The sequence below is a fragment of the Pararhodobacter sp. genome, from assembly GCF_034676075.1.
Classification (GTDB): Bacteria; Pseudomonadota; Alphaproteobacteria; order Rhodobacterales; family Rhodobacteraceae; genus Pararhodobacter.
The window spans coordinates 55,310-96,935 of record NZ_JAUCCQ010000006.1; the positions used below are offsets into that span (position 1 = coordinate 55,310).

The following is a 41,626-nucleotide window of genomic DNA, read 5'->3' on the forward strand; positions in this document are numbered from 1 at the left end:
GCGACAGATCAAACCCGGCGCCGTGCTGCCCTTCAAGCTGACCGAACGCGAGGCGCATGACGCGATGCGCGGCTGGCTGGGGCGGCTGTGGTTCGCGCCGAACAAGCTGAAGGAATACGCGCGCTCGGACGGCTCGCGGCTGGACGGGCTTTACGTGCCCTATTGGTCCTTCGACAGCGACACGCGCAGCCGCTATCGCGGCGAACGGGGCGACGCGTATTACGAGACCCGCACCGTCACCCGCAACGGCAAGACCGAGACGGAACGCGTGCGCAAGATCCGCTGGACGCCCGTGTCGGGCCGCGTCGCGCGGGATTTCCGCGACATGCTGGTCATGGCCTCGCAATCGCTGCCGCGCAACTTCGCCCATTCGCTGGAACCCTGGATGCTGGGCGAACTCGCCCCCTACAACCCGCAGTACCTCTCGGGCTTCCGGGCCGAGGGCTATACGGTCCAGCTGCCCGAGGGTCATGTGATCGGCATCCAGCGCATGGACGAGGTGATCCGCCAGGACGTGCGCCGCGACATCGGCGGCGACGAGCAGCGGGTGCATTCGGTCGATACCGACCACGACAACGAGAAGTTCAAGCACGTCCTCTTGCCGATCTGGATGGCGGCCTATCGCTACCGCGACAAATCCTATCGCTTCATCGTCAACGGCCAGACCGGCAAGGTGCAGGGCGAACGGCCCTGGTCGGCCTGGAAGATCGCCGGCGCCGTGGTGCTGGCGCTGATCGTGGCCGGTGTCGTGGTCTATTTCACGCAAGGAAAGTAATGCGCGCGCTGATCCAACGGGTGACTTCGGCCTCGGTCGTGGTCGAGGGCGAGACGGTCGGCGCCTGCGGGCCGGGGCTGCTGATCCTGGTCTGCGCCATGCAGGGCGATGACGAGGCCCGGGCCGAGGCGCTGGCCGAGAAGATCCTGAAATTGCGGATCTTTCGCGACGAGGCGGGCAAGACCAACCGCTCGCTGGCCGATGTCGGCGGCGGCGCGCTGGTCGTGTCGCAGTTCACGCTGGCCGCGGATACCTCGCGCGGGAACCGCCCCGGGTTCTCGGCCGCTGCCGCCCCGGACCTGGGCCGCGCACTCTATGAGCATTTCGCCGCCTGTCTGGAGGCGAAGGGCGTCACGGTCGGACGCGGGATCTTCGGGGCGGAGATGCAGGTGTCGCTGGTCAACGACGGGCCGATGACGATCTGGCTGGACCTCTGAGCGGTTTCGCCCTGGGCTGACGCCTGCGGGCGACCGAGGCGGGGGGCTGCTCGCCCCCAGAGAACGCAAAAAGCGGGGGGCTGCTCGCCCCCCGCGCCCCCTCGCCAAAGGGGGGAGCACGCTCGCCCCTTTGGATACCCCCCGTGGATATTTGCAGAACGAAGATGGGGTTTGGTGGAGCGCACTTGGCGTGTCACACTCGGGCAAGACCGAGGGGGTGCCATGGACGAGACCGACTTTTCCCTGAGTGAATACGAGGCGCGCTTGGCGCGGATCCGGGTGGCGATGGCGGCGCAGGGGCTCATGGCGCTGATCGTCAGCGATCCCTCGAACATGGCCTGGGCCACGGGCTATGACGGCTGGTCCTTCTATGTGCATCAGGCGGTGGTGATCGGGCCCTCCGGCCCGCCGCTCTGGTGGGGGCGGGGCATGGATGCGGCAGGCGCCCGGCGCACGGTCTGGATGGGCGAGGAGGCGATCCACGGTTACGACGACAGCTATGTACAGAACCCGGACAAGCACCCGATGGAAGTGCTGGCCGCGCTGATCCACGATCAGGGCTGGGCGGGCGGGCGCGTCGGCGTCGAGATGGACAATTACTATTATTCGGCCAAGGCCCATGCCGTGCTGGCCGACCATCTGGAGCTGGCCGATGCCACCGGCCTGGTGAACTGGCAGCGGCTGGTGAAATCGCCGGCGGAAATCGCCCGGATGCGGCGCGCGGCCGGCATCGTCGAGGCGATGCACCGGCGGATCCTGGAGGTGGCGGAGCCCGGGCTGCCCAAGAACCGGCTGGTGGCCGAGATCCTGCATGCCGGGGCGACGGGCGCGGGCGGGCATTGGGGGGATTATCCGGCCATCGTGCCGATGGCGCCCTCGGGGCTCGATGCGACGGCGCCGCATTTGACCTGGGACGACCGGCCGATGCAGCGCGGCGAGGCGCATTTCTTCGAGATCGCGGGGGTCTACCGGCGCTACCACTGCCCGCAATCGCGCACGCTGTTCTTCGGCGAACCGCCCGCGACCTACCGCCGGGCCGAGGCCGCGGTGCAGGAGGCGACCGAGGCGGCACTGGCCAGGGCCCGGCCCGGGCAGACGTGCGAGGATATGGCGATTGCCTTTTACGACACGCTGGGGCGGCACGGGTTCCGCAAGGACAGCCGCACCGGCTATTCCATCGGCCTCAGCTATCCGCCCGATTGGGGCGAGCGCACGCTGTCGCTGCGGCGCGGGGATCTGACGCCGCTGCAGCCGGGCATGACGCTGCATTTCATGCCGGCGCTCTGGCTCGACGATGGCGGGATCGAGATCACCGAGCCGATCCTGATCACCGAGACGGGCGTCGAGAAGTTGAGCACCCTGCCCGGCGCGCTGTTCATCCGGTCATGATCCGCCGTTCGGCGGCATCGGCGCGGGCCAGTTCCTGCGACACCGACTGATCGGCGTTCCACAGCATCATGCGCCCGCGTCCGGCCCGTTTCGAGGCATAGAGCGCCAGATCGGCCAGCGAGACCAGCGCCGCCTCGCCCTGATCGCTGCCCGGCCCGACCAGCACGGCGCCGATAGACAGGCCGATGGGACAGGGGCGCCCCTCATGGGTGATGGGAAGCCGCATGTGGTCGTAGATCGTGGCGCCGACCCGGGCCAGCGCCGTGCGGTCGAGGACGCCCCCCAGCAGGATCACGAATTCGTCGCCGCCGACCCGCGCCACCAGATCGCCCGCGCGCACGCTGCGCCGCAGCCGCGAGGCGACCTCGGCCAGGACATGATCGCCCGCGGCATGGCCGAGCGTGTCGTTGACCTGCTTGAAATAATCGAGGTCGATATGCAGCAGCGCAAACCCCTCGCCCCCGCGCAGCAGGCGGTCCAGCGCCGCCTCCATCGCCCGGCGGTTGCCGAGGCCGGTCAGGGGATCGGTCGCCGCCTGCTCCTCGGCCCGGGCGCGGGCGCCGCGCAGCCGGTCGGCCATGCGGGTCAGTTCGCCCATGACGGCGGTCTTGGCCTCGTAGAGATAGAGCAGTTCGATGGCGAGGTCGGTATCGGCGAAATCGGTGGCCGAGAGCCCATGGTCGCGTACCGCATCGCGCACGCCGAAGCCGAAGGAGAGGTTCAGCAGAACCCCGTCGCCCAGAAGCGGCACGGCGGTGGCCTTGAAGGTGGTCGCAGGGGTGCCGCGCAGCGACATCTGCAGGCGTTGCGCGCGCAACAGGACGCTGGCCTGTGCCGCGCTGCGGGGCTTGCGCAGGGTGAAGACTTCTTCCAGCGGCTTGCCGATCGCCCCCTCGCCCATCAGTTTCAGCAGCGTCGGCCCGGCGCCGCGGATGCGGCAGGCGGTGTCGAGCGACAGATACATCGGCATCAATTGTCCCAGCGCACCGGGGCCGAGGTGAAAGCCGGGTTGGCGCAGATCCCCCTCCATCATTGTGCCGCCTCGGTGGCGAGGTCGAAGCGTCTGCCCGCGTGATAGGCCGGGTCATGCACCGCGATCTCGATCAGTTCGACCATGCAGGGGGCGCCGCCGGCCCGGTCGGTCAGGCGGATGCCCTGATGTTCCAGCACCACGAGCGCGCCGTAATCATCGGCAAGCGCCCGCAGGATGCCGACCATGACATGGCCGAAGCCCAGCGGCCCGCCCGTGCAGGTCAGCAGGAAGCGGTCTGCCCCGACCTCGCTGATGGCGAGATCGGGCAGCGCCAGATCGGGGACCGCCAGATGGCTGCGGCCCTGCAATTCGTCCAGCGAATAGAGGAAATCGGTGAAGCTGACCCCGCCGAAGCGCAAGAGGCGGCGCAGCGGCTCCATCCGTTCGTTGTAAATGAGGTAGGTCCCCAGATCCTCGAGCAGCGAATCGCGCGGACGGCGCAGCAGGACGACCGCGGCATCAAGCACCGCCTCGGTCAGGGAATCGTCGTAGCTTTGCATTGCCTCAAAGCCATCGGCGCCCAGAAGTTGGGTTATTCCAGAGTGTTGCGCAACGTCGCGCCAGACCACACCGCCGAAGGCATCGCTGATGAAACTCTGCAACGCCTTGTTGACCAGACCATGCATTCCCAGTCCCCGTACTCCACCGCCCCCGAGAGTCGCGTGAATGCGTTAACAAATAGCAAACGGCCTCAGGCGAGGTCGAGCAGCGCCGGCAGATGGCCGATATCGGGGCGCACCGCATCGGCAAGGTCGGACAGGTCCGCGGCCTCGGCCACGCCGGTCAGAACCGCCAGCGTCGCCATGCCCGCGCGGCGACCGGCGATCAGGTCGTGGCGGGAATCGCCGACCATCAGCACCGCCGAGGGTGCGAGCCCGGCGGTCCGGGCGAAGGCCAGCAGCATCCCCGGCTCGGGCTTGCCGCCGTGGCCGGAATCGAAGCCCGCGACGAAATCGAAAAGCTCGATCACCCCGGCGACGTGCTGGCGGGCCACGGATTCGAAATCATTGGTGGCGACGCCCAGCTTCAGCCCCGCCCCGCGCAGCCGCTCCAGCAGCGCCCTGAGCGGCACGGCCTCGGCCAGCGGCGCCTCGGCCGCGGCGCGGGCGATCCGCGCCTCCAGCGCATCGGCCGACAGACCCGCGAGCGGCGCCAGCAGCTCGGCCACCTCGCGCCCGGTGCCGGCGATCACCGGCGATTCCGGCCGGAAACGCCCGCGGTCGAGGTCGAAGGCCATCGCCTCGGCCATCGCGGCGGCGCGGGCCGGGTCGCCGCCCGAAAGCTCGCCCAGCAACTGCCGCGCCCAGGCGCCCCAGGTCGCCTGGAAATCAAACAGCGTGCCGTCCTTGTCGAAAAGGATGCCGCGAATGCCCTTCATCATCAGGTCCAATGCATGTCTGCGCCGCCGGGGAGCGCCGCGCGCGCCCGGCCGGGAGTTTCAGGCGGCAGATTGAGCGCCCGGCAGGCCTCGAGCAAGAGGGCTTCGTCACCCATGATGAAATCCATCACCGCCAACAACAGACCGGGGTCCGAAAGGCGCGCGCGCAGCGAGTCTGGCGACTCGCCCGACCAGTCCAGGAAGCTGCCCAGACGCTCGGAATCCTCGGTCAGCCAGGCGAGAAAGGTCGCGGCCACAATTTCGGCGTCTTCTTGCCTCATGAAAATCAGAATCTCGCGCACAAGTTTGCTGGTGAAAGGTTTCGTTAACCATTGTTAGGCTATCGTTTCAGCTAAGCCCCCGGATCACCGGGATCAAGTGAAATGACCCGGGGCGGGCACAGGCAGGATAGCATCGATGTCAGGCAGAATACTCATCGTCGACGATCTGGCCACCAACCGGATCATTCTCAAGGTCAAGCTGAATGCGGCGTGCTATGAAACGCTGCAGGCCGCCAGCGGCGCCGAGGCGCTGGCGGTGGCCCGGACCGAACAGCCGAAGCTCATTCTCCTCGACATGGTCCTGCCCGATATCTCGGGGATCGAGGTCTGCCGCCAGCTGCGCGCCGACCCGACCACAACGCATATCCCGGTGGTGATCATCACCGCCTCGAACGACCGCCGGGCACGGCTCAGCGCGCTGGAGGCAGGCGCCGACGAATTCCTGACCAAGCCCCTGAACGAGGTGATCCTGCTGGCCCGGATCCGCGCCCTTCTCCGGGCGCGCGAGACCGAGGCGGAGCTTCGCCTGCGCTCGGAAACCTGGGGCGACCTGGACCTTGCCGAGGGCGAATCCGTCTTCGCCATGCCCGGCCGCGTGGCGCTGGTCGCGTCGGAACCCGCCATCGCCATGGCCTGGCGCGCGGCACTTGCGCCCCATGTGAAGGAGCGGCTGGCGGTGATGACGCCCAATGCCGCGCTCAGCGACATGCCGCAAGGCGCGATCCCGGATTTCTACCTGATCGCCGCCGATCTGGGCAGCCATGGCTCGGGCCAGCGGCTGGTGGCGGATCTGCGGGCACGCGAAGCCAGCCGCCACGCCGCCATCGCCCTGGTGCTGCCCGAGGCCGATCCCGACATCGCCGCCATGGCGCTCGACCTCGGCGCCTCGGACCTGCTGACGCTGCCGCTCGACCCGCAGGAAACCGCGCTGCGCATCACGCTGCACGTGAACCGCAAGCGCCGCGCCGACCAGCTCCGGCGGGCGGTGAACACCGGGCTGCGGCTGGCGGTGACCGACCCGCTGACCGGGCTCTACAACCGCCGCTACGCGCTGGCCCATCTGGACCGGATCGCCAGCCGCGCCGCCGAACAGGGACGGCGCTATGCGATCATGGTGCTGGACCTCGACCGCTTCAAATCGGTGAATGACACCTTCGGCCATGTGGCGGGCGACGCGGTGCTGGAGACGGTGGCGACCCGGCTGCGCAACAACCTGCGCCCCTCGGATCTGGTGGCGCGGATCGGCGGCGAGGAATTCCTGGTGGCCCTGCCCGACGCGACGCTGGGCACCGCACGCCTGGCCGCCGAGCGCCTCTGCCGCGTGGTCGGCGACGAGCCGGTGCCGCTGCCCGATGGCCGCGGCTCGGTCGAGGTGACGATCTCGGTGGGCCTGGCCATGGGCCCCGCGCCGCATGGCCCCGGCGAGGAATCCCCCGCCCGCGAGGCGCTGAACCGCGCCGATTGCGCCCTGATGAACGCCAAGGCCGAAGGCCGCAACCAGGTGACGATCGCCAGCGCCGCCTGAGGCGCGGCGGGCCGGAGCGGGATCCTCCCCAGCAGAGCGGTGGCCTTTGGGCGTCGGAGCGGTTTCGCCCTCGGTGCCCTCGGGCGACCGCAAGCGGGGGGCTGCCGCCCCCCGTACCCCCTGCTTCAAGGGGAGCACGCTCCCCTTGAAAATCCCCGTGGATATTTGAGGAACAAAGATGAGTAGAGGGGCGACCTGCCCCTTTCTTTGTTCCGTAAATATCCCACGGGGGTCCGGGGGTGTGAAACCCCCGGGGCTTTCCACGCAGACCGCCCTCTCGCGGCGGGAGGCGCGCGGGGCGGGCGGGTGGGAGCGTGCCTCCCGCCGCTTTGCCCCAGCCCGCCACCCGCGACAAAACTTCAACTGTGAACATTTTCGCTTCCTTTCGCCCGGAGCCCGCGCTACGCCATCGACATGAGCACGATGCCCCTCTCCGACGACCGGCGCGCGAAGCGCAATGTCACCGTCCTGGTGGCGGCCCAGGCCATTCTCGGCGCGCAGATGCCGATGATCTTCACCACCGCGGGTCTCGCCGGGCAATCGCTGGCGCCGAACCCCTGCTGGGCCACGCTGCCCATTTCGGCCAGCGTGCTGGGCTCGATGCTGTCGGCGGCGCCGATGTCGGCCTTCATGCAGCGGCGCGGGCGGCGGCAGGGCTTCGTGCTGGGCTCGCTGGCGGGCGCGCTGGGCGCGGCGATCGGCGCGCTGGGGCTGCTGAACGGCTCGTTCATGCTGTTCGTCATCGGCGCGCTCTTCACCGGGGTCTACATGTCGGCCCAGGGCTTCTACCGCTTCGCCGCGACCGATACCGCGTCCGATGGCTACAAGCCCAAGGCGATCAGCTACGTCATGGCGGGCGGCCTGCTGAGCGCGGTGATCGGCCCGCAGCTGGTCAAGGTCACGGCCGAGTCGATGGTCGTGCCCTTCCTCGGCACCTATTTCGGCGTCATCGTGCTGAACCTCGTCGGCATGTGGCTCTTTGCCTTCCTGGACATTCCGCGCCCGGTCCTGGCGCCCAAGGGCACCCCGCGCGAGGGCCGCAGCCGGATGCAGCTTCTGCGTGAGCCGGTGATCGCCGTCGCCATCATCTGCGCCACGGTCAGCTACGCGCTGATGAACCTGGTCATGACCTCGACGCCGCTGGCGGTGGTGGGCTGCGGGTTCCAGACCTCGAACGCGGCCGATATCGTCTCGGCCCATGTGCTGGCGATGTATGCGCCCTCGTTCTTCACCGGGCATCTGATCGCCCGCTTCGGGGTCGAGAAGATCATCGCCGCAGGCCTCGTCATCCTGGCCGGATCGGGCGCGGTGGCGCTGTCCGGGGTCGAGCTCGAACATTTCTTCATCGCGCTGGTCCTGCTGGGCATCGGCTGGAACTTCGGCTTCATCGGCGGCACGACGATGCTGGCGCGGTCGCATACCCAGGCCGAGCGCGGCACCATCCAGGGGGTCAACGACGCCATCGTCTTCGGCGGGGTCACGCTGGCCTCGATCAGCTCGGGCCAGTTGATGAATTGCTCGGGCTCGAATGTGGAAACCGGCTGGCAGCTGGTCAACGTCGCCATGCTGCCCTTCCTGGTGCTGGCGGGCGGTGCGTTGATCTGGCTGGCGATGCGTCCCCGCGCCGCCTGAGCCAGACCGAAACCGCTGCCGAAATCGTCAGCCTGCCCGAAAAATCACCCGCTTTCAGCGACTTGTTGTCCCGGAAGGCGGCCCGATCACGGACCGTTGATTTCCTGTTGACGCATGAAGTTTTTGTCCATAGCGTCGGGTTCAATAAGTCGGCCAGTCCGACAGGGAGCAAAAAAGTCGGAAGGGGTCCAGCTTGCGGGCCCCTTTCGCTTTTTCGTCATCGCCCCGTCCGGCCGGTGATTTCCCCCTGACTTGCCCTTGGCTTCATGCTAGGCCCAAGGCCGACAGTCACGCACCAGAGGATGCTTCCATGACCCTCCGTTCCGCCCTGCTTTCGGGCCTTTTCGGCGCCGCCCTGCTGGCCGCGCCCGCGCTGGCGCAGGACACGACGACCGCCGAACCCGCCGCTCCGGCCGCCGCCGCCCCCGAACAGGGCGCGCCGGTTGTGGCCGCGACCCATCGAGACTGGCAGGTCGTCTGCTCGCCCGAGGTCGAAGGCCAGCCGCAGCAATGCGAAATGTATCAGCTGCTCACCGACCAGACCAACAACCCGATCGCCGAGATCAGCATCGCCGCCCTGCCGCTGGGCGCGGAATTCGCCGCCGGTGCCACCGTCACCACGCCGCTGGAAACCTTCCTGCCGACCGGCATGGGCTTCTACATCGGCACCGAACCCGCCGATGGCCAGATGCGGGTCGAGGGCTTCCGCGTCTGCACCGTGGTCGGCTGCGTGGTCCGCATGGGCCTCTCGGTCGAGGAAGTCGACAGCATGAAATCCGGCTCCTCGGCGACGATCATGATCGCCCCCTTCGTCGCCGTCGATCAGCCGATCCGGGTCAACGTCTCGCTGGCCGGGTTCACCGCCGCCTATGACGATCTGCAGACCCGCCTGTCCGAGGCTGCGGCCGCCGCCCGCTCGGGCCAGTAACCTCGCATTCAGGCGCGCCTGAGCGCCAGACAGGCGTTCAGGCCACCGAAGGCGAAGGCATTGCTCAGCGCCGCGTCCACCCGGGCGCGGCGCGCGACATTCGGCACCACGTCGAGGCCCAGCACCTCGGGATCCTCGGTGGTCCAGCCGGCGGTGGGGGCGATCACCCCCTCGCCCAGCGCCATCAGCACCGCCAGCAGCTCGACCGCCCCCGCCGCGCCCAGGAGATGCCCGTGCATCGACTTGGTCGAACTCACGGGCGGCGGCGCGTCAAAGACCCGGCGGATCGCCTGCGCCTCGGACCGGTCATTGACCGCGGTGCCGGTGCCATGGGCGTTGATGTAGCCGACCTCGGCCGGGGCGAGCCCGGCATCGTCCAGCGCCCCCTGCATGGCCCGTACCGCGCCGTCGGGGTCGGGCATGACGATATCGCCCGCGTCCGAGGTCATGGCGAAACCCGCGACCTCGGCCAGGATCCGCGCGCCGCGGGCCGTGGCGCGGTCCCAATCCTCGAAGACGAAGACCGCCGCCCCCTCGCCCTGCACCATGCCGTTGCGGTCGGCCGAGAAAGGGCGGCAGCCATCGGGCGACATGACCCGCAGCCCCTCCCAGGCCTTCAGCCCGCCGAAACAAAGCGTGGCCTCGGCCCCGCCCGCCAGCATGACATCGGCCGCACCCGAGCGGATCATCTGGAAGGCCTGGCCCATGGCGTGGTTGGAACTGGCGCAGGCGGTCGAGACGGTGAAGGCCGGACCCTTCAGCCCGTGGCGCATGGCCAGATGCGCGGCGGCGGCGGCATGCATCAGCCGGGGGATGGTGAAGGGATGGACCCGGTTCTTGCCCTGCGACAGGACCGCGCGATAGCTGTCGTCGATGGTCGTGTAACCGCCGCCGCCGGTGCCCATGACCACGCCCGCCCTGAGCGCCTCGTCCGGCGTCAGCGAGAGCCCGGCCTGCGCCACCGCCTGCCGCCCGGCTTCCAGCGCGAATTGCACGGCGCGGTCATAGAGCGCCAGCTCCTGCCGGCCATACCGCGCCTCGGCGTCCCAATCCCGGATCTGGCCGCCGATCCTGACCATCAGCCGCTCCACATCCTCGAAATCGAGCGGCCCGATGGCCACCCGCCCCGCCGCCAGCGCGGCGAAGGTGCCCGGCACATCGAGGGCCAGCGCGTTGACGCTTCCCGCGCCGGTGATCGCCACGCGCCGGGCCATGGTTCAGCCCCGATCCGCGGCCACCAGCGCCTCGACTGCGTCGCAGATCGCGCCCACGGTGCTCAGGTCCATCGTCGCGCCGGGTTCGTTGGCGTTGAAGGGGACCTGCACCTCGAAGGCCTCCTCAATGGCGAAGAGGATCTCGGCCATGCCCAGGGAGTCGATGCCCAAACTTTCGAGACTCATCTCGCGGGTCAGACCCGAAGGCTCGCGCAGCGCCTGCGCGGCCAGAATCGCGATCACGCGGCGATGCAGCCCGTCCCCGAGCGCCACAAAACTGCCGTCCATCCTGTCATCTCCTGATCAAGAGCCTTTCGGCCCCTTCTCCACGAGACGTGCGACAGTTTTCTGAAGCTCGGCGATTTGGGTGAGAATTCTCGGCAAACGGCGGCTGGCTTTGTAGATCTCGACATGCTGATCCATGCGCACTGCCGGAAAACCCATCAACACCCGACCCGCGGGCGCGTTCGAGGTCACGATGGAGCCGCCGCCCACCACCACGTCATCGCCGACGAAGATGTTGTCGACGACGCCGACCTGCCCGCCCAGGACCACGCGGTCGCCGATCCGGGTCGATCCCGCCACCCCGCATTGCCCGCAGAGCAGGCAATCCTCGCCCACCACCACGTTGTGGCCGACCTGCACCAGGCTATCGAGCTTGGTGCCCCGGCCGATCCGGGTGTCGCGGATCGTGCCGCGGTCGATGGAGCTGTTGGCCCCGACTTCGACATCGTCACCGATGGCCACCGCGCCCAGCGAATGGATGCGCAGCCAGGATTGCGGCTTGGTCTCGGCGGGTTTGCCCAGCGTGGCGCGGGCTTCCTCGACGCGCGAGCGCTCTTCCGTCACGAAGCTGAAACCATCGCCGCCGATCACGCAGCCCGGCTGGCCGATGAAGCGCGCGCCGATGGTCACCCGGGCGCCGATCTTCACCCCGGGCAGGATCAGCGCGTCCTCGCCGATCGCCGCCCCCGCGCCGATGGAGACCTGCTCGGCGATGCGCGAGCGCGGGCCGATCCTGGCGTCGCGGCCGATGACGGTGAAGGGACCGATGGCGACATCCTCGCCGATCTCGGCGCTGGGATGGATCGAGGCGAGGGGCGAGATCCCCGGCTGGATCCCAGGGCCCGGATCAAAGACCTGCGTCAGCCGGGCCATGGCAAGCCGGGCGCGCGGCGCGAAGATCGCCGCCTGCAGGCCCAGCGCCTGCCAGTCGGCCCCGGCCCAGAGGATCGCCGCCCGGGCGCGGCCCTTAGCGATGCCCTCGGCAAAGCGGGGATCCATGGCCATCGCCAAATCGAAGGGGCCGGCCGAGGCTGGCTCGGCGGCCCCTGTCACCGTCAGGTCACCGGATCCGGCGTATTCCGCGCCCAGCGCGGCGGCGATCTCGGAAACCTTGTGCGGCATGTCTGGGGGAACTCCGGTCAGGACGTTCCCCCGGTGTACGGCACTCAGGCCCCCACTTCCACCCCGGCGTTGACCAGCGCGTTATAGAGGATCGCATCGCGGCCATAGACATCGGCGCGGTACTGCATGCGCCCGGTGACCGAGGTATAGGCCGTGCGGTAGACCAGATGCACCGGCACGTGGTCGATCAGCGGCACGCGGGTCTGACGGCCAGTGCGCTGGATCGCATGGTAATAGGTCACCGGATCGGCTTCCTGCCGGGCGAGCAGCGCATAGGCGAATTCACGCGGGTCCTGCAGCCGGATGCACCCATGCGAGAAGGCCCGCGAATCCTGCGCGAAGAGCGAACGCGAGGGCGTGTCGTGCAGGTAGATCGCGTATTGGTTGGGGAACATGAACTTGATTTCGCCCAGCGCGTTGCCCGGCCCCGGCGGCTGGCGAACCTCGAACGGCAGGGTCTGGGGCGTGTAGGCGGCGACGTTGACGTATTCACGCGGCACGACCCGGCCTGCGCCATCGACGAACTGCAGGTGGTTGGCGCCACCCGACGACAGCGCGCCCCAGTATTCCCCGATGATCGACCGCGGCAGGGTCCAGTCGGGGTTGATCTCCATGTATTCCATCTCGTCCGAGAATTCGGGCGTCTGGTTGCTGCGCGAGCCGACGACGGCCCGGGTCTCGAACGTGACCTGGTCGAAATCGACGATGCGGGCGACGAAATCGGTAAGGTTCACCCAGATATGGCGGTCGCCGCGCGGGATGTTCAGCCAGCGCTCGCGCTCCAGCGCCACGGTGATGGCGCGCAGACGCTCCTGCGGGTCGACGTTGATCGCCCGGATGGTCGCACTGCCAGCGATGCCGTCGGAGTCGATGCCGACCGATTCCTGGAATTCCTGCACTGCCTGCTGCATCAGGCTGTCGTAGCTGGCGGTGGCTATGCGCGGCAGGAAGCCCTGGGCGATCAGCCGGTTGCGCAGCTGGACCACGGCCTCGCCACGGTCACCCGGACGCAGGCTGCCCGCCTGCACCTGCGGGCCCCAGCCGCCCTCGGCGATGGTCTGCACCAGCTCCTGCCGGGCGCGGTAGAGCCGCGCGTATTCCGGCGACGAGGGCGCCAGGTTGCGGATGAAGCTGACCGGCTCGCCGCTGGTGAAGTCGCGCATCAGCTGGGTCGGGTCGGGACGCGGCAGGACGCGGACGATATCGGGGATCAGCGCATGCGGCTCCAGCACGCCCGAATGGATGTCGCGGGCGTATTGCAGGAAGGTCATCGAGGCGCGGGCTTCCAGAAGACCACGGTCGCGCTCGGTCTCGACGGCCTCGAAGGCGGCGATCAGGCCGGGCAGGTCGTAGCGGGCTTCGGGCAGGCCATGCTCGGCGGCGCGGCTCAGCGCCGAAACCAGCGCGGTGCGGCGCGCCGCATCCTCGGCCCCGGTCCAGATCGCCTGATAGCCGTTCTCGCGGTAGAAGGCCGCCAGTTCCCGATTCTCGGCCACACCCTCGGCCAGCGCCTGGCGGAAGGCGGGGAATTGCTGCGCCACCGCGGGCGAGGGCGCCATCAGCGTGACCAGCGCAGGAGCCGCGGCGCCCATGCCCAGCGTCAGCGCCGTCAGCGCCGCCCGCATGCCCGTCGAGGTCCGTCGCATCGTTTGCATCGCTGTCTCCCGTTCAGAGGTTCGCCGGGATCTGTCGCCCGGCTGTTGTTGCGCGTGTGTCGTTTCTCGACACCCGTAAGTTCACGGAATTGTGCCAAGATTGCAGATTTGGGGTCGATTCACAATGTCGAGACACACCCGATTCCCGGCCCAACGCACCTGCCCCCTCTCCGGTTCCACGCCGCGGCGCAGCGCCAGCGGATTTGTCGCCCCAGACCCCGATACAGGGCCCGACAGGACCGCGTTATCCACATGAAGGTCCGCGCGCAGCGACATGTTAATAAAAGGTTTTTAGGCACCTTAAGGGAATTTCAGCAGAATCCCGCCTATTTTGGCCTCAGTCCAGGGAACCACCCCAATCCGCGCTTGGGATAACGACATCGTTGTGGCATAGAAGCATCAGACAGGAAAATATCTTCGTGATGCATAGCCCCGGTGACCGCCCCAGCGCGGCGCAACCCAGAAGGGGAATGCTCATGACCATAAGCCGCAAAGGCTCTCAACTGAACTTGGGATGGGACAGGACAACGATGACTTCCTCGGCTGAGACCGGTTTTTCCCGGCGTTCCCTGCTTGGCATCTTCGCCGCGACCGCCGTAACCGCCGCTCCGACCATGTCGAAAGCCTTTGGCTTCAACCGTGGTGCGGGCGACATCCGCCGCCTCCGTATGTATTCGGGCCATTCGGGCGAAACGCTGGACACGATCTACTGGGTCGACGGCGAATACATCCCCGAAGTGCTGGCCGAAGTGAACCGCTTCTTCCGCGACTGGCGCAACGACCGCGAGCATCTGATCGACACCCGCACCGTCGATATCCTCGCTGCCGCGCATAACCTGCTCGACGTCTCGGAACCCTACATGCTGCTCTCGGGCTACCGTTCGCCCGAAACCAACGCCATGCTGCGCGCCCGGTCCTCGGGCGTGGCCCGCAACTCGCGCCACATGGTCGGCCAGGCCGCCGATGTGCGCATGAGCAACCGCTCGGTCAGCCAGGTCGCCCGCGCGGCGCTCGCCTGCAACGCCGGGGGCGTCGGCCGCTATTCGCGCTCGAACTTCACCCATATGGATTGCGGCCCGGTCCGCAGCTGGGGCGGCTGATCCGTCCAGATCGTCAGCCCGTCAGACGACGCCCCGCGCCCTCCCGGTCGCGGGGCGTCGTTTTTTTGTTGTGCCGCGCGACCTTGCGCAGGCCCCCCCCGGCACCCTAGATTGAGGGCTCCCCAACATTCATCGGATCATGCCCGTTCTCGACACCTCCTTCTGGCTGACCATCGGCGCCATCCTGGCGCTGATCGTGCTTTCCGCCTTCTTCTCGGGCAGCGAGACCGCGCTCACCGCTTCATCGCGCGCCAAATTGCGCGCGCTGGCCGACCGTGGCTCCTCGGGCGCCGAGACCGCGCTCAAGATCACCGAGGACAGCGAACGGCTGATCGGCTCGGTGCTTCTGGGCAACAACCTGGTCAACATCCTCTCGGCCTCGCTGGCCACGGCGCTCTTCACCCGGCTCTTCGGCGATTCGGGCGTGGCGCTGGCCACGCTGGTGATGACGCTGTTGCTGCTCATCTTCGCCGAGGTGATGCCCAAGACCTATGCCATCACCAACCCCGAGACCGCGGCCTCGCTGGTTGCCCGGCCGATCCGGCTGATCGTGCTGGTCTTCGCGCCGATCGTGACGGCGGTGCGGATGCTGGTGCGGGCGCTGCTGGCGGTGGTCGGCGTGCGCACCGATCCCGACAGCGCGATCCTCTCGTATCACGAGGAGATCGCCGGCACCCTGGCGCTGGGCCATTCCGAAGGCACGGTCGACAAGCAGGACCGCGACCGGCTGCTGGGCGCGCTCGACCTCGGCCATCGCACGGTCGAAGAGGTGATGCTGCACCGCTCTCAGCTGGAAACGGTGAACCTGGCCGCCCCCCCGGCCGAGATCATCGCCCTGTCGGTCAATTCGCCGCATTCGCGCCTGCCCGCCTGGAAGGACGACCCGGAGAACATCGTCGGCGTCATCCATGTCCGCGACCTGATGCGCGAGGTGCACCGTCTGGTGACCGAGGCGAAGGGCGATTTCTCGGCCGTCGACAAGCTCGACATCGCCTCGGTCGCGCGCGAGCCCTATTTCGTGCCCGACACCACGCCGCTGGACGAGCAGATGCAGCAATTCCTGCAGCAGCGGCGCCATTTCGGCCTGGTGATCGACGAATACGGCGCGCTGCAGGGGCTTATTACGCTCGAGGACATCCTCGAGGAGATCGTGGGCGAAATCGTCGACGAGCACGACCTGCCGACCGAGGACCCGATCACCCGCCTCGATTCGGGCGCGATCGAGATCGACGGCACGATGACGATCCGCGACCTGAACCGGGCGATGGACTGGTCGCTGCCCGATGAGGAGGCGAATACCGTCGCCGGTCTGGTGATCCACGAGGCACAGCTGATCCCCGAGGCGGGGCAGGTGTTCCAGTTCCACGGCTTCCGCTTCACCGTGGTCGAACGTCTGGAAAACCGGCTGACCCGGCTGCGCATCCGCGCCATGTAAGGGGTGGGCGAATCGCCCACCCTACCCCCGCGGCCTCAGAGGTTGGTCTGGATCCAGCGCGGCGCGTGGTGGATGTCGAGCGTCTGCAAGCGCCCGGGCCCGAGATTCTCGAACCGGTGCGGCACGCCGCGGGGCCCCAGCAGCACGCTGCCCGCCGAGGCCTCGATCACCGCCTCGCCGACGAAGAACCGCGCCCGGCCCTCCAGCACGACGAAGGTCTCGTCATAGGGATGGACATGCCAGGGCGGCCCCTCGCCCGGCTGGTCCGTGCCATAGGCGAGCACGGTGACGGGCCCCGCCAGCGCCGCCCCCTCGACCGCCCCGCGCCAGGGCCCGCCGCCCGCCGGATCAAAAAGCCGGGCCGAGGCGGCCGGGCGGCCATCGGGGAGGACGTCGGCAGGGTCGAAATCGCGGCGGGTCATGCGGGCCTCCTGTGCGGCGCCGGGCAGGATCGGGCCCGCCGCCCCGCCGGTCAAGTACCGCCTCACGCGATCCTGAAACCCGGGGGCTGGGGCAGCGCCCCGTTTCATGCCATCATGGCGCTCTTTGCAGCTATCTCCGGATTTCATATCATGCACAAGACGTTGCTCGTCGCCGCCTTCTCCCTGCTCGCCGCCGGTCCCGCCCTTGCCCTGGGGTGCAGCGAAGGCAGCCATTTCGCCAATGCCGAAGTCTATCCGGCGAAGACCATGGGCACGCTGACCACCGCCACGCAATACGCCTGGGACGGCGGGACCGGCATCGTGCGGACCTGCAACCTGACCACCGAGAACGGCGACCTGGCCGGGGTCTGGAACCTCTTTTCCGGCGAGATCGACGTGGCGCATGGCGGGATCTGCATCGCCCTGACCAACAGCGACGGCCGCAGCTGGTATTCCTGCGTCACCCCCGATGCGGTGGCCCGCGCCAGCGCCGCCCGGCCCGACACGCCGGACTTCGCGCTGACGTTCCGCGACTGGCAGACGGACGTGGCCGCGTTCCGGCGCTGAGTCCCGGGCCGGCGCAAAGGGGGGCTTTCTGCCCCCCTCTTGGCCTGCGGCCAATTCACCCCCCGAGGATATTTAAGGAACGAAGATGGGGCTTAGCCTGCCCTTAACCTTGATCTTCGTTCTCTAAATATCCTCGGGGGTTTCCAAAGGGGGACCGAGGGTCCCCTTTGGCGGGGGGTGAGCGGCGTCTCGGAGACGCGCCAGTAGCGCGCCTCTCGCCGCGAACGCCGCGCCGGTGGCGCGGCCGAGAGTCAAGGGGGCTGGCCCCCGCTCCTTCCCGCCCCCTGCCACCCGTCAGGAATGCTCCTCGGCCGCCGTCGCTGCCAGCGCCCGGTTGAAGGCCTTCAGCGCATCGACATGGCTGAGGCTGCCGCCGACCTTCACCACGCCGTCCGCCCCGCGCTGCATCACCGCCAGATGCGAGGCGCCGGTGCGGTCGAAGATCCTGAGCGCCGGTTTGAGCCGCGCCTCCCAGGGGATGCTGCGGCCCTGGGCGGCCAGCGCCTCCAGCTCCTCGAGCGAGGGCGCCCCGGGGCTGCCGGGCTTGCGCATCGAGCCCGAGACGCTGACCAGCTGCAGCAGGTATTCCTGCGGCCCCTGGGCGATGCGCACATCGCGCCGCGCCAGCTGCGCCAGGAAGAACGAGCGTTTCACGAAGCGGCTGGCCACGGCCGAGCCAGTCGAGACCGCGGCCAGAACGGCGATGGCCGTCTGCCAGTCGCCGGTCAGTTCGAACACGATCAGCGTGGTCGAGACCGGCGCCCCCAGCACCGCCGCCGCCACCGCCCCCATGCCCGCCAGCGCATAGGTCGTGGCGCTGCCGGAATAGGCCGGGATCAGCGAGGTCGCGATCAGGCCGAAGGCGAGCCCGGTCAGCGCCCCCACCACCAGCGAGGGGGAAAACACCCCGCCGCCCATCCGTCCGCCCAGCGTGATCGACACCGCCACCACCTTGGCGAAGGCGATGAGGATCGCCTCGTGCAGCAGCATGTGGCCGGTCAGCGCCAGCGTCGTCACCTCGTAGCCGATGCCGATGACCTGCGGCGCGAAGATCGCCAGCGCACCGACCAGCGCCCCTGCCACCGCCGGGCGCAGCCAGCGCGGCAGACCGGTCCGGGCCTGCACCCGGTTCGCCAGATCCTCGGCGAAGAAGACCGAACGCATCAGCGCCACCGCCACCGCGCCTGAAACCAGGCCGAGGATCAGATAGGCCGGGATCTCCCAGTAGAAGGCCACCATGTTCCTGACCGGCAGCGTGAATTCGGCGACATCGCCGAAGGCCAGCCGGTTGACGAGTGTCCCCATGATCGAGGCGATGGCGATGGGCGCGAAAGCGTGCAGCGCGTAATGGCGCAGCACCACCTCCATGGCAAAGATCGCCCCGGCAATCGGTGCATTGAACGAGGCCGAGACGGCGGCGGCCACCGCGCAGCCCAGCAGGTCGCGGCCGGTGACGCCCGAGGCATGGATCCGGTCCGCCACCCGCGTGGCCAGCACGGCTGCGAGATGCACCACCGGCCCCTCGCGCCCGGCCGAGCCCCCCGCCCCCAGCGTGATCATCGAGGCCGCGGCCGAGGCCAGGCCCTCGCGCGTTTCGACCCGGCCGCCGCGCAGGGCGGCGCCTTCGATCACATCGGCCACGGCGCGCACCCGTCCATCCGGGGTGAAGCGGTGCAGGATCAGTCCGACCAGCAGCCCGGCCATTGTCGGGATCGCCACCAGCGCCCACCAGGGCATCGCCGAGGCCGCCGCCAGGACCGCGTGGTTCTGTGCGCCGTAGAGCAGCGTCTCGAGCGTGCCGATCCCCAGCCGGAACAGCAGCGCCGCCGCCCCCGCCGCGGTGCCGAGGAAGAAGGCGATGACCCAGAACTGCACCTCGTCCGGTCCCTGCTGGCGGATGCGCCGCAGGGCCAGGGTCAGCAATCGGGTCAGCCGGGGGCGGTGATGGTGTTTGCGCATCGCATCCTCTCACCTTGTGAAAAGCACGCAAGCAGGCGGGGTTGCAAGCGATTTGCCCCCTCTGGTCAGCGCCCGGCCCAGCCGCTAGGGTCCGGGCGGGACGGAAATACCCCGGGGGAGGAAGGGATGAGCACCAAGAACGATGCACTGGACGCCTTGAGCGACCTGCTTGGCCCGCGGCTCAACCGCTCGGACTCGGACCGCGCCCTGCATGGCCGCTCCGAGGCGCATTTCCAGGACATGCCGCCCGATGCGGTCGCCTATCCCGAGACGACCGCCGAGGTGGCCGAGATCGTGCGCCTGTGCCGGGCCGCCGGGTTGCCGCTGATCGGCTGGGGCGCCGGCACCTCGCTCGAGGGGCATGCGCTGGCCCCGCGCGGCGGCGTCACGGTCGATTTCAACCGCATGAACAAGGTGCTGGAGGTGGTGCCCGAGGATATGGTCGTCACCGTCCAGCCCGGCATCACCCGCGAGGAACTGAACACCGAACTGCGGGCGACCGGGCTTTTCTTCCCCATCGACCCCGGCGCCAACGCCAGCCTCGGCGGCATGGCCTCGACCCGGGCCTCGGGCACGACGGCGGTGCGCTATGGCACGATGCGGGCCAATGTCTTGGGGCTTGAGGTGGTTCTGGCCGATGGCCGCGTGATCCGCACCGGAACCCGGGCGCCCAAATCCTCGACCGGCTATGACCTGACGGCGCTGTTCGTGGGCGCCGAGGGCACTCTGGGGCTCATCACCGAACTGACGCTGAAGCTGCACGGCCAGCCCGAGGCGGTGCGGGCCGCGGTCTGCGCCTTCGACAGCATGGAAGGCGCCGTCGATGCGGTGATCGCCACGATCCAGTCGGGCATTCCCATGGCGCGGATCGAATTCGTCGACCGGGCGGCGGCCGAGGCGTTCAACCGCGGCGCCGGGACCGATTGGCCGGACGCGCCGCATCTGATGCTGGAATTCCACGGGACCGAGGCCGGCGTCACCGAGCAGATGGAACGCTTCGCCGAGATCGCGGGCGATTTCGGCGGTCAGGGCTTCCGCTGGGCCGAGAAGCTGGAGGACCGCAACGCCCTCTGGGCCATGCGCCACAACGCCTATCGCACGACGCTCAAGGCCTATCCGGACAGCGACCCGCTGACGACGGATATCTGCGTGCCGATCTCGAAACTGGCCCAGGCGGTCGAAGAAACGGCGGCGGAAATCGCCGCGGCGGGCATCCCCGGCCCGATCGTCGGCCATGTCGGCGACGGCAATTTCCACGCGCTGCTGCTGCCCCGCAGGGGCGACGCGGTGCAGAAGGCGGCGGCGGTGAGGCTGGCGGCGAACATGGCGGAACGGGCGCTGCGGCTGGGCGGCACGGTCAGCGGCGAGCATGGCATCGGCATGGGCAAGACCAAGTACATGCGCGCCGAACATGGCGACGCCTGGGACGTGATGGACGCGATCAAATCCGCGCTCGACCCCGAGGGGCTGATGAACCCGGGCAAGCTGCTGCCGGGGAACTGAGCGCGGCTAGGGGCCCGGCGCCGGGCCCACGCCCGCCTTCGCCAGGATGGCGTCGAAACGGTGATCGAGGCAGACGCTCAGATCATTGGTGACGAAGCGGTCCCCGGCGAACAGGCTGAAGATCGTCGCCGGTGAGGGGGCGTTCTGCGCCTTCTCGCGGCTGTCGAGCTTGATGACGGTCGGGCTCAGCCCCCGTTTCGCGCAGGTCTCGCGCAGCGCCGTGCCGATGTGAAACTCGGTGAAGGGGCAGCGGTCGGAATAGAAGACGGTCAGGCCCTGCGTCCCCGCAGGCAGCCCCCGGCGGGCGCTGTCGGCAAAGCGGGGGGCGGGCGCCGCGGCCCCGCCCTCATGTCCCAGTGCCAGCAGGCTGAAGCCGCTGTCGGTCGCATCGACCTCGTGAAAGCCCTGCCTGCGCAGCCAGCCGCCGTCGCTGAGGAAGGGCATCTTCCGTCGCCCCACCACCGCGACCAATCCCGCCAGCCCCGCCCCGCGCGCCGCCTCCAGCGCGGTTTGCAGCAGCGCCTTGCCGTGCCCCTGCTGCTTGAACCGGCCCGAGACCCAGAAACAGCCCATCACCATCCAGTCGGGCGCTACCACCGGCTGCCAGGCTTCGGCCCCCGGCCCGTATTCGATCAGCACCTTGCCGCGTTCGTCCAGCCGCGAGAAGCGGTAGCCCTGCGCGTGGGTTTCGGCCAGCCAGCGCTTCTTGGCCTCGGTGCCCGCGGCGTAGCGCCGGTCGGACATCGCGCAGCAGATATGGCTGTCGGGCAGGGTCTCGGGGGTGAGGGTCAGGATGGTCATGGCGCCACCTAACCACCTTTCAGGGGCGGGACCAATCCTGCTCCAGCAACCAGCGGTGCAATGCCGCAACCGGCTTGACGCGCAGCCGGGGCCTGGTGCTGATCACATAGAAGCCGGGGATCGCCGCCTCGGGCATGCCGACCAGCGCGTCGAGCCCCAGCGGCGCGACCAGCCTGCCCGCGGCAAGATCCTCCTCGGCGTCGATGCGCGAGACGAGGCCCACGCCCAGCCCCTGCTGCGCCGCGCGGCGCATGGTGGCGGAATCGTCGAAGGTCAGCTGGCGGTCCAGCTTCGGCACCGTCAAACCCAGATACAACAGGATATCGGGCCAGAGCCGCGTCGAGCGCGAGGGCTGCAACAGGCCGACCGTCACCAGATCGGCGGGGCCTTGGATCGCCCGGGCCAGATCGGGGTGGCAGCAGATCACCTTGGGATCGCGCAGCAGCAGGTGGCTTTGCACATCCTTGCGGTCGCCGTAGCCCCATTGCACCGCTAGGTCGATCTCGTCGCGTTCGAGGTCCACGAGGTCGATCAGCGTGGTCAGCACGATCTCGGCATCGGGCACGGCTTTGCGGAAATCGCCGAGGCGCGGCATCAGGTAGCGGGTGCCGAAATAGGGGCTGACGTTGAAGGCGATGCGCGGCCGATCCGAGGCGGTGGTGATGCGGCGGATCCCCTCTTCGAATTCGTCGAACCCGGCGCGGACATGGTAGGAAAGCGCGATCGCCGCATCGGTCAGGCGGATCGAGCGGCCCTCGCGCTCGACCAGCGCGACGCCCAGCGCTTCTTCCAGCTGGCGGATCTGCTGGCCCACCGCCTGGGGCGAGACGCGCAACTCCTCGGCCGCCTTGACCAGCGACCGCGAGCGCGCCACCGCGTGAAACACCCGCAGCGCATTGAGCGAGGGCAGACGCACGCGGCCCGTCACGGGGACCTCCATCTTCGGGGGGCGAAAGTTCTGTCGTCTGGTCATAGCGCGTTCGGGCCGACGAGGCAAAGCGCCGGAGGGCTGGTGCCGCCCTGAACCCGAAAGCCCAGCTTTGTCGCCCCCTGTCCCGTCAGGCGTAGATATAGCCCCCCGAGACGATGATGTTCTCGCCGGTCATGTAGGTGTTCTTCGGCCCGCCCGCGACCAGCACCCATTCGGCGATCTCGCGCGGCAGCGCGCCACGGCCCAGCGGGCTGGCCTTGGCCAGTTCCGGCAGGAACCCGGCCTGACGGGCCTTTTCCGTCGCCATCCCGGCCGGGGCCACCGAATTGACCAGGATGCCGTCAGGCGCCACGTGATCGGCGATCGAGCGGGTCAGGCTGACCACCGCCGCCTTGGTCGCCGCGTAATGGATGTTGCTGGGATGCGCCTTGAAGGCATCGACCGAGGTGATGTTGACGATCCGCCCGCGGATATGCGCGCGCGGTTCCTGCGCCCGCATATGGGCGATGGCCGCAACCATCATGTGATAGGTGCCCTTGATGTTGATGGCGTTGGACAGGTCCCAATCCTCGTCCGTGACGCCCAGGGTCGGGCGGCGCGGATAGATCGCGGCCGAATTGACCAGCGTGTCGACCCGGCCCAGCGCCCCGGCCACCGTCGCGAAAGCGTCGTTGCAGGCCGGGGCAGTGCGGATGTCGCAGGCGGCGAAGGCGGTGGTCAGGCCCCTGGCGCGGGCCGGGGCCAGCGCGGCCTCGGCCGCCGCGCCGTCGATGTCGATGATGCCGACGGCGCGCGCCCCCGCCTCGGCCGCCATCTCGGCCAGCAGGGCGCCAAGGCCCGAGGCGCCGCCGACGATGACCCAGCTCAGATCCTGCATTTCGTTCCTCATGACAGGGGGACGGGAGAAACCGGGCGCGTCGGCATCAGGTCGAGCCGCGTGACCGAGGCGCGGGCGGGCAGCCGGATGAGCGCCAGCAGCATGTCGGCCACGTCCTGCGGCTGCAGGGCATTGCCGTCCTGATACATCGCCGCCCGCGCCTCCTCGGGCAGGACGCCGGTATAGAGCCCGGTCTCGACCCGGCCGGGCACCAGCTCGGTGACGCGCAGGCCCCGGGGTGAAACCTCGGCCCTGAGCGCGGTAGCGAAAGCGGCGATCCCGGCTTTAGAGGCGGCATAGGCGGCGAACCCTGCCCCCGGGGCATGCGCGGCCGAGGAGCCGGTGAAGACCAGATGCCCCGTCCCCCGCGCCAGCATGCCGGGCAGCAGCAGCCGGGTCAGCCACAGCGTATGGCCCAGGTTCAGAGCCAGGGTCCGGTCGATGGCGTCGGCGTCCATGCTGGCAAAGGCGCCGGGCACCGGCATCATGCCCGCATTATTGACCAGGACGTCGATCCGGCGGCCATCGAGTGCCGCCGTCAGCCCCGCGCGGTCGGCCAGATCCAGCGCCAGCCCCTCGACGCCCGGCGCCTCGGCGCTCAAGGCCTCCAGCGCGGCGCGGTTGCGACCCAAGGCCAGCACCCCATAGCCCGCCCCTGCCAGCGTCACGGCCATGGCCCGGCCGATCCCGCTTGTCGCGCCCGTGATGAGGATTGTGTCCATCGCCCTCTCGTTCCCTCGCTGTGGCCGGAAGCCCGGCTCAGATCACCGCCTTCTCCAGGAAGGGCCGGTTTTCCACGATCCGTTCATAGCCCACCTCGCTCAGGTCGAGGGTGCGGAATCCGCCATAGGCGATCAGCTCGGCCACCCCCCGCCCTGCCGCCGGACCCTGCTGCAGGCCGTGCCCCGAGAAGCCGTTGGCGAAGATGAAATTCTCCACCTCCGGGTGGCGGCCGACGATCAGGTTGTGGTCGAGCACGTTGAAATCGTAATGCCCGGCCCAGCGGTTGACGACCTTGATCGCCTCGAAGGCAGGCGAACGTTCGGCCAGCGCGGGCCAGATGATCTCCTCGAATTCCTCGTAGCGCGGCTCGAAATCGTCCCAATCGGCGGCCGGATCCTCGACCGGCGGGCAGCCGGTCAGGAAATAGCGCCCCTCGGGTCGGCAGAAGACGCCCGAGGGGTCGATCATCAGGGGCAGATGGCCCTCGTTGACGGTGGCGCTCCCCTCCGGCGTCGTCGCGCAATCGAAGACGAAGAGCGTGCGTTTGCGGGGTTCGACCGGCACGTCCAGCCCCGCCATCCGCGCCGTCAGCGCCGCCCGGGGACCCGAGGCGTTGACCACGGTCCCCGCCCCCACCACCGCGCCCGATTTCAGCGTGACCGAGGCCACGCGCGCCCCGGTCCGGGTGATGGCGACCGCCTCGTCCGTGACGTAATCGACGCCCAGCGCGCGCGCCTTGGCCCGGAAGCCGTTCATCAGGCCGGTGTTGGAAAACCACCCCTCGCCCGACTGGCCATAGCTCGCCAGCCGCACATCCGCGACGTTGAGATGCGGGAAGGCCTGCGCCAGTTCCTCGGCGTTCCACAGGACGACATCCGCCCCGCAGGCGCGCTGAACGGCGTGGTTCTCGCGCAGGGTCTGTTCCTGTTCGGGCGTGCCGGCAAGGAACAGATAGCCGCCCTTGCGGAAGTTGAGATCCGGCGCAGCCTCGCCCGGCACCTGCATGGTGCGGGCGAAATCCCGGATGAAGGCGCTGCCGAACTGGCTGATCTTCACATTGATCGGGTTGGAAAACTGCACCCGGATCGACGCGGCCGACAGCGAGGTCGCGGCTTGGCGATAGGTCGGGTCACGTTCGACCACCAAGACCGAGCCGGTGAAATCCGGGTTCGCGGCCAGGAAATAGGCGACGGACGAGCCGATGACGGCCCCGCCCACGATCACCACGTCATAGGACGCTTTCACTTCTGCGCCTCATCGTCAGGATGGCCAAGGTCGACGAACCAGCCGCCCAGGCATTGCACGGCGGGGGCGGTGCCGTCCGGGCGGGGCACCCGCGCCTCGACACCCGCGCGGTAGGCTTCGGTGTTGTCCTGCGGCTGGTAGCCCAGATGCCCGGCCAGACGGTTGTCCACCGGCTTGACCGTGTTGTCGGACATGCCGAATGAGATGGTGAAACCGACGCTGGGCGCGGTCAGCGCCGCCCTCACCAGCCGGTTGCAATCCTCGAACGAGAGCCAGGACCACAGCATGCGTCGGTCGGCGGGCTCGGGGAAGGACGAGAAGATGCGCAGCATCACGCTTTCGATGCCGAACTTGTCCCAATAGAGCCGGCCCAGATCCTCGACGAAGCATTTCGACAGACCATAGAGGCTGTCGGGACGGTGGGGCGCAGTCGCGTCGATGTGGTCGGTCAGGGCGTGATAGCCGATCGCGTGGACCGACGAGGCGTAGATCACGCGCTTCACACCGTGTTTCCGCGCCGCCTCATAGATGTGGTAGCTGCCGCGGATGTTGGAATCGAGGACTTCCTGCCAGGGCCGTTCCAGCGGCGCGCCGCCGAAATGGACGATGGCATCGACGCCCTCGACCGCCGCCATGACCGCCGCTTCATCGGCCAGGTCGAAGGTGGCGGCTTCCTCGTTCGGGGCAAGGTCGGCGATCCCGGTCACATCGGCCAGCCGCAGTTTGCGCGCGAGCGGCTTCAGGCCGCGGCGGAGTTCGGAGCCCAGCCGCCCGGCGGCGCCGGTGATCAGGATCGTGTCGAAGGGGGTGCTCATCTCAGGCCTCCGTCAGCGCGGCGACGGCATTGCCGATCCGCGAAAGCGCCTCGACCAGCACCGCATCGGCGGTGGCGGTCGAGATGCGGAAATAGGGCGAGACGCCATAGGCGCCGCCGGGGACCGAACTGACATGGCCCGCGTTCAGCAGATAGGCCACGACGTCGGTGTCGTTGGTCAGGATCGCGCCCTCGGGCGTGCGTTTGCCGATCAGCCCGGCGCAGCCGATATAGGCGTAGAAGGCGCCTTCGGGCGGCGGCAGGGTCAGGCCGGGGATCGCGGCCACGCCCGCCACGACCAGATCGCGCCGCCGCTCGAAGGCCGCGCGGAACTCGGCCACGCACTCCTGCGGGCCGGTCAGCGCCGCCAGCGCCGCCGCCTGCATCGGCGCCGCGACCGAGGTGCAGGACTGGCTCTGCACCGTGTTCATCGCCTTCACCAACGGCGCCGGACCCGCGGCATAGCCCACCCGCCAGCCGGTCATGGCATAGGCCTTGGCGACGCCGTTCACGACAAGCGTCCGGTCGCGCAATTCCGGGCAGGCCTGACCGAAGCTGACGAAGGCGCGGCCGTCGAACAGAATGTGTTCGTAGATCTCGTCCGACAGGATCAGCACCTGCGGATGCCGGGCCAGCACCGCGCCCAGCGCCTTCAGCTCGTCCATGCCATAGACCGCGCCCGAGGGATTGCCGGGCATGTTCAGGAACAGCCATTTCGTGCGGGGCATGATCGCCGCCTCCAGCGCCGCAGGCGTCAGGCGAAAGCCGGAATCCGCGCCGCAGACCGGGGTGACGGGGACACCGCCCAAGAGCTTCACCATCTCGGGGTAGCTGACGAAATAGGGCGCGGGCAGCACGGCCTCGTCCCCCTCGTTCAGCGTCGCCATCAGCGCGTTGAAGATGATCTGCTTGGCGCCATTGGCCACGACGATCTCGTCGGCGCTGTAATCGAGCCCGTTCTCACGCCGGAACTTGTCGGCCACCGCCTGCCGCAACGCGGGCGTGCCTCCGGCGGCGGTGTAAAGCGTCTCGCCCCTGAGTGCGGCCTCATGGGCGGCGTCGATGATGTGGCGGGGCGTCGGGAAATCCGGCTCGCCCAGCCCGAGGTCGATGACATCGACGCCCTTGGCCCGCAGCGCCTTGGCGGCCAGCGAGGCCGCCATCGAGGCCGAGGGTTTCACCGCCGACAGGCGGCTCGCGACATAGCTCATTTCCGCCCCTTCGTGACATAGCCCTTCGACAGGTCGTTCGCCCGCGCCGCATCCGGGCGCCTGGCCGGATCGCCATAGCCGCCGCCGCCTGGCAGTTCCAGAACCAGCCTGCGCCCGGCGGGCACATGCTGCCAGCCCTTCGGTTTCAGCACCGTCCCATCGTCCAGCGAGGCCGAGCCCGCCACGCCATCCTCCCCGCCGTCTCGGCCACGCGCCGGGTGGTGGATGCGGTCGAACATGGCCGAGAAATCGAATTCATGGCCCGGCGCCGGTTCGATCTCGATCACCTGGCCCAGGCCGCCCCGGAATTCGCCGTCGCCGCCCGAATCCGGCCGCAGCTCCTTGCGCCAGATGACGATGGGGCCGGTGTGTTCCGTGGCCTCGATCGGCATGGTCATCACGCCCGAGGGGAAGGCGGTCGAGGACAGCCCGTCCAGCCCCGGCCGCGCGCCCATGCCGCCCGAGTTGAACATCAGGATCTCTGCCCGCTGGCCCTCCTGCCCCGGGACCGGACGCACGGACATATGGATGTTCCACAAAGCCCCGGCCCCCTCCGCCAGGATCTTCCCGGGCAGTGCCTGCGCCAACGCCCCCAGTACCAGATCCGGCACCATATGGCCGAAGACATGCCGCAGGCTGACCGGCGCCGGGCGTTCGGCGTTCAGGATGTTGACCGGCGACGAGATGGTGAAGGGCTCCAGCGAGGCCCAGTTGTTCGGGATGTCCGGCGCGATCACGCATTTCATCGCGTAGCAGGCGTAGGCCTTGGTGTAGATGATCGGCACATTGATGCCCCAGCGGCTGGGCGCATCGGTGCCGGTGAAATCCACGTTCACCGTATCGCCGCGCGTCTCGAGCGTGGCTTTCAGCGTCACCGGCTGGTCGTAGCCGTCCGTGACCAGCGTATTGGTCCAGGCGCCACGGGGCAGCGCGGCGATCCGTTCCAGCGTGGCGCTACGCGTGCGCTCGAAGATGAAGGCGCCGAGGTCGTCGAGCGTCTCAAGTCCGATCTCCTCCATCATGGCGATCAGTCGCCGGTGACCGACGTCGTTGCAGGCGGCGAGCGAGTAGAAATCGCCGACCACCTGATTGGGCTCGCGCACATTGGCGCGCAGCATCCGCACCAGATCCTTGTTCACGACGCCGCGCTCGGCGAATTTCATGATCGGGATCTGGATCCCTTCCTCGTAGACGGTCTTGGCGTCCGCCCCGAAGCCGCGCCCGCCCACGTCGACCACATGCGCCGTGCAGGCGAAGAAGCCGACCAGCCGGTCGCCCTTGAAGCTGGGCGAGACCATGGTGATGTCGTGCAGATGCCCGGTCCCCTTCCAGGGGTCGTTGGTGACATAGGTGTCGCCCGGGTACATGTCGTCGTAGCCGATTTCCCGGGCGAAATGCAGGACCGCCTCGGCCATCGTGTTGACGTGGCCCGGCGTGCCGGTCACGGCCTGCGCCAGCATCCGGCCCTGAGGATCGAAGACCCCGGCGGAGAGGTCGCCGGCTTCCCGGACCGAGGTCGAGAAGGCGGTGCGCAGCAGCGTCATCGCCTGTTCCTCGACCACGGAAATCAGGCGGTTCCACATGACCTGCAGGCGGATCTCGCGGGTCTGGTCACTCATCGGCCATATCCTTGCGCAGGAGGAGCAGCGAGCCGTCAGGCTGCATGACGATATCGAAGGGCGAGGTGACGATGGTCGAGGTCTCGCGCTCGGTGATGACGGCGGGGCCGCTGATGCGGTCGCCCGGGGAAAGGTCGGCGCGGGCAACGATGGCGGTGTCGAGATGCCGCGCCGCCGCCGGGTCGAAGACCGCGCGGTGCCGGGTCGGGGCGTGAGTCCGGGTGCCGCGGGTGATCGTGGCACGCTCCGGTGCGGGGCGTTCGTCCATCGCCTTGACGGACAGGGTGACGATCTCCACCTCGAGCCCCGACAAGCCGTCGATGGCCCGGCCGAAGAACCGCGCATAGGCCGCGCGGAAATCGGCGCCGATCAGGGCGGCGTCCTCCGCGGTGAAGGGGCGGTCGGGCAGCGGCACCGGGATCTCCCATCCCTGCCCGCGGTAGCGCATGAAGGCGGTGATCTCGGCCAGGATCGCGCCGTCGGTTCCCTGCCGCACGAAGCCCTCGGCGGTGGCTTTCAGGTCGGCGATCAGGGCGTTGACCTGCCCCGCGTCGAAGCTGGAAAGCCCGATCACGCGCGAGGCCAGCGCCTCGTAGCCGAAGGGCGCCTTGAGGAAGCCGATCGCCGAGCCCACACCCGCGCCGGGCGGGATCAGGCATTCGGCAATGCCCAGCTTCTCGCAGAGCCGCGCGGCATGAAGCGGCGCGGCGCCCCCGAAGGCAACCATGATGTTGTCCGAGATGTTCTTGCCATTCTCGACGGCGTGGACCCGAGCAGCGTTGGCCATGTTCTCGTCCACAACCTCGCCGATGCCGAAGGCCGCGGCCCCGGCGTCGAGGCCCAGCCGCTCGCCCACCGCGCCCAGGATCGCGGCCTCGGCCAGCTGCTGCGACAGCGCGATGGCACCGCCCGCGAAATTGTCGGGGTCGATCTTGCCCAGCACCAGATCGGCATCGGTGATCGCCGGACGCGCCCCGCCCCGCTGATAGCAGGCTGGCCCGGGCTCGGACCCCGCGCTTTCGGGGCCGGTCTGGATGCGGCCCATCGCATCGACCCAGGCCAGCGAGCCGCCGCCCGCGCCAATCTCGATCATTTCGATCACCGGGATCGAGACGGGCATGCCCGAGCCCTTGGCGAAGCGCGTGGTCCGCGCCACCTCGAAGGTCCGCGCGGTCTTGGGCGAGAAATCCTCGATCAGGCAGATCTTGGCGGTGGTGCCGCCCATGTCATAGCTGACGACCCTCTCCAACCCGAAGCGCCGCGCCACATCGGCGGCGAAGATCGCGCCCCCCGCAGGCCCGGATTCGACCAGCCGAACCGGGAATTCGGCCGCCGTCTCGACCGAGACAAGACCACCGCCCGAGTGGATCATGAACACCGGGCAGGTCGCGCCCTTCTCCTTCAGCCGGATCTGCAGCCGCTCCAGATAGCTGGCCATCTGCGGCCGGACATAGGCATTGGCGCAGACCGTGTTGAACCGCTCGAACTCCCGCATCTGCGGCGAGACTTCGCTGGAGAGGGAAATCGGCAGATCGCAGCGCGCGGCGATGATCTCGCGCGCCCGACGCTCATGCGCGGGGTTGAGGTAGGAATGGATGAAGCCGATGGCCACGGCACCATAGCCGCCCGCCGCGATCCGCTCGGCCACCGCCGCCAGCGCCACCTCGTCCAGCGGCGCCAGCTCCTGCCCCTGTGCGCCGATCCGTCCCGCCACGGCAAAGCGATCCTCGCGCGGGACCAGCGGCTTGGGCAGCTGGATATTCAGGTCGTATTGGTCGAAGCGGCTTTCGGTCCGCATCTCGATCACGTCGCGAAAGCCCTCGGTCGTGACGAAGGCGGTCCTGGCGCCCCGCCGCTCGATCAGTGCGTTGGTGGCCAGCGTCGTGCCGTGGATCACGATCTCCAGATCCGCATAGCCGATCCCGGTCTCGGCCAGAACGATGTCGATCCCGTCGAGGATCGCCTGTTCCGGCGCGGCATAGCTGGTCAGCACCTTGGTCGAGTGGATCGCACCGCGGTATTCCAGCGCGATATCGGTGAAGGTGCCGCCGATATCGGCCCCCAGTCGGATCGAAGAGGTCATGGCGCGGCCTTCCGGGCAAGGGCCGCCGCGCGCATCTGGCTGAGCGTCTGGCGGGGCGTCAGGGCTTCGGGCGAAATGTTGAGATCCAGCACTGCCCCGGTTGGCGAGGCCAGCGCCCGGGCGAAGGCCGGGGCGAAATCCTCGGTCGTGGCGACGTGTTCGGCGTGGAACCCATAGGCCTTGGCGAGCACCACGAAATCGGGGTTGATCATGTCGGTACCCGAGACGCGGGCGGGATAATGCCGCTCCTGATGGGCGCGGATCGTGCCATAGATGCCGTTGTTCAGGATCAGGACGATCGGCTGCGCGCCATATTGCGCGGCGGTCGCAAGTTCCTGACAATTCATCTGAAAATCGCCGTCCCCGGCAAAGCAGACCACCCGGCGCGCCGGGTCGGCGATCCTGGCGGCGATGGCGGCGGGCAGGCCATAGCCCATGGCGCCCGATTGGGGCGCGAGCAGGCGCGCGCGCGGGCCGAACTTGAAGAACTTGTTCGGCCAGACGGTGAAGTTCCCCGCGCCATTGGTCAGAATGACATCCTCGGGCAGCACGTCGCGCAGATGCACCGTGACCTCGCCCATATCGACAGGCGAGGGCTGCGGCGGCAGAGCGAAACCGCCCTCCCACTCATCCCGCGCCTTGGCGCGCCACTCGGACCAGGGGCCCTGCACCGGGCTCATCGCCATGGCGAAGGCGTTGGGGCCGGCCTGCACGCCCAGCTCGGGCTGATAGATCTTGCCGATCTCGGCCGGGGAGGCGTGGACATGGATCAGCCACTGTTTCGGCACCGGCACGTCGAGGAGCGTATAGCCATCCGTCGTCATCTCGCCGAACCGGATGTTGAGGGCGAGGATCACATCGGCCTCACCGACTACCTGGCGAACGTTCGGGTTCATGCCGACCCCGGCCTCGCCGACATAGACCGGCGAGGAATTGTCGTACTGGTCCTGAAAGCGGAAGGCGGCGACGACCGGGATGTCGCTGGCCTCGGCGAAGGCCTGCAGTGCGGCACTGCCCTCGGCCGTCCAGTTGCAGCCGCCGGTCAGGATCAGCGGGCGCCGGGCGTCGCCCAGGATCGCCCGCACCCGGTCCATCGTGGCGGCTGAGGGCGCGGCTTCGGCGACGAAGGCGGGGCCGGTCAGAGGCGAGGCTTCCGTGGGGCTGGTCAGCATGTCCTCGGGCAACGCGATGACCACCGGGCCGGGGCGGCCGGTGGTCGCCGTGGTCCAGGCGCGGGCCAGGATCTCGGGGACGCGGTCGGCGCTGTCGATTTCGACCGCCCCTTTCGCCATCGAGCCGAAGACCGCGCGGTAATCGAGTTCCTGAAACGCCTCGCGGCCTTTCATATCCGTACCGACCTGGCCCACGAACAGGATCATCGGCGCGCTGTCCTGCATCGCCGTATGCACCCCGATCGAGGCATTGGTCGCCCCCGGGCCGCGGGTCACGAAGCACAGGCCGGGCTTGCCGGTCAGCTTGCCCCAGGCAGCAGCCATGAAAGCGGCGCCGCCTTCGTTGCGGCAATTGATGAAATCGAGGCGGCCCCTGGTGTCATGCAGCGCGTCCAGCACCGCCAGATAGCTCTCGCCCGGGACGCCGAAACCCTTCTCGGCGCCGAGCGCGAGCAGGCAATCGACAAGAAGCTGGCCGCCGGTTCGTGTCATGATCATCCTTCGATGCCACAGGGGATGCCGGACGAGTGTGACAAGAAAGCCGGGCGCGGAAAATCAAGTTCTCCGCGCGAAAGGAAAGTTCAGCTTTGGTGTTTCGGTCGTGGGTCCGGGGTTGCCTGAGGCGAGGGAGCGGCACTGCGGCCGGACCGCAAAGCAACCCTTTGCGCTGCTCCGCAACGAGGCGCGCATCCGCACGGCGCACTCCACCCCGGCCACCGAGGCAGGGCCATCCAAGTCATCGAAAAAGAATGAAACGCGGGAGGTGCGGCAGCGGCCTCTACCATCTGGCCCCTGCCCTCAGGGCCGGTTCCTCAACGCGGGATGGTCGGGGCGATAGGATTCGAACCTACGACCTACGGTACCCAAAACCGTCGCGCTACCAGACTGCGCCACGCCCCGATGATCCCTCGTCACCGGCCTCTTAGACCAGTGCGCGCGAAGTGGAAAGGGTCACTCGCAGGGCCAGGCCGCGAGATCCGACGCGATGGCCGGATGACGCAGCTCGGCCCCCGGCGCCAGATGCAGGCGCGCGGCCATGCCGCCGTTGATCTCGAGGACGTAGCGGATGCCCTCGCCCCCGTCGATCGGCGTGCGGTCCATCGGCACGGCGTTCTCGTGCACGCTCTGGACCACACCCTGCTCGTCGATGAACAGCATATCGAGGGGGATCAGCGTGTTCTCCATCCAGAAGACCGCGCGCTGCGGCCGGTCGAAGACGAAGAGCATGCCGTTGAAGCGCGGCATCGAGGGCACATGCATCAGCCCCTGCGCGCGCTCGGCGTCGGTATCGGCGATCTCGACGGTAAAGGCGGCGGTCCCCTGCGCGCTGCGCAGCTGGACCCGGTCCTCGCGGCACTCCGACGCCAGCGCCGGAACCGCCATCATCACCAGGGCGATGACCCCCGCCAGCACGCCGCCGACCAACCCCTCACGCATCCGCCTTCACTCCTTCTTGTGCAACGCCGTTTCCCACGACGAGATCGACACCGCCATGCGGCCCCGCTCGCCCTCGACGATGCGCAGGCCCACGGCCTCACCGGGTTGTAGCTCGGCGAAGCCCGACTTGCGCAGCACTTCCATGTGAATGAAGACATCCTCGGGCCGGCCGAAGACATTGGCAAAGCCGAAGCCCTTGACCTTGTCGAACCATTTCACCCGCGCCGGTTCGAGCGTCAGCAGCTCTTCCGCCGGGTCCAGTTCGGGCATCTCGACCTCGCCGTCATCCGGCGGCGACACCTCGAAAACCTCGACCGCTTGCAGCCCGCGTTGCGTCTGCTGCACACTGACCACGATTCCCGCGCGGTCACATACCGAACTCTGCCCGAAATTCCGCAGCGCATTCACATGCAGCAGAATATCCGGCCCTCCCGACTCGGCAACAATGAACCCGAACCCTTTCGCAGGGTCGAACCATTTGACACTGCCCCGGACGCGCGGGAGGCCCCGCTCAACCTCGACCATCGTATTCCCAACCATAGAAGTCCCAACCGCGGTCAGCATCTTCGCATTTTGCAGCAAGTGCAAGGGGAAGGCGTTTCGCGAAGCGTGAATTTCACGGATTCAGCCGGATATTGGTCCATCGTCCCGTTCCCTGACTGCGTGTAAAGCGGAACCGGTCATGCAACCGGAAGGCGCCATCTGCCCAGAACTCAATTTCAACCGGAAGCAGACGAAATCCACCCCAGAACTGAGGTCTCGGCGGGTTTATGCCGAATTTGAGACTCATCTTTGCAACCTCCGCCATCAATGCGCCGCGCGACTCGAGAGGCTGCGACTGCTTGCTGGCCCAGGCGCCGAGCCGCGATTGCAGCGAGCGGCTGGCGTAATAGGCGTCGGCCTGAGGCCCCTCTTCGCGGGTCACGGTGCCACGAACGCGAATCTGTCGGCGCAGCGACTTCCAGTGCATGACGAAGGCCGCCTTGCCCGCGCCCTCGATCTCGGCCCCCTTGCGGCTGCCGTAATTGGTATAGAAGACGAAGGCGCCGTCGCCGTTGCCCTGGCTCTCGATTTCCTTGAGCAACACCATGCGGACATTCGGCAGCCCCTCGGCATCAACCGTCGCAAGGGCTATCGCATTGGGATCGTTCGGTTCGCTCTCTTCGGCCTCGGCCAGCCAGCGGCGGGCGATGACGAAGGGATCCTCGCCCGCGAAGATGCCGGTACGGATGCTGTCGTCGTGGTCGTCGCTCATGGCCGGGCCTTCCTTGCTGGCGGATCGCGGGGCCGACACTCGCAGCAAACCCGGCCTCGCTGCAAGTCCTGCGCGCCCTTGATGCGTCAGGGGCTTTGGCCTAAAGCTGGCCCCTACGTAAACTCAGGAGCCGGAGAGCGCGATGTCAGCAGGACTTATGGCGGGCAAAAAAGGCCTTATCATGGGCCTCGCCAACGACAAATCCATCGCCTGGGGCATTGCTCAGGCGCTGGCGTCGCAGGGCGCGGAACTGGCCTTCAGCTATCAGGGCGAAGCGCTGAAGAAGCGGGTCGTGCCGCTGGCCGAGAGCCTCGGCGCGCCGCGGCTCTTCGAATGCGACGTCTCGAACATGGAGTCGGTCGATTCGATGTTCGCCGCGCTGCAGGCCGAATGGCCCGAGATCGACTTCCTGGTGCATGCCATCGGCTTTTCCGACAAGAACGAGCTGCGCGGCCGCTATGTCGACACCAGCCACGCCAACTTCCTGATGACGATGGACATTTCCGTCTATTCCTTCACCGCCGTCGCCAAGCGCGCCGCGGCGATGATGCCGAAGGGCGGCTCGCTGCTGACGCTGACCTATTACGGGGCCGAGCAGGTCATGCCGCATTACAACGTGATGGGCATCGCCAAGGCCGCGCTGGAAGCTTCGGTCATGTATATCGCCGAGGATCTGGGCAAGGACGGCATCCGCTGCAACGCCATCTCTGCCGGGCCGATCAAGACGCTCGCCGCCTCGGGGATCGGCGATTTCCGCTACATCATGAAGTGGAACGAGCTGAACTCGCCCTTGCGCCGCAACGTGACGCAGGAGGAGGTCGGCAAGGCCGCGCTTTACCTGCTGTCAGATCTGGGCTCGGGCACCACGGGCGAGACGCTGCATGTGGACGCGGGCTATCACGTCGTCGGCATGAAGGCGGTGGACGCGCCCGATATCGACGTCGTGACCGGCCGCAAGGGCGAGTGACATGACCGCCGCCCAGCTTGCCGCCTTCGTGCTGACCCTGGCCGCGGCCTTCATCGTGCCGGGTCCGGCGATGCTGCTGGCGCTCAGGAACACGCTGACCGGCGGGTTGGGGGCGGGCATCGCCACCGGCACCGGGCTGGCGCTGGTCGCCGCCGGTTGGACCGCCGCGGCGCTGGCGGGGCTGGGCGCGCTGTTCGTGCTGGTGCCCTGGGCCTTTGCGGCGATGAAGCTGGCGGGGGCGCTGTACCTCCTGTGGATCGCCGTGCAGATCTGGCGCGACGCCGGCAGCCCGCTGGGTCAGGGCCCGTCGGACGGGCGGCGGCGCTGGAGCCGGGCTTTCGGGTCGGGGCTGCTGGTCAACCTCGCCAATCCGAAATCGGTGCTCTTTTCCGCTGCCGTGCTGGTGGTGATCTTCCCTGCCGGGCTGGGCCTTGGTGACGCGACGTTCGTCGTCACGGCCCATTTCCTGCTGGAGATCCTCGGCTATACGCTTCTGGCGCTGATCCTCTCGCGTCCTGCGGCGCGGGCGGCCTATCTCGGCGCCAAGCTCTGGATCGACCGGACCGCGGGGGCGGTGCTGGGCGCGCTGGGGCTGCGCCTGCTTCTGTCCCGCTGAAGGAGTTCCCGATGATCGACCGCCTGCCTCATGAGAAGGGTTTCCACGTCAGCTGGGACCAGCTGCACCGCGACGCGCGCGCGCTGGCCTGGCGCCTGCAGGGCCGCGGCCCGGACGATGGCAACTGGCGCGCGGTGGTGGCGATCACCCGGGGCGGCATGGCGCCCGCGATGATCGTCGCGCGCGAACTCGACATCCGCACCGTCGATACGATCAGCGTGAAATCCTACCATTCCGGCGGCGGTAAAGAGGACCAGCGGCGCGAGGCGCAGGTCATCAAGTCGCCCAATGCCGAGATGATGGGCGACGGCGAAGGCATTCTGGTCGTCGACGATCTGGTGGATACCGGCAAGACGCTGGAACTGGTGCGCAAGCTCTATCCCAAGGCGCATTTCGCCTGCGTCTATGCCAAGCCCGAGGGCGAGAAGCAGACCGACACCTTCATCACCGGCGTCAGCCAGGACACCTGGATCTTCTTCCCCTGGGACATGGCGCTGCAATACGTCGAACCCTTCCGCGGCCGCGACTGACCGGCACCACCCCGAACCCCGACCGAAAGGCCGGGGTTTTTCCTTGCCGTTCCCGCAGCTTGGCGCGAGACTGGCGGCGGAGGTGGCCATGTCCTTTCCCGAACTGACCTTTCACGGCGCGGCGCGCGGTGTCACCGGCTCGTGCTTCCGTCTCAAGACGGCCGCGGGCACGATCCTTGTCGATTGCGGCATGTTCCAAGGCTCGAAGACCGAGAAGGAGCTGAACTACCGCCCCTTCCCCTTCGACCCCACGGATATCGACGCCGTGGTCCTGACCCATGCCCATATCGACCATTCCGGGCTTCTGCCGAAGCTGGTGCATGATGGATTTCAGGGCGTGATCCATGCCACACGCGCGACGGTCGACCTCTGCGGGGTCATGCTGCCCGATTCCGCGCATATCCAGGCGCTGGAGGTGCAGCAGCTGAACCGCCGCCGTGCCCGCTGGCAGAAGGATGCGGTCACGCCGATCTATGACGGCGCCGATGTCGACCGGACCATGGCGCAGATGCGGGGCCATGATTACGGCGATTGGGTCGCGGTGCTGCCGGGGCTCAGGGCGCGGTTCTGGAACGCGGGGCATATGCTGGGCTCGGCCTCGGTCGAGCTGGAGGTGATGGTGCCTGGCCATCGCGAGCCGCTGGTTCTGTGCTTTTCGGGCGATATCGGCCCGGCCTTCAAGCTGCTGCATCCCGATCCCGCCGGGCCCCGGGGCGTCGATTACCTGATCTGCGAAAGCACCTATGGCGGCACCGACCGGCTCGGCGCCTCGGATGACGTGCGCCGCGCGATTCTGGGCGAAGAAGTGCGCGCCGCGATCCGCCCCGATGGCGTGCTGCTGATCCCCTCCTTCGCCGTCGAACGCGCGCAGGAGCTGATCGCCGATCTCACGCGGCTGATGGACGAGGGCGTGCTGCCGCCGATCCCGATCTATGTGGACAGTCCGCTGGCCGCCCGCGCGACCGAGGTCTTCAACCGCCACCGCCGCACGCTGGACAAGGGGGCGACCCTGGCCAAGGGGCTGCACAACCCGAACCTGCATTTCACCCAGGATGTCGAGGAGTCGAAGCGCCTCGATCAGGTCGAGGGCTTTCACATCGTCATCGCCGCCTCGGGCATGGCCGAGGCCGGACGCATCCGCCACCGCCTCAAGCGCTGGCTCTGGTCCGAGGCGGCGACAGTGCTCTTCGTCGGCTATCAGGCGCAGGGGACGCTGGGGCGGCTTCTGGTCGATGGCGCCAAGCAGGTGCGTATCCAGGGCGAGGGCTATGACGTCGCCGCCCGGATCCGGGTGATCGACCTCTATTCCGGCCATGCGGACGGGCCGGAACTGACCGCCTGGATCGCCGCCCGCGCGCCCGTCCGGCAGGCCCTGTTCCTGACCCATGGCGAGCCCCCGGCGATGGAGGCGCTGGCCCGGACCGAAGCCGAGGCGCTGGCCCCCCTGCCCGTCCTGCAACCGGCGCTGGACGCAAGCTACCTCCTGACGCCCAACGGGCCGCAGGAAGTGAGCGAGGGTCATGACCGCCCGGCCCCCCGCCTGCACCCGGCAGCGGTGGCCAATCTCGACTGGCACAACGACGTGTCGAAACTGTTCCTCGACCTCAACGAGGCGCTGTCGGGCGCCGGGGACGAAAAGGCGCGCGGCGTGCTGATCCGCCGCCTGCGCGCCGCGCTGGAGGACTGGCAGGCGGGCCACGGCGGCTGACTAGGCACCCTTCCGCGCATGGCCGCGCGGGCGGCTGGACGGCTTCCGCCTTCCTGCCCAGACTGCCGGGATGACTCGCTGGTTGGTGCTTCTTGCGGCCGTCGCCGCCCTCGTGCTGGGCCTCTGGCAGCTGTCCCGGGCGCGGGAGTTTCAGCTTTTCGGCCGGCTCGTCGCCCATGTGGAGACCGATCGCCCCCTGGTCGCGCTGACCTTCGATGACGGGCCGACGCCGGATTACACCGACCAGATCCTCGGCATCCTGGCCGGGCGCGGGGTGCGCGCCACCTTCTTCGTCACGGGCCGCGAGGCCAGCGAACACCCGGCCGAGACCGCCGCCCTGGTCGCCGCCGGTCACGCGCTGGGCAACCATTCCTGGAGCCATCAGCGCATGGTCCTGATGCGCCCGGCCGAGGTCGTCCAGGAACTGGCCCGCACCGATGACGCGATTCGGGCGGCGGGCTACGAGGGGCCGCTGCCCTTCCGCCCGCCCTATGGCAAGAAGCTGTTCTCGCTGCCCTGGGTGCTGGCGCAGCAGGACCGGCTGACGGTGATGTGGGATGTCGAACCCGACAGCGACCCCAACGCCGGGGCCGAACGCATCGCCCGCGCCGCCGTGGATCAGGCCCGGCCCGGCTCGATCATCCTGCTGCACGCCATGTATGACAGCCGCGCCGCCACCCGCGCCGCGCTGCCCGCCATCATCGACGGGCTGCGCGAGCGGGGTTTCCAGCTGGTCACCGTGCCCGACCTTCTGGCTGCGGGCGGCGTTGCGCCCGGCCCCGCCACACCCTAGTGTGCGCGCGACATCAAACACGGAGATTGAGATGCCCGCCCTCCATGACACCATCGACGCCGGCGGCCTCGAAGAATTCTCGGTCGTCTTCACCGACCGCTCGCTCAACCACATGTCCAAGCGCTTTCAGGGCGTGATGAAGGACATCTCGGCCACGATGAAAGAGGTCTACAACGGCTCGGCCGTGGCGCTGGTGCCCGGCGGCGGCACCTTCGCCATGGAATCGGTCGCGCGCCAGTTCGGCCGCGGCAAATGCCTGGTGGTCCGCAACGGACTCTTCAGCTTCCGCTGGAGCGCGATCTTCGACGCGGGCCATCTGAACGACGACACCGAGGTGATGAACGCCCGTCCCCAGGGCAACGAGACCGAGGCCCCCTTCGCCCCCGCCCCCATCGCCGAGGTCACCGCCCGGATCCTGTCGGAGAAACCCGAAGCGGTCTTCGCGCCCCATGTGGAGACTTCGGCCGGGATGATCCTGCCCGACGCCTATATCAAGGCGATGGCCGATGCCGCGCATGAAGTGGGCGCGCTGATGGTGCTGGATTGCATCGCCTCCGGCGCGGCCTGGGTCGACATGAAGGCGCTGGGCGTCGATGTGCTGGTCTCGGCCCCGCAAAAGGGCTGGAGCGCCTCGCCCTCGGCCGGGATCGTGGTGATGGGCGCGCGGGCCGAACAGCGGCTGGAAGCCACCACCTCGGACAGTTTCGCGCTCGACCTGAAGAAATGGCGCGCGATCATGAAGGCCTACGAGGACGGCGGCCACGCTTATCACGCGACCATGCCCACCGACGCGCTGGCGGGCTTCCGCGACGCGATGCTGGAGACGAAGGCGATGGGCTTCGATGCCGCCAAGGCCGCGCAATTCGCGCTGGGCAAGGGCGCGCGGGCGCTACTCGCCGCCTATGGCCACAAGCCGCTGGCGGCCGAGGGCTTCGGCGCCCCGGGCGTCGTGGTCTGCTACACCGACCGGCCCGAGCTGCAGAACGGCTCGGCCTTCGCCGCCGCCGGCTACCAGATCGCCGCGGGCGTGCCGCTGATGATCGGCGAAGGCGAGGGTTTTCGCACCTTCCGCATCGGCCTCTTCGGGCTCGACAAGCTGAAGGACGTCCCCGGCACGCTGGCCCGCCTCGACGCGGCGCTGAAAGCGGTCGCCTGAGGCGATGCGTCTGGCGCTGCTCACGGCGCTGGTGATGGTGGCCTTCGCGGCCAATTCGCTGCTGAACCGGGCAGCGGTCGGGGCAGGGCTCATCGAGGCCCTGCCCTTTGCCTTGATCCGCGTGGTGACGGGGGCCGCGGTCCTCTGGGCGATGACCCGGGTGCGGCCAGGGCGCGAGAACCTGCTGCCTGCGCTCTGGCTGACGCTCTATCTGCTGGGCTTCTCGCTGGCCTACCGGGCGCTCGACGCGGGCGTCGGCGCGCTGATCCTGTTCGCCGGGGTGCAGGTGACGATGCTGGCGGGGGCGGTGCTGGGGGGCGAGAAGCCCCCTGCGCGGCGCTTCGCCGGGGCGGGCGTGGCGCTGGTGGGGCTGGCGGCACTGCTGCTGCCCGGGACGGCGGCGGTGCCGGCGCTGACGCCCGCGCTGCTGATGGCAGCGGCGGCGCTGGGCTGGGGCCTCTATTCGCTGGCGGGACGCGGGGCCCGGGAACCTCTGCGCGCGACGGCGGGGAATTTCCTGCTGGCCGTGCCGCTGGTGGTCCTGGCCTGCCTGCCCGTCGGCTGGGGCGAAGCCAGCGTCCAGGGCGTGCTGTTGGCGGCGGTGTCGGGCGCGGTGACTTCGGGGCTGGGCTATGCGCTCTGGTACGCGGTCCTGCCCGGACTGGGCGCCGCCCGCGCCGCGGTGGCACAGCTGAGCGTGCCGGTGATCGCCCTGGGCGCCGGGGCAATGACCCTGGGCGAGCGGTTGAGCCCCGCCGCCTGGATGGCGTCGGCGCTGGTGCTGGCCGGAGTCGCGCTGGCCACACTGCCGGCACGGCGGCGAAGCAGGTAACAGAGGGGTTTCGCCCTCGTTGCCCGCTGTCGCGGGCGCCTCGGGCGACCAGCGGCGCGGCGCGCCGCCGCGCCGACGAAGGAAGGGGGGCTTTCTGCCCCCCTCTGCCCTGCGGGCATTCACCCCCCGAGGATATTTTAAGAACGAAGATTGCAGGTTAGCGTCCCCTTAACCTTCATCTTTGTTCTCCAAATATCCTCGGGGGTTTCTCAAGGG

At 68.6% G+C, this 41,626-nt stretch carries 40 protein-coding genes and 1 tRNA gene (1 of these 41 only partly in view); 17 read left to right on the forward strand and 24 right to left on the reverse strand.

Annotation, left to right across the window (positions count from 1 at the left end):
* From VDQ18_RS04080 to VDQ18_RS04090, 3 genes are all read left to right on the forward strand, one after another.
* On the forward strand, positions 1-775 hold the 3' portion of the coding sequence (locus tag VDQ18_RS04080) for a primosomal protein N' (replication factor Y) - superfamily II helicase (protein ID WP_323019743.1). The gene continues 404 nt to the left of window position 1, outside the view; only the last 775 of its 1,179 coding nucleotides appear in the window; its start codon lies off the left edge, out of view; the stop codon is at positions 773-775.
* Positions 775-1,212, forward strand: coding sequence for a D-aminoacyl-tRNA deacylase (gene dtd / locus VDQ18_RS04085; RefSeq protein ID WP_323019744.1), 438 nt, complete (start codon positions 775-777; stop codon positions 1,210-1,212). Before VDQ18_RS04080 ends, dtd begins: the two co-directional genes overlap by 1 nt.
* A 222-nt stretch (positions 1,213-1,434) precedes the next feature.
* Positions 1,435-2,601 (forward strand): M24 family metallopeptidase, encoded by a 1,167-nt coding sequence (locus VDQ18_RS04090; protein ID WP_323019745.1) that lies wholly within the window; start codon positions 1,435-1,437, stop codon positions 2,599-2,601.
* On the opposite strand, the gene VDQ18_RS04095 is transcribed toward VDQ18_RS04090, so the two are convergent.
* The 4 genes from VDQ18_RS04095 to VDQ18_RS04110 all read right to left on the reverse strand — a co-directional run bounded on the left by VDQ18_RS04095 (position 2,588) and on the right by VDQ18_RS04110 (position 5,314).
* Positions 2,588-3,634: a GGDEF domain-containing protein gene (locus VDQ18_RS04095; protein WP_323019746.1), complete on the reverse strand. Its 1,047-nt coding sequence runs from the start codon at positions 3,632-3,634 to the stop codon at positions 2,588-2,590. The two genes, VDQ18_RS04090 and VDQ18_RS04095, sit on opposite strands and share 14 nt — an antisense overlap.
* A complete protein-coding gene (locus VDQ18_RS04100; RefSeq protein WP_323019747.1) occupies positions 3,631-4,260 on the reverse strand; it encodes a heme NO-binding domain-containing protein in 630 nt (209 codons plus the stop codon). The genes VDQ18_RS04095 and VDQ18_RS04100 overlap by 4 nt, the downstream gene beginning before the upstream one ends.
* A gap of 65 nt (positions 4,261-4,325) precedes the next feature.
* Positions 4,326-5,012 carry an HAD family hydrolase gene (locus VDQ18_RS04105; RefSeq protein ID WP_323019781.1) on the reverse strand — a complete coding sequence of 229 codons (687 nt, stop codon included), beginning with the start codon at positions 5,010-5,012 and terminating at the stop codon, positions 4,326-4,328.
* A 2-nt stretch (positions 5,013-5,014) separates the two neighbouring features.
* Positions 5,015-5,314 carry a DUF3572 domain-containing protein gene (locus VDQ18_RS04110; RefSeq protein WP_323019748.1) on the reverse strand — a complete coding sequence of 100 codons (300 nt, stop codon included), beginning with the start codon at positions 5,312-5,314 and terminating at the stop codon, positions 5,015-5,017.
* 115 nt (positions 5,315-5,429) lie between these two features.
* Here VDQ18_RS04110 and VDQ18_RS04115 point away from each other — a divergent pair, with 115 nt between their 5' ends.
* The 3 genes from VDQ18_RS04115 to VDQ18_RS04125 all read left to right on the forward strand — a co-directional run bounded on the left by VDQ18_RS04115 (position 5,430) and on the right by VDQ18_RS04125 (position 9,378).
* The gene (locus tag VDQ18_RS04115; protein ID WP_323019749.1) at positions 5,430-6,818 is read left to right on the forward strand and encodes a diguanylate cyclase; all 1,389 of its coding nucleotides are present in this window, start codon (positions 5,430-5,432) and stop codon (positions 6,816-6,818) included.
* A gap of 414 nt (positions 6,819-7,232) precedes the next feature.
* On the forward strand, positions 7,233-8,450 hold the full coding sequence (locus VDQ18_RS04120; RefSeq protein WP_323019750.1) for an MFS transporter: 1,218 nt from the start codon (positions 7,233-7,235) through the stop codon (positions 8,448-8,450).
* 310 nt (positions 8,451-8,760) lie between these two features.
* Positions 8,761-9,378 carry an invasion associated locus B family protein gene (locus tag VDQ18_RS04125; protein WP_323019751.1) on the forward strand — a complete coding sequence of 206 codons (618 nt, stop codon included), beginning with the start codon at positions 8,761-8,763 and terminating at the stop codon, positions 9,376-9,378.
* A gap of 8 nt (positions 9,379-9,386) precedes the next feature.
* Here VDQ18_RS04125 and VDQ18_RS04130 read toward each other — a convergent pair whose 3' ends face one another.
* From VDQ18_RS04130 to VDQ18_RS04145, 4 genes are read right to left on the reverse strand one after another with little or no spacing between them, the layout of a single operon-like run.
* Positions 9,387-10,592 carry a beta-ketoacyl-[acyl-carrier-protein] synthase family protein gene (locus VDQ18_RS04130; protein WP_323019752.1) on the reverse strand — a complete coding sequence of 402 codons (1,206 nt, stop codon included), beginning with the start codon at positions 10,590-10,592 and terminating at the stop codon, positions 9,387-9,389.
* A gap of 3 nt (positions 10,593-10,595) precedes the next feature.
* Complete coding sequence (locus tag VDQ18_RS04135) at positions 10,596-10,880, reverse strand: acyl carrier protein (RefSeq protein ID WP_323019753.1); 285 nt, start codon at positions 10,878-10,880, stop codon at positions 10,596-10,598.
* Positions 10,881-10,895: 15 nt separating this feature from the next.
* Positions 10,896-11,999 carry a UDP-3-O-(3-hydroxymyristoyl)glucosamine N-acyltransferase gene (locus VDQ18_RS04140; protein WP_323019754.1) on the reverse strand — a complete coding sequence of 368 codons (1,104 nt, stop codon included), beginning with the start codon at positions 11,997-11,999 and terminating at the stop codon, positions 10,896-10,898.
* A 44-nt stretch (positions 12,000-12,043) separates the two neighbouring features.
* Positions 12,044-13,654, reverse strand: coding sequence for a L,D-transpeptidase family protein (locus VDQ18_RS04145; RefSeq protein ID WP_323019755.1), 1,611 nt, complete (start codon positions 13,652-13,654; stop codon positions 12,044-12,046).
* Positions 13,655-14,184: 530 nt separating this feature from the next.
* On the opposite strand from VDQ18_RS04145, the gene VDQ18_RS04150 reads away from it, so the two are divergent.
* Positions 14,185-14,754, forward strand: coding sequence for a YcbK family protein (locus VDQ18_RS04150; protein ID WP_107749907.1), 570 nt, complete (start codon positions 14,185-14,187; stop codon positions 14,752-14,754).
* Positions 14,755-14,893: 139 nt separating this feature from the next.
* A complete protein-coding gene (locus tag VDQ18_RS04155) occupies positions 14,894-16,189 on the forward strand; it encodes an HlyC/CorC family transporter (RefSeq protein WP_323019756.1) in 1,296 nt (431 codons plus the stop codon).
* Between the two features lie 35 nt (positions 16,190-16,224).
* On the opposite strand, the gene VDQ18_RS04160 is transcribed toward VDQ18_RS04155, so the two are convergent.
* Complete coding sequence (locus VDQ18_RS04160; RefSeq protein WP_323019757.1) at positions 16,225-16,611, reverse strand: cupin domain-containing protein; 387 nt, start codon at positions 16,609-16,611, stop codon at positions 16,225-16,227.
* A gap of 150 nt (positions 16,612-16,761) precedes the next feature.
* Between VDQ18_RS04160 and VDQ18_RS04165 the strand changes: the two genes are divergently transcribed.
* Positions 16,762-17,178, forward strand: coding sequence for a hypothetical protein (locus VDQ18_RS04165; protein WP_323019758.1), 417 nt, complete (start codon positions 16,762-16,764; stop codon positions 17,176-17,178).
* 294 nt (positions 17,179-17,472) lie between these two features.
* Here the strand turns inward: VDQ18_RS04165 and VDQ18_RS04170 are convergent, their stop codons facing one another.
* Complete coding sequence (locus VDQ18_RS04170) at positions 17,473-19,137, reverse strand: chloride channel protein (RefSeq protein ID WP_323019759.1); 1,665 nt, start codon at positions 19,135-19,137, stop codon at positions 17,473-17,475.
* A gap of 126 nt (positions 19,138-19,263) precedes the next feature.
* On the opposite strand from VDQ18_RS04170, the gene VDQ18_RS04175 reads away from it, so the two are divergent.
* A complete protein-coding gene (locus tag VDQ18_RS04175) occupies positions 19,264-20,640 on the forward strand; it encodes an FAD-binding oxidoreductase (RefSeq protein ID WP_323019760.1) in 1,377 nt (458 codons plus the stop codon).
* A 6-nt stretch (positions 20,641-20,646) separates the two neighbouring features.
* On the opposite strand, the gene VDQ18_RS04180 is transcribed toward VDQ18_RS04175, so the two are convergent.
* The 14 genes from VDQ18_RS04180 to pdxH all read right to left on the reverse strand — a co-directional run bounded on the left by VDQ18_RS04180 (position 20,647) and on the right by pdxH (position 34,808).
* Positions 20,647-21,441 carry a GNAT family N-acetyltransferase gene (locus VDQ18_RS04180; protein ID WP_323019761.1) on the reverse strand — a complete coding sequence of 265 codons (795 nt, stop codon included), beginning with the start codon at positions 21,439-21,441 and terminating at the stop codon, positions 20,647-20,649.
* Between the two features lie 19 nt (positions 21,442-21,460).
* Positions 21,461-22,369 (reverse strand): LysR substrate-binding domain-containing protein, encoded by a 909-nt coding sequence (locus VDQ18_RS04185; RefSeq protein WP_323019762.1) that lies wholly within the window; start codon positions 22,367-22,369, stop codon positions 21,461-21,463.
* Positions 22,370-22,499: 130 nt separating this feature from the next.
* Entirely contained in the window at positions 22,500-23,249 is a 750-nt protein-coding gene (locus tag VDQ18_RS04190; protein ID WP_323019763.1) for an SDR family oxidoreductase, read from the reverse strand.
* Between the two features lie 8 nt (positions 23,250-23,257).
* Positions 23,258-23,971 (reverse strand): SDR family oxidoreductase, encoded by a 714-nt coding sequence (locus VDQ18_RS04195; RefSeq protein WP_323019764.1) that lies wholly within the window; start codon positions 23,969-23,971, stop codon positions 23,258-23,260.
* Positions 23,972-24,008: 37 nt separating this feature from the next.
* Complete coding sequence (locus VDQ18_RS04200; protein ID WP_323019765.1) at positions 24,009-25,217, reverse strand: FAD-binding oxidoreductase; 1,209 nt, start codon at positions 25,215-25,217, stop codon at positions 24,009-24,011.
* Positions 25,214-26,032, reverse strand: a complete 819-nt coding sequence (locus tag VDQ18_RS04205) for an NAD(P)-dependent oxidoreductase (RefSeq protein ID WP_323019766.1) — start codon at positions 26,030-26,032, stop codon at positions 25,214-25,216. Before VDQ18_RS04205 ends, VDQ18_RS04200 begins: the two co-directional genes overlap by 4 nt.
* Position 26,033: 1 nt before the next feature.
* Positions 26,034-27,242, reverse strand: a complete 1,209-nt coding sequence (locus VDQ18_RS04210; protein ID WP_323019767.1) for a pyridoxal phosphate-dependent aminotransferase — start codon at positions 27,240-27,242, stop codon at positions 26,034-26,036.
* Entirely contained in the window at positions 27,239-28,861 is a 1,623-nt protein-coding gene (locus VDQ18_RS04215; protein WP_323019768.1) for a hydantoinase B/oxoprolinase family protein, read from the reverse strand. Before VDQ18_RS04215 ends, VDQ18_RS04210 begins: the two co-directional genes overlap by 4 nt.
* Complete coding sequence (locus VDQ18_RS04220; protein WP_323019769.1) at positions 28,854-30,944, reverse strand: hydantoinase/oxoprolinase family protein; 2,091 nt, start codon at positions 30,942-30,944, stop codon at positions 28,854-28,856. Before VDQ18_RS04220 ends, VDQ18_RS04215 begins: the two co-directional genes overlap by 8 nt.
* The gene (locus VDQ18_RS04225; protein WP_323019770.1) at positions 30,941-32,608 is read right to left on the reverse strand and encodes a thiamine pyrophosphate-binding protein; all 1,668 of its coding nucleotides are present in this window, start codon (positions 32,606-32,608) and stop codon (positions 30,941-30,943) included. The genes VDQ18_RS04220 and VDQ18_RS04225 overlap by 4 nt, the downstream gene beginning before the upstream one ends.
* A 331-nt stretch (positions 32,609-32,939) precedes the next feature.
* Positions 32,940-33,016: transfer RNA gene (locus VDQ18_RS04230), tRNA-Pro, on the reverse strand.
* A 51-nt stretch (positions 33,017-33,067) separates the two neighbouring features.
* Positions 33,068-33,553, reverse strand: coding sequence for a DUF192 domain-containing protein (locus VDQ18_RS04235; protein WP_323019771.1), 486 nt, complete (start codon positions 33,551-33,553; stop codon positions 33,068-33,070).
* A 6-nt stretch (positions 33,554-33,559) separates the two neighbouring features.
* A complete protein-coding gene (locus VDQ18_RS04240; RefSeq protein WP_323019782.1) occupies positions 33,560-34,078 on the reverse strand; it encodes a cold shock domain-containing protein in 519 nt (172 codons plus the stop codon).
* A gap of 91 nt (positions 34,079-34,169) precedes the next feature.
* Entirely contained in the window at positions 34,170-34,808 is a 639-nt protein-coding gene (gene pdxH / locus VDQ18_RS04245) for a pyridoxamine 5'-phosphate oxidase (RefSeq protein WP_323019772.1), read from the reverse strand.
* 142 nt (positions 34,809-34,950) lie between these two features.
* Between pdxH and fabI the strand changes: the two genes are divergently transcribed.
* From fabI to VDQ18_RS04280, 7 genes are all read left to right on the forward strand, one after another.
* Positions 34,951-35,775, forward strand: coding sequence for an enoyl-ACP reductase FabI (gene fabI, locus VDQ18_RS04250; protein WP_323019773.1), 825 nt, complete (start codon positions 34,951-34,953; stop codon positions 35,773-35,775).
* Position 35,776: 1 nt separating this feature from the next.
* Positions 35,777-36,391, forward strand: coding sequence for a LysE family translocator (locus tag VDQ18_RS04255; protein WP_323019774.1), 615 nt, complete (start codon positions 35,777-35,779; stop codon positions 36,389-36,391).
* Positions 36,392-36,402: 11 nt separating this feature from the next.
* On the forward strand, positions 36,403-36,921 hold the full coding sequence (gpt, locus tag VDQ18_RS04260) for a xanthine phosphoribosyltransferase (protein WP_323019775.1): 519 nt from the start codon (positions 36,403-36,405) through the stop codon (positions 36,919-36,921).
* Positions 36,922-37,009: 88 nt separating this feature from the next.
* Positions 37,010-38,629, forward strand: coding sequence for an MBL fold metallo-hydrolase (locus tag VDQ18_RS04265; RefSeq protein ID WP_323019776.1), 1,620 nt, complete (start codon positions 37,010-37,012; stop codon positions 38,627-38,629).
* Positions 38,630-38,699: 70 nt separating this feature from the next.
* Complete coding sequence (locus tag VDQ18_RS04270) at positions 38,700-39,422, forward strand: polysaccharide deacetylase family protein (RefSeq protein ID WP_323019777.1); 723 nt, start codon at positions 38,700-38,702, stop codon at positions 39,420-39,422.
* 31 nt (positions 39,423-39,453) lie between these two features.
* A complete protein-coding gene (locus VDQ18_RS04275; RefSeq protein WP_323019778.1) occupies positions 39,454-40,578 on the forward strand; it encodes an aminotransferase class V-fold PLP-dependent enzyme in 1,125 nt (374 codons plus the stop codon).
* 4 nt (positions 40,579-40,582) lie between these two features.
* Positions 40,583-41,410, forward strand: coding sequence for a DMT family transporter (locus VDQ18_RS04280; RefSeq protein ID WP_323019779.1), 828 nt, complete (start codon positions 40,583-40,585; stop codon positions 41,408-41,410).
* The last annotated feature ends 216 nt before the right edge of the window (positions 41,411-41,626 follow it).

What these genes read in the sequence shown, in the direction of transcription:
- dtd (WP_323019744.1), top strand. Translation starts at nt 775, where the DNA reads ATGCGCGCGCTGATCCAACGGGTGACTTCGGCCTCGGTCGTGGTCGAG.
- VDQ18_RS04090 (WP_323019745.1), top strand. Translation starts at nt 1,435, where the DNA reads ATGGACGAGACCGACTTTTCCCTGAGTGAATACGAGGCGCGCTTGGCG.
- VDQ18_RS04095 (WP_323019746.1), bottom strand. Translation starts at nt 3,634, where the DNA reads ATGATGGAGGGGGATCTGCGCCAACCCGGCTTTCACCTCGGCCCCGGT.
- VDQ18_RS04100 (WP_323019747.1), bottom strand. Translation starts at nt 4,260, where the DNA reads ATGCATGGTCTGGTCAACAAGGCGTTGCAGAGTTTCATCAGCGATGCC.
- VDQ18_RS04105 (WP_323019781.1), bottom strand. Translation starts at nt 5,012, where the DNA reads ATGAAGGGCATTCGCGGCATCCTTTTCGACAAGGACGGCACGCTGTTT.
- VDQ18_RS04115 (WP_323019749.1), top strand. Translation starts at nt 5,430, where the DNA reads ATGTCAGGCAGAATACTCATCGTCGACGATCTGGCCACCAACCGGATC.
- VDQ18_RS04120 (WP_323019750.1), top strand. Translation starts at nt 7,233, where the DNA reads ATGAGCACGATGCCCCTCTCCGACGACCGGCGCGCGAAGCGCAATGTC.
- VDQ18_RS04125 (WP_323019751.1), top strand. Translation starts at nt 8,761, where the DNA reads ATGACCCTCCGTTCCGCCCTGCTTTCGGGCCTTTTCGGCGCCGCCCTG.
- VDQ18_RS04130 (WP_323019752.1), bottom strand. Translation starts at nt 10,592, where the DNA reads ATGGCCCGGCGCGTGGCGATCACCGGCGCGGGAAGCGTCAACGCGCTG.
- VDQ18_RS04135 (WP_323019753.1), bottom strand. Translation starts at nt 10,880, where the DNA reads ATGGACGGCAGTTTTGTGGCGCTCGGGGACGGGCTGCATCGCCGCGTG.
- VDQ18_RS04140 (WP_323019754.1), bottom strand. Translation starts at nt 11,999, where the DNA reads ATGCCGCACAAGGTTTCCGAGATCGCCGCCGCGCTGGGCGCGGAATAC.
- VDQ18_RS04145 (WP_323019755.1), bottom strand. Translation starts at nt 13,654, where the DNA reads ATGCAAACGATGCGACGGACCTCGACGGGCATGCGGGCGGCGCTGACG.
- VDQ18_RS04150 (WP_107749907.1), top strand. Translation starts at nt 14,185, where the DNA reads ATGACTTCCTCGGCTGAGACCGGTTTTTCCCGGCGTTCCCTGCTTGGC.
- VDQ18_RS04155 (WP_323019756.1), top strand. Translation starts at nt 14,894, where the DNA reads ATGCCCGTTCTCGACACCTCCTTCTGGCTGACCATCGGCGCCATCCTG.
- VDQ18_RS04160 (WP_323019757.1), bottom strand. Translation starts at nt 16,611, where the DNA reads ATGACCCGCCGCGATTTCGACCCTGCCGACGTCCTCCCCGATGGCCGC.
- VDQ18_RS04165 (WP_323019758.1), top strand. Translation starts at nt 16,762, where the DNA reads ATGCACAAGACGTTGCTCGTCGCCGCCTTCTCCCTGCTCGCCGCCGGT.
- VDQ18_RS04170 (WP_323019759.1), bottom strand. Translation starts at nt 19,137, where the DNA reads ATGCGCAAACACCATCACCGCCCCCGGCTGACCCGATTGCTGACCCTG.
- VDQ18_RS04175 (WP_323019760.1), top strand. Translation starts at nt 19,264, where the DNA reads ATGAGCACCAAGAACGATGCACTGGACGCCTTGAGCGACCTGCTTGGC.
- VDQ18_RS04180 (WP_323019761.1), bottom strand. Translation starts at nt 21,441, where the DNA reads ATGACCATCCTGACCCTCACCCCCGAGACCCTGCCCGACAGCCATATC.
- VDQ18_RS04190 (WP_323019763.1), bottom strand. Translation starts at nt 23,249, where the DNA reads ATGCAGGATCTGAGCTGGGTCATCGTCGGCGGCGCCTCGGGCCTTGGC.
- VDQ18_RS04195 (WP_323019764.1), bottom strand. Translation starts at nt 23,971, where the DNA reads ATGGACACAATCCTCATCACGGGCGCGACAAGCGGGATCGGCCGGGCC.
- VDQ18_RS04205 (WP_323019766.1), bottom strand. Translation starts at nt 26,032, where the DNA reads ATGAGCACCCCCTTCGACACGATCCTGATCACCGGCGCCGCCGGGCGG.
- VDQ18_RS04210 (WP_323019767.1), bottom strand. Translation starts at nt 27,242, where the DNA reads ATGAGCTATGTCGCGAGCCGCCTGTCGGCGGTGAAACCCTCGGCCTCG.
- VDQ18_RS04215 (WP_323019768.1), bottom strand. Translation starts at nt 28,861, where the DNA reads ATGAGTGACCAGACCCGCGAGATCCGCCTGCAGGTCATGTGGAACCGC.
- VDQ18_RS04220 (WP_323019769.1), bottom strand. Translation starts at nt 30,944, where the DNA reads ATGACCTCTTCGATCCGACTGGGGGCCGATATCGGCGGCACCTTCACC.
- VDQ18_RS04225 (WP_323019770.1), bottom strand. Translation starts at nt 32,608, where the DNA reads ATGACACGAACCGGCGGCCAGCTTCTTGTCGATTGCCTGCTCGCGCTC.
- VDQ18_RS04235 (WP_323019771.1), bottom strand. Translation starts at nt 33,553, where the DNA reads ATGCGTGAGGGGTTGGTCGGCGGCGTGCTGGCGGGGGTCATCGCCCTG.
- VDQ18_RS04240 (WP_323019782.1), bottom strand. Translation starts at nt 34,078, where the DNA reads ATGGTCGAGGTTGAGCGGGGCCTCCCGCGCGTCCGGGGCAGTGTCAAA.
- pdxH (WP_323019772.1), bottom strand. Translation starts at nt 34,808, where the DNA reads ATGAGCGACGACCACGACGACAGCATCCGTACCGGCATCTTCGCGGGC.
- fabI (WP_323019773.1), top strand. Translation starts at nt 34,951, where the DNA reads ATGTCAGCAGGACTTATGGCGGGCAAAAAAGGCCTTATCATGGGCCTC.
- VDQ18_RS04255 (WP_323019774.1), top strand. Translation starts at nt 35,777, where the DNA reads ATGACCGCCGCCCAGCTTGCCGCCTTCGTGCTGACCCTGGCCGCGGCC.
- gpt (WP_323019775.1), top strand. Translation starts at nt 36,403, where the DNA reads ATGATCGACCGCCTGCCTCATGAGAAGGGTTTCCACGTCAGCTGGGAC.
- VDQ18_RS04265 (WP_323019776.1), top strand. Translation starts at nt 37,010, where the DNA reads ATGTCCTTTCCCGAACTGACCTTTCACGGCGCGGCGCGCGGTGTCACC.
- VDQ18_RS04270 (WP_323019777.1), top strand. Translation starts at nt 38,700, where the DNA reads ATGACTCGCTGGTTGGTGCTTCTTGCGGCCGTCGCCGCCCTCGTGCTG.
- VDQ18_RS04275 (WP_323019778.1), top strand. Translation starts at nt 39,454, where the DNA reads ATGCCCGCCCTCCATGACACCATCGACGCCGGCGGCCTCGAAGAATTC.
- VDQ18_RS04280 (WP_323019779.1), top strand. Translation starts at nt 40,583, where the DNA reads ATGCGTCTGGCGCTGCTCACGGCGCTGGTGATGGTGGCCTTCGCGGCC.